At 64.8% G+C, this 53,163-nt stretch carries 58 protein-coding genes (1 of these 58 only partly in view); 22 read left to right on the top strand and 36 right to left on the bottom strand.

Annotation, left to right across the window (positions count from 1 at the left end; all coding sequences use genetic code 11):
- Nucleotides 1–919, top strand: partial view of a homoserine kinase gene (locus tag KVG96_RS24230; RefSeq protein WP_217894321.1) — the 3' portion only. The gene continues 35 nt to the left of window position 1, outside the view; only the last 919 of its 954 coding nucleotides appear in the window; its start codon lies off the left edge, out of view; the stop codon is at nucleotides 917–919.
- Between the two features lie 110 nt (nucleotides 920–1,029).
- On the opposite strand, the gene KVG96_RS24225 is transcribed toward KVG96_RS24230, so the two are convergent.
- Complete coding sequence (locus KVG96_RS24225) at nucleotides 1,030–1,959, bottom strand: zinc ABC transporter substrate-binding protein (protein WP_217894320.1); 930 nt, start codon at nucleotides 1,957–1,959, stop codon at nucleotides 1,030–1,032.
- Between the two features lie 57 nt (nucleotides 1,960–2,016).
- Here KVG96_RS24225 and KVG96_RS24220 point away from each other — a divergent pair, with 57 nt between their 5' ends.
- From KVG96_RS24220 to KVG96_RS24205, 4 genes are read left to right on the top strand one after another with little or no spacing between them, the layout of a single operon-like run.
- Nucleotides 2,017–2,499, top strand: coding sequence for a Fur family transcriptional regulator (locus KVG96_RS24220; RefSeq protein ID WP_217894319.1), 483 nt, complete (start codon nucleotides 2,017–2,019; stop codon nucleotides 2,497–2,499).
- Nucleotides 2,499–3,284, top strand: a complete 786-nt coding sequence (gene znuC / locus KVG96_RS24215; protein ID WP_217894318.1) for a zinc ABC transporter ATP-binding protein ZnuC — start codon at nucleotides 2,499–2,501, stop codon at nucleotides 3,282–3,284. Before KVG96_RS24220 ends, znuC begins: the two co-directional genes overlap by 1 nt.
- Nucleotides 3,277–4,065 (top strand): zinc ABC transporter permease subunit ZnuB, encoded by a 789-nt coding sequence (gene znuB / locus KVG96_RS24210; RefSeq protein ID WP_085579404.1) that lies wholly within the window; start codon nucleotides 3,277–3,279, stop codon nucleotides 4,063–4,065. The genes znuC and znuB overlap by 8 nt, the downstream gene beginning before the upstream one ends.
- A 37-nt stretch (nucleotides 4,066–4,102) precedes the next feature.
- The gene (locus KVG96_RS24205; RefSeq protein ID WP_217894317.1) at nucleotides 4,103–4,816 is read left to right on the top strand and encodes a PA5502 family lipoprotein; all 714 of its coding nucleotides are present in this window, start codon (nucleotides 4,103–4,105) and stop codon (nucleotides 4,814–4,816) included.
- A 102-nt stretch (nucleotides 4,817–4,918) separates the two neighbouring features.
- Here the strand turns inward: KVG96_RS24205 and katE are convergent, their stop codons facing one another.
- The gene (katE, locus tag KVG96_RS24200) at nucleotides 4,919–7,060 is read right to left on the bottom strand and encodes a catalase HPII (protein ID WP_217894316.1); all 2,142 of its coding nucleotides are present in this window, start codon (nucleotides 7,058–7,060) and stop codon (nucleotides 4,919–4,921) included.
- A 257-nt stretch (nucleotides 7,061–7,317) separates the two neighbouring features.
- On the opposite strand from katE, the gene KVG96_RS24195 reads away from it, so the two are divergent.
- From KVG96_RS24195 to KVG96_RS24185, 3 genes are all read left to right on the top strand, one after another.
- On the top strand, nucleotides 7,318–8,325 hold the full coding sequence (locus tag KVG96_RS24195; RefSeq protein ID WP_085579410.1) for a methionine ABC transporter ATP-binding protein: 1,008 nt from the start codon (nucleotides 7,318–7,320) through the stop codon (nucleotides 8,323–8,325).
- Complete coding sequence (locus KVG96_RS24190; RefSeq protein ID WP_085638757.1) at nucleotides 8,325–8,999, top strand: methionine ABC transporter permease; 675 nt, start codon at nucleotides 8,325–8,327, stop codon at nucleotides 8,997–8,999. The genes KVG96_RS24195 and KVG96_RS24190 overlap by 1 nt, the downstream gene beginning before the upstream one ends.
- A gap of 89 nt (nucleotides 9,000–9,088) precedes the next feature.
- A complete protein-coding gene (locus tag KVG96_RS24185) occupies nucleotides 9,089–9,862 on the top strand; it encodes a MetQ/NlpA family ABC transporter substrate-binding protein (protein ID WP_217894315.1) in 774 nt (257 codons plus the stop codon).
- A gap of 101 nt (nucleotides 9,863–9,963) precedes the next feature.
- On the opposite strand, the gene KVG96_RS24180 is transcribed toward KVG96_RS24185, so the two are convergent.
- Genes KVG96_RS24180 through KVG96_RS24160 form a run of 5 tightly spaced genes read right to left on the bottom strand, consistent with a single transcriptional unit; the run spans nucleotide 9,964 to nucleotide 13,872 of the window.
- Nucleotides 9,964–10,599, bottom strand: coding sequence for an SCO family protein (locus tag KVG96_RS24180; RefSeq protein ID WP_217894314.1), 636 nt, complete (start codon nucleotides 10,597–10,599; stop codon nucleotides 9,964–9,966).
- Complete coding sequence (gene cyoE / locus KVG96_RS24175) at nucleotides 10,596–11,495, bottom strand: heme o synthase (RefSeq protein ID WP_217894313.1); 900 nt, start codon at nucleotides 11,493–11,495, stop codon at nucleotides 10,596–10,598. The genes KVG96_RS24180 and cyoE overlap by 4 nt, the downstream gene beginning before the upstream one ends.
- Entirely contained in the window at nucleotides 11,483–12,562 is a 1,080-nt protein-coding gene (locus KVG96_RS24170; protein WP_217894312.1) for a COX15/CtaA family protein, read from the bottom strand. The genes cyoE and KVG96_RS24170 overlap by 13 nt, the downstream gene beginning before the upstream one ends.
- A 10-nt stretch (nucleotides 12,563–12,572) precedes the next feature.
- Entirely contained in the window at nucleotides 12,573–13,166 is a 594-nt protein-coding gene (locus KVG96_RS24165; protein WP_217894311.1) for a PA_0111/PP_0108 family redox-active disulfide protein, read from the bottom strand.
- Nucleotides 13,132–13,872 carry an SURF1 family protein gene (locus KVG96_RS24160; protein ID WP_217894310.1) on the bottom strand — a complete coding sequence of 247 codons (741 nt, stop codon included), beginning with the start codon at nucleotides 13,870–13,872 and terminating at the stop codon, nucleotides 13,132–13,134. The genes KVG96_RS24165 and KVG96_RS24160 overlap by 35 nt, the downstream gene beginning before the upstream one ends.
- Nucleotides 13,873–13,946: 74 nt before the next feature.
- Here KVG96_RS24160 and KVG96_RS24155 point away from each other — a divergent pair, with 74 nt between their 5' ends.
- Nucleotides 13,947–14,150 (top strand): twin transmembrane helix small protein, encoded by a 204-nt coding sequence (locus KVG96_RS24155; RefSeq protein WP_085579525.1) that lies wholly within the window; start codon nucleotides 13,947–13,949, stop codon nucleotides 14,148–14,150.
- A 46-nt stretch (nucleotides 14,151–14,196) separates the two neighbouring features.
- Here the strand turns inward: KVG96_RS24155 and KVG96_RS24150 are convergent, their stop codons facing one another.
- The 5 genes from KVG96_RS24150 to coxB form a co-directional block, all read right to left on the bottom strand.
- The gene (locus KVG96_RS24150; RefSeq protein ID WP_085579428.1) at nucleotides 14,197–15,084 is read right to left on the bottom strand and encodes a cytochrome c oxidase subunit 3; all 888 of its coding nucleotides are present in this window, start codon (nucleotides 15,082–15,084) and stop codon (nucleotides 14,197–14,199) included.
- A gap of 25 nt (nucleotides 15,085–15,109) precedes the next feature.
- Nucleotides 15,110–15,661 carry a cytochrome c oxidase assembly protein gene (locus tag KVG96_RS24145; protein ID WP_085579430.1) on the bottom strand — a complete coding sequence of 184 codons (552 nt, stop codon included), beginning with the start codon at nucleotides 15,659–15,661 and terminating at the stop codon, nucleotides 15,110–15,112.
- Nucleotides 15,654–15,794: a hypothetical protein gene (locus KVG96_RS24140; RefSeq protein ID WP_217894309.1), complete on the bottom strand. Its 141-nt coding sequence runs from the start codon at nucleotides 15,792–15,794 to the stop codon at nucleotides 15,654–15,656. Before KVG96_RS24140 ends, KVG96_RS24145 begins: the two co-directional genes overlap by 8 nt.
- Nucleotides 15,791–17,377, bottom strand: a complete 1,587-nt coding sequence (gene ctaD / locus KVG96_RS24135) for a cytochrome c oxidase subunit I (protein WP_085579432.1) — start codon at nucleotides 17,375–17,377, stop codon at nucleotides 15,791–15,793. The genes KVG96_RS24140 and ctaD overlap by 4 nt, the downstream gene beginning before the upstream one ends.
- A gap of 82 nt (nucleotides 17,378–17,459) precedes the next feature.
- Complete coding sequence (gene coxB, locus KVG96_RS24130) at nucleotides 17,460–18,587, bottom strand: cytochrome c oxidase subunit II (protein ID WP_217894308.1); 1,128 nt, start codon at nucleotides 18,585–18,587, stop codon at nucleotides 17,460–17,462.
- A gap of 371 nt (nucleotides 18,588–18,958) precedes the next feature.
- On the opposite strand from coxB, the gene KVG96_RS24125 reads away from it, so the two are divergent.
- Nucleotides 18,959–19,591: a hypothetical protein gene (locus tag KVG96_RS24125; protein WP_217894307.1), complete on the top strand. Its 633-nt coding sequence runs from the start codon at nucleotides 18,959–18,961 to the stop codon at nucleotides 19,589–19,591.
- Nucleotides 19,592–19,700: 109 nt separating this feature from the next.
- Here KVG96_RS24125 and KVG96_RS24120 read toward each other — a convergent pair whose 3' ends face one another.
- The 3 genes from KVG96_RS24120 to KVG96_RS24110 all read right to left on the bottom strand — a co-directional run bounded on the left by KVG96_RS24120 (nucleotide 19,701) and on the right by KVG96_RS24110 (nucleotide 23,341).
- Nucleotides 19,701–21,227: a SulP family inorganic anion transporter gene (locus KVG96_RS24120; RefSeq protein ID WP_217894306.1), complete on the bottom strand. Its 1,527-nt coding sequence runs from the start codon at nucleotides 21,225–21,227 to the stop codon at nucleotides 19,701–19,703.
- Nucleotides 21,228–21,317: 90 nt separating this feature from the next.
- Nucleotides 21,318–22,046 (bottom strand): carbonic anhydrase, encoded by a 729-nt coding sequence (locus KVG96_RS24115; RefSeq protein WP_085579440.1) that lies wholly within the window; start codon nucleotides 22,044–22,046, stop codon nucleotides 21,318–21,320.
- 236 nt (nucleotides 22,047–22,282) lie between these two features.
- Nucleotides 22,283–23,341, bottom strand: coding sequence for a PA0069 family radical SAM protein (locus KVG96_RS24110; RefSeq protein ID WP_217894305.1), 1,059 nt, complete (start codon nucleotides 23,339–23,341; stop codon nucleotides 22,283–22,285).
- Nucleotides 23,342–23,578: 237 nt separating this feature from the next.
- Here KVG96_RS24110 and KVG96_RS24105 point away from each other — a divergent pair, with 237 nt between their 5' ends.
- On the top strand, nucleotides 23,579–23,881 hold the full coding sequence (locus tag KVG96_RS24105) for a hypothetical protein (protein WP_217894304.1): 303 nt from the start codon (nucleotides 23,579–23,581) through the stop codon (nucleotides 23,879–23,881).
- 90 nt (nucleotides 23,882–23,971) lie between these two features.
- Here the strand turns inward: KVG96_RS24105 and KVG96_RS24100 are convergent, their stop codons facing one another.
- Genes KVG96_RS24100 through KVG96_RS24090 form a run of 3 tightly spaced genes read right to left on the bottom strand, consistent with a single transcriptional unit; the run spans nucleotide 23,972 to nucleotide 27,804 of the window.
- Nucleotides 23,972–25,258 carry a cytochrome c gene (locus tag KVG96_RS24100; RefSeq protein WP_217894303.1) on the bottom strand — a complete coding sequence of 429 codons (1,287 nt, stop codon included), beginning with the start codon at nucleotides 25,256–25,258 and terminating at the stop codon, nucleotides 23,972–23,974.
- Nucleotides 25,259–25,270: 12 nt separating this feature from the next.
- Nucleotides 25,271–27,055 carry a GMC family oxidoreductase gene (locus KVG96_RS24095; RefSeq protein WP_217894302.1) on the bottom strand — a complete coding sequence of 595 codons (1,785 nt, stop codon included), beginning with the start codon at nucleotides 27,053–27,055 and terminating at the stop codon, nucleotides 25,271–25,273.
- 2 nt (nucleotides 27,056–27,057) lie between these two features.
- A complete protein-coding gene (locus KVG96_RS24090; RefSeq protein WP_217894301.1) occupies nucleotides 27,058–27,804 on the bottom strand; it encodes a gluconate 2-dehydrogenase subunit 3 family protein in 747 nt (248 codons plus the stop codon).
- A gap of 296 nt (nucleotides 27,805–28,100) precedes the next feature.
- Here KVG96_RS24090 and KVG96_RS24085 point away from each other — a divergent pair, with 296 nt between their 5' ends.
- Nucleotides 28,101–28,745: a phosphatase domain-containing protein gene (locus KVG96_RS24085; RefSeq protein WP_217894300.1), complete on the top strand. Its 645-nt coding sequence runs from the start codon at nucleotides 28,101–28,103 to the stop codon at nucleotides 28,743–28,745.
- Nucleotides 28,746–28,814: 69 nt separating this feature from the next.
- On the opposite strand, the gene KVG96_RS24080 is transcribed toward KVG96_RS24085, so the two are convergent.
- Nucleotides 28,815–29,099, bottom strand: coding sequence for a YheV family putative zinc ribbon protein (locus tag KVG96_RS24080; RefSeq protein ID WP_217894299.1), 285 nt, complete (start codon nucleotides 29,097–29,099; stop codon nucleotides 28,815–28,817).
- A complete protein-coding gene (prlC, locus tag KVG96_RS24075; protein WP_217894298.1) occupies nucleotides 29,096–31,174 on the bottom strand; it encodes an oligopeptidase A in 2,079 nt (692 codons plus the stop codon). The genes KVG96_RS24080 and prlC overlap by 4 nt, the downstream gene beginning before the upstream one ends.
- 76 nt (nucleotides 31,175–31,250) lie before the next feature.
- On the opposite strand from prlC, the gene KVG96_RS24070 reads away from it, so the two are divergent.
- The gene (locus KVG96_RS24070) at nucleotides 31,251–31,796 is read left to right on the top strand and encodes a gamma carbonic anhydrase family protein (RefSeq protein ID WP_217894297.1); all 546 of its coding nucleotides are present in this window, start codon (nucleotides 31,251–31,253) and stop codon (nucleotides 31,794–31,796) included.
- 28 nt (nucleotides 31,797–31,824) lie between these two features.
- On the top strand, nucleotides 31,825–32,475 hold the full coding sequence (locus KVG96_RS24065) for an HAD family hydrolase (protein WP_217894296.1): 651 nt from the start codon (nucleotides 31,825–31,827) through the stop codon (nucleotides 32,473–32,475).
- 83 nt (nucleotides 32,476–32,558) lie between these two features.
- On the opposite strand, the gene KVG96_RS24060 is transcribed toward KVG96_RS24065, so the two are convergent.
- Nucleotides 32,559–33,650, bottom strand: coding sequence for an aminopeptidase (locus tag KVG96_RS24060; protein ID WP_217894295.1), 1,092 nt, complete (start codon nucleotides 33,648–33,650; stop codon nucleotides 32,559–32,561).
- 58 nt (nucleotides 33,651–33,708) lie between these two features.
- Between KVG96_RS24060 and KVG96_RS24055 the strand changes: the two genes are divergently transcribed.
- Together KVG96_RS24055 and KVG96_RS24050 are read left to right on the top strand one after the other, a co-directional pair.
- Entirely contained in the window at nucleotides 33,709–34,131 is a 423-nt protein-coding gene (locus KVG96_RS24055; protein ID WP_217894294.1) for a PA0061/PA0062 family lipoprotein, read from the top strand.
- Nucleotides 34,132–34,171: 40 nt separating this feature from the next.
- Nucleotides 34,172–34,591: a PA0061/PA0062 family lipoprotein gene (locus KVG96_RS24050; protein WP_085579466.1), complete on the top strand. Its 420-nt coding sequence runs from the start codon at nucleotides 34,172–34,174 to the stop codon at nucleotides 34,589–34,591.
- Nucleotides 34,592–34,597: 6 nt separating this feature from the next.
- Here KVG96_RS24050 and KVG96_RS24045 read toward each other — a convergent pair whose 3' ends face one another.
- Nucleotides 34,598–34,831 carry a DUF1161 domain-containing protein gene (locus tag KVG96_RS24045; protein ID WP_217894293.1) on the bottom strand — a complete coding sequence of 78 codons (234 nt, stop codon included), beginning with the start codon at nucleotides 34,829–34,831 and terminating at the stop codon, nucleotides 34,598–34,600.
- Nucleotides 34,832–35,087: 256 nt separating this feature from the next.
- Here KVG96_RS24045 and KVG96_RS24040 point away from each other — a divergent pair, with 256 nt between their 5' ends.
- Nucleotides 35,088–36,089 carry an LLM class flavin-dependent oxidoreductase gene (locus KVG96_RS24040; RefSeq protein ID WP_217894292.1) on the top strand — a complete coding sequence of 334 codons (1,002 nt, stop codon included), beginning with the start codon at nucleotides 35,088–35,090 and terminating at the stop codon, nucleotides 36,087–36,089.
- A 71-nt stretch (nucleotides 36,090–36,160) separates the two neighbouring features.
- On the opposite strand, the gene KVG96_RS24035 is transcribed toward KVG96_RS24040, so the two are convergent.
- Nucleotides 36,161–36,385, bottom strand: coding sequence for a DUF1161 domain-containing protein (locus KVG96_RS24035; protein ID WP_217894291.1), 225 nt, complete (start codon nucleotides 36,383–36,385; stop codon nucleotides 36,161–36,163).
- A 127-nt stretch (nucleotides 36,386–36,512) separates the two neighbouring features.
- Nucleotides 36,513–36,728, bottom strand: a complete 216-nt coding sequence (locus tag KVG96_RS24030) for a dodecin (RefSeq protein WP_217894290.1) — start codon at nucleotides 36,726–36,728, stop codon at nucleotides 36,513–36,515.
- A gap of 157 nt (nucleotides 36,729–36,885) precedes the next feature.
- Between KVG96_RS24030 and KVG96_RS24025 the strand changes: the two genes are divergently transcribed.
- Entirely contained in the window at nucleotides 36,886–37,212 is a 327-nt protein-coding gene (locus KVG96_RS24025) for an ElaB/YgaM/YqjD family protein (protein ID WP_085630422.1), read from the top strand.
- Here KVG96_RS24025 and KVG96_RS24020 read toward each other — a convergent pair.
- On the bottom strand, nucleotides 37,185–38,102 hold the full coding sequence (locus tag KVG96_RS24020) for a LysR family transcriptional regulator (RefSeq protein WP_217894289.1): 918 nt from the start codon (nucleotides 38,100–38,102) through the stop codon (nucleotides 37,185–37,187). The genes KVG96_RS24025 and KVG96_RS24020 overlap by 28 nt on opposite strands.
- A 113-nt stretch (nucleotides 38,103–38,215) precedes the next feature.
- Here KVG96_RS24020 and trpB point away from each other — a divergent pair, with 113 nt between their 5' ends.
- Together trpB and trpA are read left to right on the top strand one after the other, a co-directional pair.
- Nucleotides 38,216–39,448: a tryptophan synthase subunit beta gene (trpB, locus tag KVG96_RS24015; RefSeq protein WP_217894288.1), complete on the top strand. Its 1,233-nt coding sequence runs from the start codon at nucleotides 38,216–38,218 to the stop codon at nucleotides 39,446–39,448.
- On the top strand, nucleotides 39,448–40,260 hold the full coding sequence (gene trpA / locus KVG96_RS24010; RefSeq protein WP_217894287.1) for a tryptophan synthase subunit alpha: 813 nt from the start codon (nucleotides 39,448–39,450) through the stop codon (nucleotides 40,258–40,260). The genes trpB and trpA overlap by 1 nt, the downstream gene beginning before the upstream one ends.
- Before the next feature lie 109 nt (nucleotides 40,261–40,369).
- Here trpA and KVG96_RS24005 read toward each other — a convergent pair whose 3' ends face one another.
- The 11 genes from KVG96_RS24005 to KVG96_RS23955 all read right to left on the bottom strand — a co-directional run bounded on the left by KVG96_RS24005 (nucleotide 40,370) and on the right by KVG96_RS23955 (nucleotide 50,476).
- Nucleotides 40,370–42,331 (bottom strand): DUF7844 domain-containing protein, encoded by a 1,962-nt coding sequence (locus KVG96_RS24005; protein WP_217894286.1) that lies wholly within the window; start codon nucleotides 42,329–42,331, stop codon nucleotides 40,370–40,372.
- Nucleotides 42,328–42,648, bottom strand: a complete 321-nt coding sequence (locus tag KVG96_RS24000; RefSeq protein WP_065260625.1) for a DUF2388 domain-containing protein — start codon at nucleotides 42,646–42,648, stop codon at nucleotides 42,328–42,330. The genes KVG96_RS24005 and KVG96_RS24000 overlap by 4 nt, the downstream gene beginning before the upstream one ends.
- A gap of 27 nt (nucleotides 42,649–42,675) precedes the next feature.
- Complete coding sequence (locus KVG96_RS23995; protein WP_217894285.1) at nucleotides 42,676–42,984, bottom strand: DUF2388 domain-containing protein; 309 nt, start codon at nucleotides 42,982–42,984, stop codon at nucleotides 42,676–42,678.
- Between the two features lie 105 nt (nucleotides 42,985–43,089).
- Nucleotides 43,090–43,407 carry a DUF2388 domain-containing protein gene (locus KVG96_RS23990; RefSeq protein WP_217894284.1) on the bottom strand — a complete coding sequence of 106 codons (318 nt, stop codon included), beginning with the start codon at nucleotides 43,405–43,407 and terminating at the stop codon, nucleotides 43,090–43,092.
- Nucleotides 43,408–43,541: 134 nt separating this feature from the next.
- Entirely contained in the window at nucleotides 43,542–43,748 is a 207-nt protein-coding gene (locus KVG96_RS23985) for a DUF1127 domain-containing protein (RefSeq protein WP_217894283.1), read from the bottom strand.
- A 254-nt stretch (nucleotides 43,749–44,002) separates the two neighbouring features.
- Entirely contained in the window at nucleotides 44,003–44,218 is a 216-nt protein-coding gene (locus KVG96_RS23980) for a DUF1127 domain-containing protein (protein ID WP_085579493.1), read from the bottom strand.
- Between the two features lie 321 nt (nucleotides 44,219–44,539).
- Nucleotides 44,540–46,033, bottom strand: coding sequence for a succinyl-CoA:acetate CoA-transferase ScpC (gene scpC / locus KVG96_RS23975; RefSeq protein ID WP_085579495.1), 1,494 nt, complete (start codon nucleotides 46,031–46,033; stop codon nucleotides 44,540–44,542).
- A 215-nt stretch (nucleotides 46,034–46,248) separates the two neighbouring features.
- Nucleotides 46,249–47,682 carry an NAD(P)(+) transhydrogenase (Re/Si-specific) subunit beta gene (locus KVG96_RS23970; protein WP_217894282.1) on the bottom strand — a complete coding sequence of 478 codons (1,434 nt, stop codon included), beginning with the start codon at nucleotides 47,680–47,682 and terminating at the stop codon, nucleotides 46,249–46,251.
- Nucleotides 47,682–48,005 (bottom strand): NAD(P) transhydrogenase subunit alpha part 2, encoded by a 324-nt coding sequence (locus tag KVG96_RS23965; protein ID WP_085579499.1) that lies wholly within the window; start codon nucleotides 48,003–48,005, stop codon nucleotides 47,682–47,684. The genes KVG96_RS23970 and KVG96_RS23965 overlap by 1 nt, the downstream gene beginning before the upstream one ends.
- A 15-nt stretch (nucleotides 48,006–48,020) precedes the next feature.
- On the bottom strand, nucleotides 48,021–49,142 hold the full coding sequence (locus KVG96_RS23960; RefSeq protein WP_217894281.1) for a Re/Si-specific NAD(P)(+) transhydrogenase subunit alpha: 1,122 nt from the start codon (nucleotides 49,140–49,142) through the stop codon (nucleotides 48,021–48,023).
- Nucleotides 49,143–49,576: 434 nt separating this feature from the next.
- Nucleotides 49,577–50,476 carry a LysR family transcriptional regulator gene (locus KVG96_RS23955; RefSeq protein ID WP_217894280.1) on the bottom strand — a complete coding sequence of 300 codons (900 nt, stop codon included), beginning with the start codon at nucleotides 50,474–50,476 and terminating at the stop codon, nucleotides 49,577–49,579.
- Nucleotides 50,477–50,634: 158 nt separating this feature from the next.
- Here KVG96_RS23955 and KVG96_RS23950 point away from each other — a divergent pair, with 158 nt between their 5' ends.
- The gene (locus KVG96_RS23950) at nucleotides 50,635–51,816 is read left to right on the top strand and encodes an acyl-CoA dehydrogenase (RefSeq protein ID WP_085579505.1); all 1,182 of its coding nucleotides are present in this window, start codon (nucleotides 50,635–50,637) and stop codon (nucleotides 51,814–51,816) included.
- Between the two features lie 13 nt (nucleotides 51,817–51,829).
- Entirely contained in the window at nucleotides 51,830–53,050 is a 1,221-nt protein-coding gene (locus KVG96_RS23945; protein WP_217894279.1) for a CaiB/BaiF CoA transferase family protein, read from the top strand.
- Nucleotides 53,051–53,163: the final 113 nt, after the last annotated feature.

The following is a 53,163-nucleotide window of genomic DNA, read 5'->3' as shown; positions in this document are numbered from 1 at the left end:
GGAAACCTTTCTCGCCCCTTACGGGCTCGGCCGTCTGCTCGATTTCCAGGGGATCGCCGCCGGCAGCGAAAACACCAATTTCTTCATCAGCCTGGAGCAGGGCGAGTTCGTCCTGACCCTGGTCGAGCGCGGCCCGGTGCAGGAGATGCCGTTCTTCATCGACCTGCTCGACGTGCTGCACCAGGCCGACCTGCCGGTGCCGTACGCCCTGCGCACCACCGACGGCGAGGCCCTGCGCGAGCTCAAGGGCAAGCCCGCGCTGCTGCAGCCGCGCCTGGCCGGCAAGCACATCAAGCAGGCCAACGCCCAGCACTGCGCACAGGTCGGCGAGCTGCAGGCCCATCTGCACCTGGCGACCCAAGGCGCCAACATGATCAAGCGCAAGACCGACCGCGGCCTGGACTGGATGCTGGAGGAGGGGACGCAGTTCCTGTCGCACCTGGGCGCCGAACCGCGGGCGCTGCTGCAAAAGGCGCTGGACGAAATCACCGCGCAGAAAGAGAAGGTCCTCGCGTTGCCGCGGGCGAACATCCACGCCGACCTGTTCCGCGACAACGCCATGTTCGAAGGCACGCACCTGACCGGGCTGATCGACTTCTACAACGCCTGCTCGGGGCCGATGCTCTACGACGTGGCCATCGCCTTGAACGACTGGTGCTCCGACGACGCCGGTCAGATCGACGGCCAGCGGGCGCGGGCGTTTCTGGGGGCCTACGCGGCGCTGCGTCCGTTCACGGCGGCGGAAGCCGAGCTGTGGCCGGTGATGCTGCGGGTGGCGTGCGTGCGGTTCTGGCTGTCACGCCTGATCGCGGCGGAGTCGTTCGCCGGTCAGGACGTGCTGATCCACGATCCGAAGGAGTTCGAGCAGCGGCTGGCGCAGCGCCAGGCCGTCAGCGTCCGGTTGCCGTTCGCTCTCTGACTGGATGGCGAGCGGGCTTGCTCGCGCCGGGCGCCATGCCCCTTCAAGGTTCCGCGCAGTCGACGGAACCTTGAGCGCTCAAGCGGGGGCAAGCGCCCTCGCCACAGCGCTTACAGCGACTCCAGGCAGCCCGCCAGGTCGTTGCCCAGTTTTTCCAGCACTTGCTCGTAGCCTTGGGCGGTCGCCGGGGTGTAGCCGCCGAGCGCATCCAGTTCCGCCAGTTTCACCGGCAGCCCGGCCACCAGGGTTTCCGCCAGGCGCGGGCGCAGCGGCGGTTCGCTGAACACGCAGGTCTTGCCGACTTCCTGCAGCCGCGCCCGCATCGCCGCCACGTGCTGCGCGCCCGGCTGCACCTCCGCCGCGACGCTGAACACGCCGGCGTGCTTGAGGCCGTAGGCGTCTTCGAAGTAGTCGAAGGCTTCGTGGAACACGAAGTAGGGTTTGCCTTCGATGCCGGCCAGGCGTTTCTTCAGGCGTGCGTCCAGCGCATCGAGGCGCCCGTCGAACGCCTTGGCGTTGCTTTGGTAGCGCTGGGCGTTGGCCGGGTCGGCGACGCTCAGGTCGGCGGCCATCTTGTCGGCGATCACCCGTGCGTTCACCGCAGACAGCCACAAATGCGCGTCCAGGGTGCCCGGGCGGTGGTCGTGGTCATGCTCGTCGGCCTCTTCGGCGTGCGAGTGGCTGTCCTCGGCGAAGCGGCGCAGCTTCAGGCCGGGCAAGTCCTGCACCGCGACGCTCGGCAGGGTGCGGCCGTTCAGCACGCGGGGCAGGAAACCTTCCATGTCCGGGCCGATCCAGTACAGCAGATCCACCGACTGCACCTTGCGCACGTCGGACGGGCGCAGGGCGTAGTGGTGCGGCGAGGCGCCGGGCGGCAGCAGCACTTCGGGAATCGCTACGCCGTCCTGCACGGCGGCGGCGATCAGTTGCAGCGGCTTGATGCTGGTGAGCACCTTGACCTCGGCCTGGGCCGGGCCGATCAGCAGGAAACCGGTGACGAATGCGACAAAAACAGAAAAAAGTCGGGACACGATGACCACTCAAGGAGGCGAGAACGGGTAACATAATAACGTCTCTAGCCAAACTCGTCGCCGCTCATGCCCATTACACCGATTGCCAGCCGCCCCCACGACCACTCTCATTGCGTGCACAGCGCTTTGTCCGAGGCCGACGCCCTGTGCGCACGCAAGGGCCTGCGCCTGACCGCGCTGCGCCGGCGGGTGCTGGAACTGGTCTGGCAGAGCCACAAGCCGCTGGGCGCCTACGACATCCTCGCGGTGCTGAGCGAGCAGGACGGCCGCCGCGCCGCGCCGCCGACCGTGTACCGGGCGCTGGATTTCCTGCTGGAGAACGGCCTGGTGCACCGCATCTCCTCGCTCAACGCCTTCATCGGCTGCGTCCACCCGGAACACGCGCACCAGGGCCAGTTCCTGATCTGCCGCCAATGCCACGCCGCCATCGAGCTTGAGCAGAAGGCCATCAGCGACGCGATCATCCACAGCGCCAAGGATGTCGGCTTCGTCGTCGAGACCCAGACCGTCGAAGTGGTCGGCCTCTGCTCCGGCTGCCGGGGGGCTTGATGAGCGACACGCTGATCCGTCTCGAGCAGGTCGCGGTCCGGTTCGCCGGGCAGAGCGTGCTGGACAACATTCACCTGAGCGTCGAGCCGGGGCAGATCGTCACCCTGATCGGCCCCAACGGCGCGGGCAAGACCACCCTGGTGCGCGCCGTGCTCGGGTTGCTGAAGCCGGACAGCGGCCGCGTCTGGCGCAAGCCGAAGCTGCGGGTCGGCTATATGCCGCAGAAGCTGCATGTCGATCCGACCTTGCCGCTGTCGGTGCTGCGCTTCCTGCGCCTGGTGCCGGGCGTCGACCGCGCGCGGGCCCTGGCGGCGCTCAAGGAAGTCGGCGCCGAGCACGTCATCGACAGCCCGGTGCAGAGCGTTTCCGGCGGTGAGATGCAGCGCGTGCTGCTGGCCCGGGCGCTGTTGCGCGAGCCCGAGCTGCTGGTGCTCGACGAGCCGGTGCAGGGCGTCGACGTGGCCGGCCAGGCCGAGCTGTACAGCCTGATCACGCGGCTGCGCGACCGCCACGGCTGCGGTGTGCTGATGGTCTCCCATGACCTGCACCTGGTGATGAGCACCACCGACCAGGTGGTCTGCCTCAACCGTCACGTCTGCTGTTCCGGGCATCCCGAGCAGGTCAGCGGCGACCCGGCCTTCGTCGAGCTGTTCGGCAACAACGCACCGAGCCTGGCGATCTATCACCACCATCACGACCACGCCCACGACCTGCACGGTTCGGTGGTCAAGGCGGCCCCGGCGGGCCAACCCCATGTTCACGGAGATGGCTGCAAGCATGGCTGATTTTCTGTTCTACGCCCTGCTTGCAGGTCTGGCGCTGGCGGTGGTCGCAGGGCCGTTGGGCTCGTTCGTGGTCTGGCGGCGCATGGCCTACTTCGGCGACACCCTGTCCCACGCCGCCCTGCTGGGCGTGGCCCTGGGCTTTCTGCTGGATGTCAGCCCGACCGTGGCGGTCACCGTCGGCTGCCTGTTGCTGGCGGTGGTGCTGGTGACGCTGCAGCAGCGACAGCCGCTGGCCTCCGACACGCTGCTGGGAATTCTCGCGCCGAGCACGCTCTCCCTTGGCCTTGTGGTACTAAGCTTCATGCATGAAGTGCGGATCGACCTGATGGCCTATCTGTTCGGCGACCTGCTGGCGATCAGCCCCACCGACCTGGCCTGGATCCTCGGCGGCAGCGCGGCGGTGCTGGCATTGTTGGTGACGCTGTGGCGGCCGCTGCTGGCGATCACCGTCCACGAAGAGCTGGCCAAGGTCGAAGGCCTGCCGGTGGCCGGGCTGCGCATGGCGCTGATGCTGCTGATCGCGGTGGTGATCGCGGTGGCGATGAAGATCGTCGGCGTGCTGTTGATCACCTCGCTGCTGATCATCCCGGCGGCTGCGGCACAACGTCACGCCCGTTCCCCGGAGCAGATGGCGCTGGGCGCCAGCCTGTTGGGCATGTTGGCCGTGTGCGGCGGGCTGGCGCTGTCCTGGTTCAAGGACACCCCGGCCGGCCCTTCGATCGTTGTGACGGCGGCCGCACTGTTTCTGCTCAGTTTTGTCCTGCCCCGTCGAGGGGTGTAGACTTGCTCGCTTTTTGCGCAATTAGAGAGTCGCAGGAATGAAGCCGTTCGCCTCCCGTTATCTGCTCCTTGTCGCATTTTCCGTGCTGCTGGGCGCTTGCCAAAGCACGCCGCCGGTGGCCGAAGCCCCCGACGCGCGGGCCACGGCCATCGCACAACTGGAGCAAAGCCTGGCCAGCAGCGAACTGGCCACCGCCGAAGACCAATTGGCGGCCTTGCAGGCTGAAACCCCCAACGATCAGTCCCTGGAGCAATACCAGCGGCAGTTGGCGGAGGCTTACCTGCGCCGCAGCCAGATCGTGCTGCAGAAGGGCGACGTGAACGCCGCCGCCATGGCCCTGAGCCGTGCCCGCGCCTTGATGCCCAAGGCCCCGGCCCTGACCGGCGGTGTCAACGGCGCCATCACCGAAGCCCGCAAGGCCGAGCTGGAAAAGGCCGAAGCGGCGTTGCAGGCCGCTGAGTCCAAGCCCAAGGCACGGGTGATAGACCCGACCGCCGAAAGCACCACGGTGGCGCTGAACATCACCGATAGCCGCAAACTGCGTCGGCAACTGGATGCGATCGCCGCCGATGTGGTGAATTACGACTGCGCGGTGACCCTGCAGGCCCCGCGCACCGACGACTACCCGTGGCTGGCGACCTTGCTGACCAAGCGGGTGAAGAAGCTGGATCCGGACTTCGACCTGCAGATCCGCAAGCAGACCGTGCGCACCGTGCCGGCGCAGATGGTCTTGAGCCCGCGCAAGCCATAAGCGCTTCGCCGGCAGGCCGGCTCCTACAGGATAGGGAACACCGCTGAACCCTGCAGGAGCCCGCCTGCTGGCGATGGCGCCCTCATGGGCACCGGGGAACCCTCAGGCGGGAACCGCCTTGGCCTTGGCTTCCCGCGCCCAAACCCGGTGCTGCCCGATCGCGGCAAAGAACGCCTGGGTCAGCGCCCCGACGTCCTTGCCTGCCACCAGTCCCGCATCCTTCTCCAGCTTCAGCACATCCAGCAATTGTTCCGCCTCGCCCTGCAAGGCGATCGCCTTCAGGTGCTTGTACGCCTCCAGCAGGTAGTGCAGCGCCACGCCGTCACCGCCCAATGCGTTGACCGACGCCGCGCCGCCCGGCACGAACACCGCGTCGAAAGCCACCGACGGCATGCCTTCCATCGACGCGTCCACTGCCAGAGGCTTGCCGTTGGCGGCCTTGAGCGGTGCCGAGGTCGGGCCGAGCAGCTTCGCGTGGGCGCCTTCGGCCTTGAGCGCTTTTTTCATGGCATCGATGGCTGCGCTATCGACGCCGTTGGCGGCGAGAATCGCTACTTTCCGGGTTTTGATGGTGTCCGGCAGCAAGTTGACCTGACTCAATGCCGGCGAGCGCTTCAGCGAGGTCTTGCGCACCGCCACCGTGCCTTTGGCCGGCGTCGGCAGGCCCAGGTTTTCGGCCACGCGCCGGGCCAGTCCCAGGTCGATGTTGGCGAGGATGTCATTGACCTCCCGGGCCCGGATGGCCTCTCGCTCCACCTTGCCCAGCTCGAAGCTGTAGGCCGCGATGATGTGCTCCTGCTCGTGGGGGCTCATGCTGTTGAAGAACAGCCGGGCCTGGGAGAAGTGATCGCCGAAGGATTCGCTGCGTTGGCGGATCTTGTTCGCGTCGATGCGCTCCGGATAGCTCTCGAAACCGCCGTCCTGCGCGGCTGGCGGAGTCTCCTTCGGCCAGCCGCCGTCGATCGAGTTCGGCTCGTAGGCGGCGCGGCCCTTGTCGAGGGTCGAGCGGTGCTGGGCGTCCCGTTGGCCGTTGTGGAACGGCGCCAGCGGACGGTTGATCGGCAGCTCGTGAAAGTTCGGCCCGCCGAGTCGGCTGATTTGCGTATCGGTGTAGGAAAACAGGCGCCCCTGCAGCAAAGGATCGTTGGAAAAATCGATCCCCGGCACGATGTGGCCGGGGCAGAATGCGACCTGCTCGGTTTCGGCGAAGAAGTTGTCCGGGTTGCGGTTGAGGGTCATCTTGCCCAGCGGCGTGATCGGCACGATCTCCTCGGGAATCAGCTTGGTAGGATCGAGCAGGTCGAACTCGAAGTCATGCTCGTGCTGTTCCTCGATGATCTGCACCCCCAGTTCCCATTCCGGGTAGTCCTCGGTCTCGATGGCCTCCCAGAGGTCACGGCGATGGTGGTCGGTGTCCTTGCCGGCGAGCTTCTGGGCTTCGTCCCACACCAGCGAGCAGGTGCCGGCGGTGGGGCGCCAATGGAACTTGACGAAGCGCGAGGTGCCTTCGGCATTGACCAGCCGAAAGGTGTGCACGCCGAAGCCCTGCATGCTGCGCAGGCTTTTCGGGATCGCTCGGTCGGACATGGCCCAGATCACCATGTGCGCCGACTCGGGCACCAGCGAAACGAAATCCCAGAAGGTGTCGTGGGCCGAGCCGCCGGTGGGGATCTCGTTGTGCGGCTCGGGTTTCACCGCATGGACGAAGTCGGGGAACTTCACCGCGTCCTGGATGAAGAAGACCGGCATGTTGTTGCCCACCAGGTCGAAATTGCCTTCCTCGGTGAAGAACTTCACGGCAAAGCCGCGCACGTCGCGCACCGTGTCGCCGGAGCCGCGCGGCCCCTGCACGGTGGAAAAGCGGACGAACACCGGCGTTTTCTTCGCCGGATCCTGCAGGAAGCCGGCCTTGGTCAGCGCCGAATGGTTCCCGTAGCTCTGGAAGAAGCCGTGGGCGCCGGCGCCGCGGGCGTGGACGATGCGTTCGGGGATGCGCTCATGGTCAAAGTGCGTGATCTTCTCACGCATGATGAAGTCTTCCAGCAGCGACGGCCCGCGGTCGCCGGCCTTGAGCGTGTTCTGGTTGTCGGCGATCTTGACGCCCTGGTTGGTGCGCAGGGCCTGGCCGGTGGCGTCGGAGCGGAACGGCTCCAGGCGGTCGAGCTTGGCGTTGGTGTTGGCGCGGTCGGGGGTGTCCGTGCCGGCCAGTCGGCTTTTCTCTGCAGCGGTTTTTTTGGTGCTCATCAGGCTTGAACTCCTCATTCGGGTCAGGCCCCGTCAGGTTTTCCGGCGCGGTGCCGATAGCCATGGGGCATTTCCAGGGGTTATTCGAGTGACTGACCGAGGCGCCGCGGCGTTCCTTTTTTATGACCTTTGATCGCGTTATTGCCAAAAGAAAGGTTGTTTGCGAAATAAATGCTAAGAACCTCTATACGGACAGGCTAAAATGCGCGCCCGGCTAACCGCTGACCCTTTTCAACGCGCCCCACAAGGTTCGCTACGTGATCGAGTTTCAAAACGTCCATAAGACTTACCGCGTTGCCGGTAAGGACATCACTGCGCTGCACCCGACCCGTCTGTCGATTGAGAACGGTCAGGTGTTCGGCCTGATTGGCCATTCCGGCGCAGGGAAAAGCACCCTGCTGCGGCTGATCAATCGCCTGGAGGACGCCAGCGGCGGCAAGATCATCGTCGACGGCGAAGAGATCACCGCGCTGGACGCCAACGGCCTGCGCCGTTTCCGGCAACAGGTCGGGATGATCTTCCAGCACTTCAACCTGCTGGCGTCCAAGACCGTGGCCGACAACGTCGCGCTGCCGCTGACCCTGGCCGGCGAACTGTCGCGCAGCGAGATCGACCGCCGCGTGGCCGAACTGCTGGCGCGGGTCGGCCTGTCCGACCACGCCAAGAAGTACCCGGCGCAACTGTCCGGCGGCCAGAAGCAGCGCGTCGGCATCGCCCGCGCCCTGGCGACCAAGCCGAAGATCCTGCTGTGCGACGAGGCCACCAGCGCCCTCGACCCGCAGACCACCGCTTCGGTGCTGCAACTGCTGGCCGAGATCAACCGAGAGCTGAAACTGACCATCGTCCTGATCACCCACGAGATGGACGTGATCCGCCGCGTCTGCGACCAGGTGGCGGTGATGGACGCCGGCACGATCGTCGAGCAAGGCCCGGTGGCCGACGTGTTCCTGCATCCGAAGCACCCGACCACCAAGCGTTTCGTCCAGGAAGACGAGCAGATCGACGAAAACGAGCAGCGCGATGACTTCGCCCACGTGCCGGGCCGCATCGTGCGCCTGACGTTCCAGGGCGACGCGACCTACGCGCCGCTGCTGGGCACCGTCGCCCGGGAGACCGGGGTGGACTACAGCATCCTGGCCGGCCGCATCGACCGCATCAAAGACGTTCCCTACGGGCAATTGACCCTCGCCGTCACCGGCGGCGACATGGACGCGGCGTTCGCCCGCTTCACCGCCGCCGACGTTCACATGGAGGTGCTCCGCTGATGGAACTGCTCAAGTCCCTGTTCGAAAACATCGACTGGCTGGAAATCTGGCTGGCCACCGGCGACACCCTGATGATGCTCGGCGGCTCGCTGCTGTTCACCGTCCTGCTGGGCTTGCCGCTGGGCGTGCTGCTGTTCCTGTGCAGCCCGCGCCAGCTGCTGGAGAACCGCGGCGTCTACGCGATCATGTCGCTGGTGGTGAACATCCTGCGTTCTCTGCCGTTCATCATCCTGCTGATCGTGATGATCCCGTTCACCGTGCTGATCACCGGCACGTCGCTGGGCGTTGCCGGTGCGATTCCGCCGCTGGTGGTGGGCGCGACGCCGTTCTTCGCGCGGCTGGTGGAAACCGCCCTGCGCGAGGTGGACCGCGGCATCATCGAAGCGACCCAGTCGATGGGCGCGACCACCCGGCAGATCATCGTCAACGCGCTGCTGCCGGAGGCCCGTCCGGGCATCTTCGCGGCGATTACGGTGACAGCGATTACACTGGTGTCCTACACGGCGATGGCCGGTGTGGTCGGCGCCGGCGGTCTGGGCGACCTGGCGATCCGTTTCGGCTACCAGCGCTTCCAGACCGACGTGATGGTCGTGACCGTGGTGCTGCTGCTGATCCTGGTGCAAGTGCTGCAAATGGCGGGCGACCGGCTGGTCGTCCACTTCTCGCGCAAATAATCGATCCTGTCACAGAAAAACATGAGCCGGCCTTCCCCGGCAGGCGCCCCGGCGGCGCCGCCGGCGGATACCCACAAGGAGTTAGCTGAATGAAAAGACTGTTCGTTGCCCTCGCTGCCGCCGCCGCTTTCTCGGCCCACGCCGCCGAAACCCTGACCGTGGCCGCGACCCCGGTGCCCCACGCCGAGATCCTCGAGTTCGTGAAGCCGGCGCTGGCTAAGGAAGGTGTGGACCTGAAGGTGAAGGTGTTCACCGACTACATTCAGCCGAACGTGCAGGTGGCCGAAAAGCGCCTGGACGCCAACTTCTTCCAGCACCAGCCGTACCTCGATGAGTTCAACAAGGCCAAGGGCACCAGCCTGGTGGCCGTGGCCGGCGTGCACCTGGAACCGCTGGGCGCCTACTCCAGCAAGTACAAGAAGCTCGACGAGCTGCCGAGCGGCGCCAACGTGGTGATCCCGAACGATGCCACCAACGGCGGCCGTGCGCTGCTGTTGCTGGACAAGGCCGGCGTGATCAAGCTCAAGGACTCGAAGAACATCCTGTCCACCGTCAAGGACATCGCCGAGAACCCGAAAGGCCTGAAGATCCGCGAACTGGAAGCCGCGACCATTCCGCGCGTGCTGACCCAGGTCGACCTGGCGCTGATCAACACCAACTACGCGCTGGAAGCCAAGCTCGATCCGTCCAAGGACGCGCTGGTGATCGAAGGCAACGACTCGCCGTACGTGAACATCCTGGTGTCCCGCGGGGACAACAAGGACAGCGACGCGATGAAGAAACTGGCGGCCGCCCTGCACAGCCCGGAAGTGAAGCAATTCATCACCGAGAAGTACAAAGGCGCGGTGCTGCCGGCGTTCTGATCGTTGCGGCAATGAAAAAGGGACGCCTTGGGCGTCCCTTTTTTGTGCCTGCTGTCCCGTCCTGAAATAGGTTTACACCTGTTTCACCCCAATGCCTTGCATCACTGTCGGTTGAGCATCACCGGCAACTGCGCCACCAGCTTGGCGTTGTTCAGCGGTGCGCGGATGAAGCCGCGCTGGGTGCCGTCCGGGCCGATCACCGCGAGGTTGCCGCTGTGGTCGACGGTGTAGTTCGGTTTGCTGGTGTCGGCCGGAATGAACGGGATGCTCACCGCGTTGGCGACCTTCTGCAGTTCCTCCACCGACTTGGGCGTCAGGCCGATGAACTGCGGATCGAAGTAGCCCAGGTACTGCTTGAGCTGTTTCGGGTTGTCGCGGTTGGGGTCGACGCTGACCAGGACGATCTGCAGCTTGTCGACCGCGTCCTTGGGCAACTCGCTCTTGATCTGGCGCAGCTGGGCGAGGGTGGTCGGGCAGATGTCCGGGCAGAAGGTGTAGCCGAAGAACAGCAGGCTCCATTTGCCCTTGAGCTCGTTGACCGTGACGGCCTTGCCGTCCTGGTCGGTCATGGTCACGTCCGGCAGGTTGCGGCTCTGCGGCAGCAGGATGATGCCGGCGTCGATCAGCGCGGTGGGGTCGCCCTGGCCCTTGCCGCTCAGCACCTTGTTGACGGTCAGGCCGAGGATCAGCGCGATCACGGCGACGAGGATGAAGACGGTTTTCTGGGTTCGAGTCATAGGTTCAACAATAGGTAGTGGTCTACGAGCAGGGCGATGAACAGCAGGAACAAGTAATAAATAGAGTACTTGAAGGTGTTGATCGCCGCGTGCGGCCGAGTGCCACGGTACAGCACAACGGCCCATTGCAGAAACCGGGCGCCCAGCCCGAGCGCGCAGATCAGGTACAGCAGCCCGCTCATGTGGATCACGTAAGGCAGCAGGCTGACCGCCAGCAGGGCGAAGGTGTACAGCAGGATGTGCACCTTGGTGTAGTGCTCGCCGTGGGTGACCGGCAGCATCGGAATGTCGGCCTTGGCGTATTCCTCCTTGCGGTGGATGGCCAGGGCCCAGAAGTGCGGCGGCGTCCAGGCGAAGATGATCAGCACCAGCAGCAGGGGTTCGGCGCTGACGTGGCCGGTGGCGGCGGTCCAGCCCAGCAGCGGCGGGGCGGCGCCGGCGAGGCCGCCGATGACGATGTTCTGCGGGGTCGCCCGTTTCAGGAAACCGGTGTAGACCACCGCGTAGCCGAGCAGCGAGGCCAGGGTCAGCCAGGCGGTCAGGGCATTGGTGAAGGCCAGCAGCAGGGCCTGGCCGGACAGCGCCAGCGCCAGCGCAAAGGTCAGCGCGGCCGCCGGTGCTACCCGGCCTTCGGCCAGCGGCCGCTTGTGGGTGCGGGCCATCACCGCGTCGATGCGTCGGTCCACCACATGGTTGACCGCCGCCGCGCCGCCGGCGCACAGCGCGATGCCCAGGTTGCCGAACACCAGCACCGTCCATGGCACGCCGGCCCGGGTCGCCAGGAACATGCCCACCAGCGAGGTGATGAGCATCAGCACCACCACTTTCGGCTTGGTCAGCTCCAGGTAGTCGCGCCACAGTGCCTGGGCAGGGCGCTCGCCGATCAGAATCGCCATGGGGTCTCTCCTTTGAGGGTGGCCGGCGCGGCCGGGTGTCGGCGCGGGCTCAGGCGCCAGCCCGCCGGCATCGGCCGTTTGACCCGCACCAGGGCGGTGCGCGCGTGATAGTTGACCAGCACCATCGTCAGCAGCAGCGCGGCGCCGCCGGCGTTGTGCGCCACGGCCACCGGCAGCGGCAGATGGAACAGCACGTTGCTGACGCCCAGGGTGATCTGCGCGGCGAGGGCGGCCAGCACCAGCCCGGCGAGGCGGGTCATGCCCACCGCCTTCAGTTGCCACGCCAGCCCCAGCAGCACCAGCGTCACCAGCAGGGCGCCGATGCGGTGGGTCAGGTGGATGGCGGTGCGGGCGTCGCTGTCCAGTTGGCCGCCCAGGTAGTTGGGGCCGATGTGCTGGGTCAGGTGGAAGCCGTTGGCGAAGTCCGCCGGCGGCAGCCATTGGCCGTGGCAGGTGGGGAAGTCGATGCAGGCCACCGCCGCGTAGTTGGAGCTGACCCAGCCGCCGAGGGCGATCTGGGCGATCACCAGCGCCAGGCCGGCGGTCGCCCAATGTTGCAGGCGACGCGGCACGCTCAGGGCCGGCAACACGCCGGACAGCCGCAACGTCAGCAGGAACAGCAGGCTCAAGGTCGCGAAGCCGCCCAGCAGGTGCCCGGTGACCACCTGCGGCCATAGCTTGAGCGTCACTGTCCACATGCCGAACGCCGCCTGGGCGAACACCACCGCCAGCAGGAACAGCGGCAGTTTCAGCGGTTGTCCCGGGCGTCGGCGATCGACCCACGCCCGCCCGGCCAATACGGCGATGAGCATGCCCAGGGTGCCGGCGAAGTAGCGGTGGATCATCTCGTTCCAGCCCTTGTGCGCCTCCACCGGCGAATCCGGGAAGTGCAGCTCGGCATGGGCCAGTTGGGCTTCGCTCTTGGGCACGCTGATGAAACCGTAGCAGCCCGGCCAGTCGGGGCAGCCGAGGCCGGCGTGGGTCAGGCGGGTGTAGGCGCCGAGCAGCACCACGATCAGCGCCAGCAGGGTGGCGAACAGCGCAAGGCGAAATCCGGGTTTGGCCATGACGATGTCCCTATCCGATGTTCGACAATTTCAGCAGGTGGCGCAGATCGTTGAGCAGATCCTTGCCGTTGACGTCCGGGCCGTAGCGCAGCACCAGGTTGCCGTGGGGGTCGATGATCCACAGCTGCGGCGCGGACGCGTCCCCGGCGGTCTTGCGCAGGCCGGCGGTGTCCAGCGGGTAGCGCTGAAGTTGCGGGTAGTCGCGGGCCAGCCGGGCTTCGTAGTCGGCGCCGAGCGGCTGCGCGGCGGCGAGGGCGTGGCTGGCGCGCCCGGCGTCGCGGCCCAGGCCGATCTGGATCTGTCGCGCCAGGTACACCAGTTGCTGGCAGTCCGCCGCGCAATCGCCGGGGGCGGTCACCAGCATCTGCCAGCGCTCTTCGTCGGCCGCCACGCCGAGGTCGGCGCGGGTCTGGCCGTTGCCGATCAGCTCGCCGTGGTAGCTGCGGCCTTCCGGCACCCAGAACTGCAGTTTGTACATGCCGGTGGCGAGGACCATCGGGCCGACCACCCCCAGCACGATCAGCAGCAGTTGGATGCGTCCGCGGCGGCGACCGGCCGCCGGCTTGGCTTCAGACATGCTGGGTGGATTCATGGCCGCTCCCATGGTGTTTCTCCTTTGCGTTGTGCCAGCCGAGATACAGGTAGAGGCCGAGCAGCGCGGTGGCCATGGCGAACCACTGCACGGCGTAGCCGAGGTGTTTTTCCGGGCCCATCGCCACCACCGGCCAGTCGCTCCGGTAGCTGACGGGGCCGGTTTCCGCGCGCACTTCATAGGCGAAGCCGTCGCGTTCGAGGGTTTTCCACAGCCGGGCGGGTTCGACGGCGGTGACGGTCTGCGGCCAGACGTCGCTGACCGGATCGGCATGCAGCTGGAACGTCGCCCCGGGGGCGACGTAGACCCAGGCATCCAGGTCCACTGCGTCGGCCGGGGTGGCGAACTGCGGCACAACGCGCCGGTCCGGCCACGGCAGCCAGCCGCGGTTGACCAGCAGCCACTGGCCGGTGCGCCGGTCCTGGAAGGGCTGCAGCAGCTCGACGCCGACCTTGCCGTCGCGCTGGCGGTTGTCGAGCAGCAGGCTGTGGGCGGCATCGAAGCGGCCGTGCAGGTGCACCCGTCGGAAGGCCGGATCGGCGCTGTGCAGCAGTTCGGCGGCGGCCATCGGTTCGGCCGCGCGGCGTTCGGCGTAGCTGGCGAGCAAGGCGGTCTTCTCCGCGCCGCGGCCCAGTTGCCAGAAGCCCAGCGACACCATCAGCGGCAGCAGCAGGATCACCGCCACCGTCGGCACGACGCCGGGCCGGAAGCGTTTCATGGCCGTGCCCCGAAACCGGTGCGCGCGACCGCTATACTCAATTGCATCGCCTGTCCCCCCGGAGTCTTGCCATGATGCTCAAGGCAGCCATCGTCCTGATGCTGATCGCCACGGTGATCAGCCTGTTCAGCGGCCTGTTCTTTCTGGTCAAGGACGACAGCGGCTCGAACCGTCTGGTGATCGCCTTGAGCGTTCGGGTCACTCTGGCCGCCGCCACCGTCGGCCTGATCGCCTGGGGCTTCTGGAGCGGCCAGCTCGTTTCACATGCGCCCTGGTGAATGCGCCGGGCGCCCTCTTGAAGCCTGAAGCTGTGCGCCTGCGGCTTCAGAGCACATAGACGAACACGAACAAGCCGATCCACACCACGTCCACGAAGTGCCAGTACCAGCTCGCCGCCTCGAAGCCGAACTGGTGCTCGGCGTCGAAATGCCCGCGCATGATGCGCACCAGCATCACGAACAGGATGATCGTGCCGATGGTCACATGGGCGCCGTGGAAACCGGTGAGCATGAAGAACGTCGCGCCGTAGATGCCCGAGCCCAGGGTCAGGCCCAGTTCGTGGTAGGCGTGCATGTACTCTTCGGCCTGCAGCGCCAGGAAGCCGCAGCCCAGCAGCACGGTGACCGCCAGCCACAGCTTCAGCGCACCGCGGTGGCCCTTTTTCAGGGCGTGGTGGGCGATGGTCACGGTGACGCTGGAGCTCACCAGCAAGATGGTGTTGATCAGCGGCAGGCCCCAGGGGCTGATGACTTCCTTGGGCGGCGGGAACAGCTTGGAGTCCGGGTTGTTCAGCAGCGGCCAGACGAACTCGAAGTTCGGCCACAGCATGTGGGCGATGCCCTTGGTGCCTTCGCCGCCCAGCGCCGGCCCCGACACGTGCCGCACGTAGAACAGCGCGCCGAAGAAGGCGATGAAGAACATCACCTCCGAGAAAATGAACCAGCTCATGCCCCAGCGGAACGAGCGGTCCAGCTGCGGGCTGTACAGCCCCGCACGGCTTTCCTTGATCACTGCGCCGAACCAGCCGAACAGCATGTACGCCAGCAGCAGGCCGCCGATGAAGAAGATCAGCGGGCCGTGGGATTCCGGGCGCGCCGCCTTCAGGTCGTTGAACCAGGTCGCCAGGCCATACACCGTGGTGACCATGCCGACGGTCGCCACGATCGGCCACTTGCTCTGGGCCGGAACGTAATAGTGCTCATGAGTCGCCATTTATTGTTCTCCTTATCGGGCACGCTTAACCGCCAGTGCTTGCGGCCACCGGTGGATGACGGGCGGTGATGTCGAACAGCGTGTAGGACAGCGTCAGGTGCTTCACATCCTTGGGCATGTCGCGGTCAACGATGAAGCGCACGGGCATCTCGATCTGCTGACCGGGCTGCAGCACCTGCTGGGTGAAACAGAAGCATTCGGTCTTGTGGAAATACGCCGCCGCGTTGCTCGGCGCGATGCTCGGCACGGCCTGGGCGCTCATCGGCTTGTCGGTGGGGTTGCGGGCGATGAAGATCATCTCGTTGACCGCGCCGGGGTTGGCCGTCAGCTCGTCATGCTTGGGGTAGAAGTCCCACGGCATGTCGGCGGTGTTGGTCGACAGGAACTGCACGCGCACCTGGCGCGAGGTGTCGACGGTCTGTTCGCCTTCGTACTGCCCGGCAGTCTTGCCGTTGATGCCGAAGGCCTTGCACATCACGTCGTACAGCGGCACCAGGGCGAAGCCGAAGACAAACATCGCCACCACCACGCTCAACAGGCGGGTGACCAGTTTTTTCATCGAGACCGAGTCAGCCATGATCTTTGCCCTCTGCCGAGAACTGTGTGGGAGCTGGCTTGCCGGCGATGCAGCCGCCGCCGTGTTTCAGGCAGGCCGCCATCGCGGGCGAGCCCGCTCCCTCAGGCGTTTCCACAAGGCAGAAAATGTTCATTTGACTTCCGGCGGCGTGGTGAAGGTGTGGTACGGCGCCGGCGACGGTACGCTCCACTCCAGCCCTTCGGCGCCGTCCCAAGGCTTGGCCGGCGCCGGCGCGCCGCCGCGGATGGTCTTGATCACGATGAACAGGAAGAAGATCTGCGTGGCGCCGAACATGAACGCGCCGATCGACGACACCATGTTGAAGTCGGCGAACTGCAGGTTGTAGTCCGGGATCCGCCGGGGCATGCCCGCCAGGCCCACGAAGTGCATCGGGAAGAACGTCAGGTTCATGCCGATGAAGGACAGCCAGAAATGCAGCTTGCCGAGGGTCTCGTCGTACATGTGGCCGGTCCACTTCGGCAGCCAGTAGTAGGCCGAGGCGAAGATCCCGAAGATCGCCCCCGGCACCAGCACGTAGTGGAAGTGGGCGACCACGAAGTAGGTGTCCTGGTACTGGAAGTCCGCCGGGGCGATGGCCAGCATCAGGCCGGAGAAGCCGCCGATGGAGAACAGGATCACGAACGCCACCGCGAACAGCATCGGCGTCTCGAAGGTCATCGAACCCTGCCACATGGTGCTGGCCCAGTTGAACACCTTCACCCCGGTGGGCACGGCGATCAGCATGGTGGCGTACATGAAGAACAGCTCGCCCACCAGCGGGATGCCCACCACGAACATGTGGTGCGCCCAGACGATGAACGACAGGAACGCGATGCTCGCCGTGGCGTAGACCATCGAGGTGTAGCCGAACAGCGGCTTGCGCGCGAAGGTCGGGATGATCGCGCTGACGGCGCCGAAGGCCGGCAGGATCATGATGTACACCTCGGGGTGGCCGAAGAACCAGAACACATGCTGGAACAGCACCGGGTCGCCGCCGCCGGCGGCGCTGAAGAAACTGGTGCCGAAGTGGATGTCCATCAGCATCATCGTCACGCAGCCGGCCAGCACCGGCATCACCGCGATCAGCAGGAACGCGGTGATCAGCCAGGTCCAGACGAACAGCGGCATCTTCATCAGGGTCATGCCGGGGGCACGCAGGTTGAGGATGGTGGCGATCACGTTGATCGCGCCCATGATCGAACTGATCCCCATCAGGTGGATGGCGAAGATGAAGAACGTCACGCTTTCCGGCGCGTAGGTGGTGGACAGCGGCGCGTAGAACGTCCAGCCGAAGTTCGGGCCGCCGCCGGGGGTGAACAGGGTCGAGACCAGCAGCAGGAACGCCGCCGGCAGCAGCCAGAAGCTGAAGTTGTTCATCCGCGGCAGGGCCATGTCCGGCGCGCCGATCATCAGCGGGATCATCCAGTTGGCGAGGCCGACGAACGCCGGCATCACCGCGCCGAACACCATCACCAGGCCGTGCATGGTGGTCATCTGGTTGAAGAACGCAGGCTCCACGATCTGCAGGCCGGGCTGGAACAGCTCGGCGCGGATCACCATGGCGAACGAGCCGCCGAGCAGGAACATGCAGAACGCGAACCACAGGTACAGCGTGCCGATGTCCTTGTGGTTGGTGGTCAGCACCCAGCGCATCAGGCCTTTGGCGGGGCCGTGGGCGTGGTCGGCATGACCGTGGTCATCGATAACGGCGCTCATGGCCTTTCTCCTTCAAGCGGACGGGCAGGGCCGTGCGGGGCGCGCAGCCCCGGACGTTGGCGGGAGGACGCGGCGGCGCGGTTCATTTGCTTTCCGCCTGTTTGAGCTCCAGCACTTCTTTGGGCGTGACCATGTCGCCCTTGTTGTTGCCCCAGGCGTTGCGTTCGTAGGTCACGACGGCGGCGATATCGACTTCCGACAGCTGCTTGCCGAACGCCGCCATGGCGGTGCCGGGCTTGCCGTGGAACACCAGGCTCAGGTGCGCCTCTTTGGGGCCGGTGGCGATCTTCGAGCCCTTGAGCGCCGGGAACATCGGCGGCAGGCCCTGGCCTTCGGCCTGGTGACAGGCCACGCAGGTGGTGTGGTAGATCTTGTCGCCGCGTTCCTTGAGCTCGTCCAGCGTCCATTCCTTGCTGGTCAGCTCCTTGAGCTGCGCGGCCTCGGCCTTGCGCTCGGCGAGCCACTTGTCGTAGTCGGCCTTCTCTTTCACGTCGACCACGATGGGCATGAAGCCGTGATCCTTGCCGCACAGTTCGGCGCACTGGCCGCGGTAGATACCAGGCTTGTCGACGCGGGTCCAGGCTTCGTTGACGAAGCCGGGGATGGCGTCGCGCTTGACCGCGAAGGCCGGCACCCACCAGGAGTGGATCACGTCGGCGGAGGTGACGAGGAAGCGCACCTTGGCGCCGGTCGGCAGCACCAGCGGCTTGTCGACCTCCAGCAGGTAGTGGTCGCCCTTGGCTTGCTTGTTGTGGATCTGTTCGGCGGGGGTGGCCAGGTTGCTGAAGAACTCGACGTCCTGGCCCAGGTACTTGTAGTGCCACTTCCACTGGTAGCCGGTGATCTGGATGTCGATGTCCGGCTCGCTGGTGTCGTACATCCTGATCAGGGTGGCGGTCGCCGGGACGGCCATCGCCACCAGGATCAGGAACGGCACGACGGTCCAGAGGATCTCGACGGTGGTGCTCTCGTGAAAGCGTGCCGCGACCTGGCCGGTGGAGCGGCGGTGCAGGATCATCGACCAGAACATCGCGCCGAAGACGATGATCCCGATCACCACGCAGATCCAGAAGATGGTCATGTGCAGGTCGAACACAGCGTGACTGATCTCAGTCGCTCCAGGCGCCATATTCACAGTCCAGGCCGCTTGCGCCTGGCTGAAAATCGACCACAACAGGAGGCCCATCCAGACGTGTGGATGTCGCATCATTGCGGGTTCCCCTTATCGTTCTTGTTGTCCCGTAGGCGCAACGCCTGCGGCAAGGGAGCGGCTGCATCAGACTACTAACTTGAATCGCCGGGCCTTGCTGCGCGGGCAGTCAGGCATCATCAGCTAACTCCATTCACTGGCGAGTATAGACAGCGACTTGAACCTCGCAACGCGACCGCGTAAATCGCATGAAACAGCTGGCACTTGCGTTCCAGGGCACGAATGGAGAAGGATGCAGCGGAGTGGTGGCACACCGATATAACCCCGGTGTATCAAGGATGAAATAATTATGACAAATGCGTCTTAGCATTTTTCGTAAGCCAGCTAAGTTATGTCTTCCCTATTTCATTGCCCTGTACCCTGGAGTTTTCATGAACACCGCCGCATTGCGCGAGCAGATCCGAATAGCCCGAGAACACGAGAAAGACACCGGACGGCTGACCCGTCAGCTGGAAACCCAACTGCCTCACCTGCACCCGGCGATCCAGTTGCCGGAAACCGGTGCCGAAGCCGTCCTGACGCGCTTCGTCGCCGCCTACATCGATGAAGTGCCGGACCTGCTGGATGCAGCCAATGAAGTCGCCAGGGAAGCGGGAATCGAGTCACAGATCAAACCGGTGCTGAAGATCGCCGAGCAGTACTTCCTCCAGCCCCCCGTGGGCCTGGACAGCCTGCTGGACGAGGCCTACCTGGCCCATCGGTTTGTCGAAGAGGTCAACGACCTGTACATCAAGCATTTCGGCCAGCCACTGATCCCCTTGGACATGACGGTCGCCAATCTGATTGCCCACCAGCTGCTGGGTGAGGCATTCGCCAACCAACTCGACGAAGTGGTGCACCACGCGGTGGACAGCATGCTCGACGACGACAGCTTTGCGCTGGAGTCGGTGGAGGCCTACCGCGAGAAGCTCAGCAGCCCGGACACCGGCGCCGCCTGGAAACGCTGGCCGTGCATGGGCCGCCGCCTGGGCGTGGGCCTGGAGCTGGATCAGCCGGCCGCCTGAGCCCGCACGATCCAATGCAGGAGCGAGCCTGCTCGCGATGGCGGTCGATCATTCAACCCTTGCGTTGACTGACCCGACGCCATCGCGAGCAGGCTCGCTCCTACAAGGTTCAGCCCGCCGTGCCGATACCGGCGGTGGTGCGCACCCGCCCTTCAAGCCTGCGCTTGAGCCCCCGGGACTCGATCAGCAGCCTCGACCCCTTGGCGGCATTGGCCCGCCCCCATTCCTCCAACAGTTCCAGGCAGGCGTGGTCGATGTAGCTCAGGTTGTTGAGCGGCACATGCACCGTCGTGCCCGGTGGAACGCTGGCCAGGGCCTGGGTCAGCGCCGGCACCTTGAGGAACGTCGCCGCGCCCGTCAGGCGCATCTCCATTTCCCCCTCCTGGGGCAGGTCGATCAGGCTGATCTTCAGCCGCGCGGCTTTCAGCGCCAGCTTCAGCAGGGTCAGGCCGAAGCCGATCAGCACGCCGGTCAACAAGTCCGTGAAGATGATCGCCAGCGCTGTGGCGGCGTAGGTGAACATCGGCATCCGGCCGTAACGGCCCAGGCCGCGGAACACCTTCAGGTCCACCAGCTTGAACCCGGTGTAGACCAGCACGCCGGCCAGGCTCGCCACCGGGATGCTCTGCAGCAGGCTCGACAGCAACAGCACGAACGCCAGCAGCCACAGGCCGTGGAAGATCGTCGAAAGGCGCGTGGTGGCGCCGGCCTGGACGTTCGCCGAACTGCGCACGATCACCCCGGTCATCGGCAGCGCGCCGACCAGGCCGCAGAGCATGTTGCCCACCCCCTGCGCCGACAGTTCACGGTCGAAGTCCGAGCGCGGGCCGCTGTGCATGCGGTCCACCGCCGCGGCGGACAGCAGGGTCTCGGCGCTGGCGATGAAGGCCACGGCGAACGCCGCGACCAGCAAGGCAGGGTCGGCGAGGTTGAGCAGGTCCGCCGGCTTGAGCCAGTCGATGGCCTGCGCCAGGTTGTCCGGTACCTCGACCCGTTTGACCGGCAGCGCCAGCAGCAGGCTGGCGCCCGTGGCCAGGCCGACGCCCAGCAGCGCGCCGGGCACGAAGCGCAGCGAATGCGGGCGGAATTTCTCCCACAGCCACATCACCGCGATGGTTCCCAGCCCCAGCAGCCCGGCCTGCCAGCCGAACGACGGCAGGGCCTGGGCCACGGCGCCGGGGAACGCGGTGAGGTTGTCCAGGCCGGAGGGTTTCGGCGCGGCGTCGAGCATCACATGCACCTGGGACAGGATGATCAGCACGCCGATCCCGGCGAGCATGCCGTACACCACCGCCGGCGCCGTGACCCGGAACCAGCAGCCGAGCTTCAGGCGCCCGGCCGCCAGCTGCAGCAGCCCGGCCAGCAGCAGGATCGGCCCGAGCATCTCGACGCCGTGCTGGCGCACCAGCTCGAACACCAGCACCGCCAACCCGGCCGCCGGCCCGCTGACCTGCAACGGAGAGCCGGCCAGCCAGCCCACCACCAGTCCGCCGATGATGCCGGTGACCAGCCCCTTGGCCGGCGGCAGGCCCGAGGCGATGGCGATGCCCATGCACAGCGGCAGGGCGACCAGGAACACAACCACCGAAGCCAACAGCTCCCGTGGCAGAACAGCTTTCAATTGAGCGGCACGCATGGGGATTCTCCCGGACTTTTCTTCAGGCGTGGCGAGGCCGGACCGCTGAAACAGCGGCCGGCGTCAAACCACAGAGATTTTTAGGAGGATCTAGAAGCGCGCTTTTGGCGTCGCCACCGGGATCGGATGGCTGCCGTCCAGCGGCAGGAAGCAGCCCTGGTCCGCGTCGTACGCTTTGATTTCGCTGGTTTCGATGTTGTAGACCCAGCCATGGATGAACAGATGACCGTTCGCCATGCGCGAGGCTACCGAGGGATGGGTACGCAAGTGCTGCAGTTGGGCGATGACGTTTTCCTCGGTGAGGATCGGCATGCTTTCTTTTTCGTTGGCGCAGTTGCAGTTGTCCTGCACCATGGTTTTCGCGACTTCGGCGTGGCGCAGCCAGGCCTTGACCGTCGGCATCTTCTCCAGGCTGTCCGGGTTGAGCACCGCGCGCATGGCGCCGCAGTCGGAATGGCCGCAGATGATGATGTGCTGCACGCCCAGGGCGAGCACGGCGTATTCGATGGCGGTGGACACGCCACCGTTCATCTGGCCGTAGGGCGGTACGACGTTGCCGACGTTGCGGGTCACGAACAGGTCGCCGGGGGAGCTCTGGGTGATCAGTTCGGGAACGATGCGCGAGTCGGCGCAGGTGATGAACATCGCCCGTGGCGACTGGGCCGTGGCGAGTTTCTTGAAGAGTTCTTCCTGCTGCGGAAAGACCTCATGATGAAAATGCAAAAAGCCGTCGACGATGTGCTTCAGCGCTGCATCGGCGGTTTCCGCCTCAGGGGCCGGCGCCGACGCAGCCAACGGCTGTTTATCCTTGTCACTCATGATTCATCCTCTTTGGCGGATTCGGGGAGTCATTCCCGTGTATTCCGGTGTGAAGCCAGTGGCTGTTCAAACATCCGGGCCGATCCTGACCCGTCAGTCACTCGATGAACAAGGTAACCGCCGAAACTTAACTCAAACTGAATCAAAGGCTCTGGAACCTGTGTTCCAGGTCACAAAAAACGTGACCGGCGCAACCGGTCGAGGGGTTCCGTCGCTCGACCCTGGGCCAATTGTCGCTAAATCAGCGACATCTGGCGACCCGGCGGACAAAAGGCCGAGCAATCGAGGCCGAAGCCTTCGCGACGGTCGAGCCCCAGACGCTTCAGCGCCTTGGCGAACCGCTGGGCCAGCAGGTCGGCGAACGGCCCTTCGCCCCGCATGCGGGCGCCGAAGCGGCTGTCGTAGAGCTCGCCGCCCCGGCTCTGACGGATCAGGCTCAGCACATGGGCCGCGCGCTGCGGGTAATGCGCCTCAAGCCACTGCTCGAACAGCGGCGCCACCTCCAGCGGCAGGCGCAGCATCATGTACGCCGCGCTCTGGGCGCCGGCCGCGTGGGCCTCGGTGAGCAGGCTTTCGATCTCGCTGTCGTTGATCATCGGAATCATCGGCGAACACAGCACGCCCACCGGAATTCCCGCTTCGCGCATCACCCGGATCGCCCGCAGCCGGGCCTTGGGCGCGGCTGCGCGGGGTTCGAGGATGCGCTTGAGCTCGTCGTCCAGGGTGGTGAGGCTGATCATCACCGCCACCAGCCGCAGCCGGGCCAGTTCGGTGAGCAGGTCGAGGTCGCGCAGGATCAGCGAGCCCTTGGTGACGATGGTCACCGGATGCCGGTGGCGCAGCAGCACTTCGAGGATCTGCCGGGTGATCCTGTGCTCGCGTTCGATGGGCTGATAAGGATCGGTGTTGGAGCCCAGGTTGATCGGCGCGCATTGGTAGCCGCGCTTGCCCAATTGTTCTTCCAGCACCTGGGCGGCGTTGGTCTTGGCGATCAGTTTGGTTTCGAAATCCAGCCCTGGCGACAGGTCCCAGTAGGCGTGGCTGGGCCGGGCGTAGCAATAGATGCAACCGTGCTCGCAGCCGCGGTAAGGATTGACCGAGCGGTCGAAGGGCAGATCCGGCGAGGTGTTGCGGGTGATGATGGTCTTCGCCGTCTCGATCCGCACCTCGGTGCCTTGGGTCTGCGGCACTTCCTGATGCCAGCCGTCGTCCTCGGCCACCGAACGGCTCGGCGCGAAGCGGTTGTGCGGGTTGGCGGCGGTGCCGCGGCCGCGGGGAGGCAAGGGCGTGTGCATCGGAGGTGTCCTGTGTGCTGTATGTGCATACAGTATCCTTGGCTTGCGGAAACGGCCAGTGCCGTTCGGCGATTCTGCGGAGCGGCCCCTGCGGATTCAGGTTCGGCAACGTACCGGTATCGGAGTCGTTAGTTGAGCGAAACTTGAGGTTATATATTCAACGTAGTTTCGGAAGTTGCTATGCCGTTAGGATTGTCTCCGTTGTAACCCGGATGATTTAAATAAAAGGAATTAACCATGTCTAACTTCAATCCTCGTGGCATCTTTTTGCAGAAACTCGGCCCCACTCCGGTCGACCCTGATGAAGTGCTGGTTTCCCTGCAGTTCGCGCTGAAGGAATCCGGCTGGAACGCTGAGAACGCCGTGCCGACGGACTCCCTGCTCGATTCCCGTACGCTCATCGCCGCTTCTTATGACGGCGGCAAGACGTTCGGCATCCGCAACGAAAAGGACATCGATGGCGACGGTGACATCGATGCAGACGATAAGGCCAAGTTGCTGGCGCTGGCCAAGGCTTATGTCAGTATCGAAAATCCTTGAGTCTCAAGAGGCCGCAGAAGTTGTGGCACTCAATATAAAAAGGCCCTGCCCGCATTACTGCGGGCAGGGCCTTCTTTATGTTCCGGTGTGTCAGTGGGCGGACTCTTGCGTCGATGCCGTCTTCATCTGTTCGGCACGCAAGTGTTTGACCTCAGCTGCGCTGACCGGCGCCCCCTTGTTGCCCCAACTGCCCCGGATGAAGCTCACCACATCCGCCACTTCCTGATCCGACAGCCGCCAGCCGAACCCCGGCATGGTGATGGCCGACGGCGCCGCGTGGGTCGCCGGCAGCGTGCCGCCCTGGAGCACGATGTGGATCAGCGAGGCCGGATCTTCCGATTGCAGCACCGGATTGCCCGCCAGCGCCGGGAACACGCGGGTGTAGCCGTGGCCGTCGGTGCGGTGGCAGGCCGCGCAGTTGTCGATGTACACCGCGGCGCCGCGCTGGCTGTCGTCGCCGTTCCACAGGGCCTTGGCGGCCGTTTCGTCGTACTGGTGCGGGCGGTCGGCGGGATCTTGGGCCGGCAACGATTTCAGGTAGCGGGCGATCGCGGTCAGGTCGGCGTCGGTCATGTACTGCATGCTGTGGGTGACCACGTCGCTCATGCCGCCGAACACCGCGCTGCGGTCGCTGCGCCCGGTCTTCAGGAACTGCACCAGTTGCTCTTCGCTCCAGCCGCCGAGGCCGTCCTTGTGGTCGCCGCGCAGGTTCTTGGCGATCCAGCCTTCCAGCGGCGCGCTGCCTGACAGGAAAGTGCTGCCTTCGCCTGCACTCAGGGATTTTTCCTGCATGGTCAGGGCGCGGGGCGTATGACAAGCGCCGCAATGTCCGAGGCCTTCCACCAGATAAGCCCCACGGCTGACGACGGCATCGTCCGACGTAGCTTTGTAGTCCTCGACCTTCGGCGCAAACAGCCAGCGCCAGCCCGTCAGCGGCCAGCGCATGCTCAGCGGCCAGGGGATGTCGCTGGCCTTGTTCTCCTGGGCCACCGGTTCGACGCCGTGCATGAAGAACGCGTACAGCGCCTGCATGTCGGCTTCGGTGACGCGGGCGTAGGACGGGTACGGCATCGCCGGATACAGCGTGCTGCCGTTGCGGGCCACGCCATGGCGCACGGCCCGGTCGAAGTCCTCGAAGCTGTAGCCGCCGATGCCGCGCTTGTCCGGGGTGATGTTGGTCGAGTAGATCGTGCCGATCGGCGTTTCCATCGGCAGGCCGCCGGCGAACGGTTTGCCGTCCTTGGCGGTGTGGCAGGCCACGCAGTCGCCTGCGCGGGCCAGGTATTCACCCTGCCTGATCAAGGATTGATCGGCTTCGGCGCCGTACAGGGAGGCGCTGCCGAGCAACGCCAGGGTCGCGATAACGAAAGTCTTCATGGTCATCGCTCCTTAAGCCTGGACCAGCGGGCCGGGGTTTTTCAGGTACTGCTCGCGGATCGCCTTCGCCGACCAGTAGGTCAGGGCGGCGACCAGCCCGGTCGGGTTGTAGCCCAGGCCTTGGGGGAACGCCGAGGCGCCGGGGACGAACACGTTGTGCACGTCCCAGCTCTGCAGGTAGCGGTTCAGGGCGCTGGTCTTCGGATCGGTGCCCATGATCGCGCCGCCGTTGAGGTGGGTGGTCTGGTAGGACGCGGTGTTGAAATGGTCGCCGACCTTCTTGCTGATCACGTTGATGGCCTTGGGGCCCATGGCTTCGGCGATCTTGCCCATTTTCTCGACCATGAAGCGGTTCATCTTGATGTCGTTTTCCTGCCAGTCGAAAGTCATCCGCAGCAGCGGCAGGCCGTAGGCATCGCGGTACACCGGATCCAGATCGAGGTAGTTGCCCCGGTAGGACTGATGCGCGCCGTGGGCGTCCATCGACACCTGATGGGTGTAGTAGTCGGCGGTGGCGCGTTTCCAGGCGCTGCCCCAGGCCGGTGTGCCCGGCGGATTGGAGGTGCCGGCGATCGGCCGGCTGCCGGCCTGGTTGACCCACATCGGCGAGCCGCCGACGAAGCCGTGGGGGCCGTGGTCGAAGTTGTCGGCGTTGAAGTCGTCCACCGCCACCCCGTTGCCGCCGGCGCCGATGAAGTTGTTGGTGTGGGTGTCCTTGTCGAAGAACGCCTTGATCGTGGCCATGTTCTGGTAGGCGAAGTTGCGCCCGACCACGCCTTCGCCGCTGACCGGGTCGTACGGCTTGCCGATGCCGGACAGCAGCATCAGCCGCACGTTGTGCAGCTGGAACGCGCCGAGGATCACCAGGTCCGCCGGCTGCTCGATCTCCCGGCCCTGGCCGTCGACGTAGGTGACGCCGGTGGCCTTGGTCTTGCTGCTGTCGAGGTTGACCCGCAGCACGTGGGCGTTGGCCCGCAGCTCGAAGTTCGGCAAGGGCTTGAGCGCCGGCAGGATGTTCACGTTCGGCGAGGCCTTGGAATACATGTAGCAGACATACCCGCTGCAGAACCCGCAGAAGTTGCACGGGCCCATTTGCGCGCCGTAGGGATTGGTGTACGGCCCCGACGTATTGGCGGAAGGCAGGTTGTAGGGTTTGTAGCCGACCTCTGTGGCCGCCTTGCCGAACAGCTGTGCGGAAACGGTGTTCTTCTGCGACTCCAGCGGGAACGGGTTCGAACGGTCCGGCGCGTAAGGGTTGCCGCCCTTGCCCTGGCCCACCAGTTGCCCCTTCACCGTCCAGGCCTGGCCGGAGGTGCCGAAGACCTTTTCGGCGAAGTCGAAGAACGGCTCCAGCTCTTCATAGCTGACGCCGAAGTCCTGGATGGTCATGTCCTTGGGGATGAAGTGTTTGCCGTAGCGCTCTTCGTAGTGGCTGCGCATGCGCAGTTCGATCGGATCGACCCGGAAATGCACGCCCGACCAGTGCAACCCGGCGCCGCCCACACCGTTGCCCGGCAGGAACGCGCCCAACTGGCGGTTCGGCAGCGCGATGTCGTTGACGCTGTGGCGGATGGTGACGGTTTCCTTGGAAACGTCCTGGAAGAGTTTTTTCCGCACGCTGTAGGTGAGTTCGTCGATCACCTGGGGATAATTGCCGTCCGGGTAGGTGTCCTGCATCGGCCCGCGCTCCAGCGCCAGCACGTTGAGGCCGGCCTCGGTCAGCTCCTTGGCCATGATTGCGCCGGTCCAGCCGAAGCCGACGATCACCGCATCCACTTTCTTCATTGCCGTTGCCATGCTCACGCCCTCTCGCCGCGGATCGAAACTGCCGGGAAGGGGTACGCCTCGTTGCGTTCCACCCAGTCCATGAAGTCGGCGCGGGCGCCGGGGAAGCCGATCATGGTCCAGCCGACCATGCCTTTATTGCCGCCGTGAATCGGGTCGCAGAAGAACCCTTCCTTGGTGTTCTGCAGCAGGAGACTGAAGAAAACCTTGGCCGGGACGGCGTCGAATTGCGGTTTTCCCGCTTCGAGCTGCTTGAGCAATTCGTCTCGGGTAGCGCTGTCTTGCTCGGCAAATGATTTGCCGTTCAGGGATTTTGCCCACTGATCCGCGGCGGCGATGCCCAGGCGATAGATCTCTTTGGGCACCAGTTTGCTCTGCCAGCCCATTTCCGGTGCGGCGTCGGCATTGAACGGGCCCTGCATGTACCAGAGGGCGCCGGCGGCGTAAGGCGTGTTCATCTGACGGTCGATGTATTCCGGCACGCCGGCTTCGAGGGCGCCCGGGCCCTGGGCGTCGTTGGGGATCAACTGCGCGACGGCGGCGTTGATGAACGCCCACTCTTCGGCGGTGAAATAGCTCGGCTGATACTCGCCCGCCTTGGCCGCAACCGGTTTTGCGGCTGGCGCAGCAGGCGCGGGTTCGGGGGCGGCCTGCAGCACGCTGCTGCCCAGGCCGCTGCCGGCCAGGGTGACGACAGGGATCAGGGTCAGGGACTTGCGCAAGAACTCACGCCGCGGGTTGTCTCGACTTTCATCAGACATGGGGGGGCACCTCATCAGGCATTGATGGTTGTCAGCCGTCTCTGCGGGCGGCTTAAGGTTGTTTGGCTGCGACGTGGCCGGAACGGCCAGGAGAAGGGGAACGCGTCTGCAACATCATGTGACAAATGGTAGCAGGCTAAGCATCGAGATGAATCGGTTCACTTGAAAAAAACCGTGTTTGCGACGAAGGGCGCCGGCCGGTTCACGATTCTTTGACAAGCGCCTCACAGGGATTTGACCGGCCAACCCTGATGCTGCGAGGCCCTTCAATCATGAATCCCTACGGTCCACCGAGCATGTCCCGATTGCGTTTCCTCCCCGCCGTGTGTCTTTCGCTTGCCGTCGTGTTGCACTGGGTGCCGGTCCAGGCCGCCGAGGGCCCGGCGTCGCGTCCTGCCGAATGGGCGCAGCCGGTGGAGGTGCAATACAACCTGTTCCAGATGTCGCCGACCCTCTACCGCAGCGCGTTGCCCGACGGCGGCGCCGTGCCGCTGCTGAAGAACCTGAAGGTGGCCACGGTCATCAACTTCCTGCCGGAGTCCGACTCGGGCTGGCTGAAGACCCCCGGCGTGAACCTTGTGCAGCTGCCTTACCGCACCAATCACGTGGATGACAGCGATGTGCTCAAGACGCTGCGTGCGATCCAGACCGCCGAGGCCGAGGGCCCGGTGCTGATGCACTGCAAGCACGGCTCCGACCGCACCGGCCTGATGGCGGCGATGTACCGGATCGTGGTGCAGGGCTGGAGCAAAGAGGATGCGCTGAATGAAATGACTCAGGGCGGATTCGGCGAAAGCGGGCACTTCAAGGACGGCATCCGCTACGTGATGCAGGCCGATGTCGACAAGTTGCGTACGGCGCTGGCCAACGGCGACTGCAGCACCAGCCCCTTCGCCACGTGCTCGATGAAGAGCTGGTTCCAGAGCGTCAATCTCAAGTGAACCGGGCCGTCTGCGGCGAGGCACTGGCGTCCTCGCCGCAGAGGCTCCCTGTCCGGGGCTGACGGCAGGTCAGTCGTCTGACTTTTTCTTCAGCTTCGGATTCGGAAAGAACTGCACCGCCTGCACGGTCTTGTCCGGCGCAGGCTTGGGCGCAGCGGTGTTGACCCGCGTGCCCAGCTCCTTCGGAACCGACAGGCCCTGCTCGTTCAGCGTGTCCGCGTAACCGCAGGCCACGCACTCGCGATGGGGAACGTCGTCCTCGCTCCACATCATCAGCTTGTCCGGCTCGCTGCACGCCGGGCAGACCGCCCCGGCGATAAAGCGTTTCTTCGTCTTCACAGGTGCCTCGCTCATGCTGCCGCGTCCTCGCTCAGGCCGCTGTGACGCAAGAGTGCGTCAATCGAAGGCTCACGGCCACGGAAGTCGACGAACAGCACCATCGGCTCCTGCGAGCCGCCGCGGGCCAGGATCGCTTCGCGGAAGGCACGGCCGGTGTCGGCGTTGAGCACGCCGTCCTCTTCGAACCTGGAGAACGCATCCGCCGACAGCACTTCCGCCCACTTGTAGCTGTAGTAGCCGGCCGCGTAACCGCCGGCGAAGATGTGGGCGAAGCTGTTGGGGAAGCGGTTGTAGGCCGGCGGACGCATCACCGAGACCTCGTCGCGCACGCCCTCGAGCACTTGCAGCACGCTGCGGCCGTCGCCGTGGGTGGCGTGCAGCTCGAAGTCGAACAGCGAGAACTCCAGCTGGCGCACCATCATCAGGCCGGACTGGAAGTTCTTCGCCGCGAGCATTTTCTCCAGCAGGTCCTGGGGCAGCGGCTCGCCGGTTTCGTAGTGGCCGGAGATCAGCGCCAGGCCTTCCGGCTCCCAGCACCAGTTCTCCATGAACTGGCTCGGCAGCTCGACCGCATCCCACGCCACGCCGTTGATGCCGGACACGCCGGCATGGTCGACGCGGGTCAGCAGGTGATGCAGGCCGTGGCCGAACTCGTGGAACAGGGTGGTGACTTCATCGTGGGTCAGCAGCGCCGGCTTGCCGCTGTCGGCCGGGGTGAAGTTGCACACCAGGTTGGCCACCGGGCTTTGCAGCACGCCTTCGACGGTGCGGCGACGGTCGCGGGCGCCGTCCATCCAGGCGCCGCCGCGCTTGTTGGCGCGGGCGTACAGGTCGAAGAAGAAGCGGCCCACGTGCTGGCCGTTTTCCTTGATCTCGAACAGGCGTACGTCCGGGTGCCAGGCGTCGAAGCCTTTGAGCTCGGCGATCTCGATGCCGTACAGGCGCTGGACGATGGCGAACAGGCCGCCGAGCACTTTGTCGATCGGGAAGTAGGCGCGCAGGGTTTCCTGGGCCACGCTGTAGCGTTGTTCACGCAGCTTTTCGCCGTAGAAACCGCTGTCCCAGCTCTGCAGGTCCGCGCAGCCCTGCTCGGCGGCGTAGGCCTTGAGCTGTTGCAGGTCCTGGGCGGCGAACGGTTTGCTGCGCTTGGCCAGGTCGCGCAGGAAGCTCAGCACCTGGTCGCTGGACTCGGCCATCTTGGTGGCCAGGCTCAGCTCGGAGAAGCTGGCGAAGCCCAAGAGCTTGGCCAGTTCCTGGCGCAGGCCGAGGATCTCGTCCATCACCGGACCGTTGTCGTTCTGGCCGGCGTTCGGGCCTTGATCCGAGGCGCGGGTGCAGTAGGCGGCGTAGACTTCCTCGCGCAGCGCGCGGTTCTGGGCGTAGGTCATCACCGCGTAGTAGCTGGGGAACTCCAGGGTGATCAGCCAGCCGTCCAGGCCCTTGGCTTGCGCGGCGGCGGCCATCTGCGCCTTGGCCGAGTCGGTCAGGCCGGCAAGGGCCGCTTCGTCGGTGAGGTGCTTGGTCCAGGCCTGGGTGGCATCGAGCAACTGGTTGGAGAAGCGGCTGCCCAGCTCCGACAGTTTGCTCTGCACTTCGGCGTAGCGCTTTTGCTCGGCTTCCGGCAGGTCGATGCCCGACAGGCGGAAATCGCGCAGGGCGTGCTCCAGAATGGTCTTCTGGCCCACGTCGAAGCCGGCGGCTTCCGGGCTGTTGGCCAGTGCTTCGTACGCCTGGAACAGCTCGCGGTTCTGGCCCATCTCGGTGGAGTAGGCGCTCAGGGCCGGCAGGCAGGCCTCGTAGGCTTCGCGCAGTTCGGCGCTGTTGCACACGGCGTTGAGGTGGCTGACCGGGCTCCAGGCGGCGCCGAGGCGGTCGTTGAGTTCGTCCATCGCCAGCACCAGGCCGGCCCAGGACGGGTTCGTGCCCTGGCGCTTGAGGATCTCGGCGATGGCGGCGCGGTTGTCGGCCAGGATGGTTTCGATGGCAGGCTGCACGTGTTCGGCACGGATCGCGGAGAACGGCGGCAGGTCGTAGGGCTGCAGAAGTGGGTTGTTCACGCTCACGGTTGGCACCTTGGCAGAAGGGAACATGCATTTAGAATCGTGGGCCCATCTTAATTACAATCGGCAGCGACCGCAGCTATCGGCGACAGAGAGAGAACTTATCGTGTCCCTTCGCAAGTACCAGAACCACACCCCGCGCCTGGGCAAAGGCGCCTTTGTCGACGGCTCCGCGGTGGTGATCGGCGACGTCGAAATCGGCGAAGACAGCTCCGTGTGGCCGCTGACCGTGATCCGCGGCGACATGCACCGCATCCGCATCGGCGCGCGCACCAGCGTCCAGGACGGCTGCGTGCTGCACATCACCCACGCCGGCCCCTTCAACCCGGACGGTTTCCCGTGCCTGATCGGCGACGATGTGACCGTCGCCCACAAAGTCATGCTGCATGGCTGCACCGTGGGCAGCCGGGTGTTGATCGGCATGGGCAGCATCGTCATGGACGGCGCGGTGGTCGAGGACGACGTGATCGTCGGCGCCGGCAGCCTGGTGCCGCCGGGCAAGCGCCTGGAAAGCGGTTACCTGTACGTGGGCAGCCCGGTGAAGCAGGCCCGGCCGTTGAGCGACAAGGAGCGCGCGTTCTTCACCTACAGCGCGACGAACTACGTGAAGCTCAAGGACCTGCACCTGGCCGAAGGCTACGACCAGATCTGAACCCTCCCGCACAAGCCCAGGAATTTTCATGCATTACCAGACCGTACTGTTCGACCTCGACGGCACCCTGACCGACCCGCGCGAGGGCATCACCCGCTCCATCCAGTTCGCCTTGGCCAGGCTTGGCATCGACGAGCCGGACCTGAGCAAGCTGGAACACTTCATCGGCCCGCCGCTGCTGCAGGCGTTCATGCAGTTCTACGGATTCGACGAGGCCAAGGCGTGGGACGCGGTGAATTTCTACCGTGAGCGCTTCAAGGTCACCGGCCTCTACGAGAACCGGGTGTTCGACGGTGTCATGCCCTTGCTGGAAACCCTGGGCGGGCAAGGCCGGCAGTTGTACATCGCGACCTCCAAACCGTGGGTGTTCGCCCGGGAGATCGCCCGTCATTTCGACTTCGCCCGGCACTTCAAGGTGATCTACGGCAGCGAACTGGACGGCACCCGCACCGACAAGGTCGAGCTGATCGCCCACCTGATGGCCGAAGAAGGGCTGGATCCTTCGCAGACGCTGATGATCGGCGACCGCAAGCACGACCTGATCGGCGCACGCCGCAACGGGCTGGACGCGGCGGCGGTGGGCTATGGGTTCGGCAGCCATGAGGAACTGAGCGCCGAGGCGCCGGCCTATCACTTCGAGACGCTGGCCGAGCTGCATCAGGCGTTCCTGCGCCGCTGACCGGTCAACCATCGCCAGCAGGCTGGCGCCCACGCGTCGCGAGGCGTTTCTGCGGGAGCCAGCCTGCTGGCGATGAGGCCGGTTCAGCCGGCGGAGGATTCAGGGTTCGCCAAGGCCTTGAGCGCCGACTTGCGCTCAGCTGCGCCCAATTTGCCTAACTTTTCGACCTCGGCGTAAAACCTCACCCAATCCCCACCCACCTGCCTGAACAGCGCCGCAAACGCCGGCACCCACTGGTCATACAGCCCGAACGGCAACAGCCGCGCATTGTTCAGCGGCGCGTTCACCCACGCGTCGTAGCGCTTGTCTCCGGCCCACTGCCGGTCACGCAGGGCCCGGTAATCCCGGCGAAACCGTTCGAACGCCTCGGCCTTGCGCTCGCGCATGACCTCGGCCGTCAGCGGTTGTGCGTAGAGCGCTTCCAGGCGGGCCCGGGTGTCGAGGATCAGGCCGATGAACTGGTCGCGCTGCGCAAGACGCGAGCCGTTGTCCGGCGCCAGCCCCCGGAACGCCCGCCACTGCCGCGTGCCTTCCTGCTCGACGAAGGTGGCGAAGGACTCGTTGAATTCGGTGTCGTCCTGCACATAGAAGCGCTGGTGGGCCAGTTCGTGAAAGATCAGCGTGGCCAGACGCTCGTCGCCCCAGCCCGTCATCGAATTGAGGATCGGGTCGTTGAACCAGCCCAGGGTCGAGTAGGCCTCGACGCCGCCGATCGACACATCCAGGCCCTTGAGGCGCTGGATCGCCGCTTCGCCCCGGGCCGCCCCCTGGCTGTAGTAGCCGCGGTAGGCCACGCACCCGGCGATGGGGAAGCAGTGGTTCTGCGGGTTCAAGGAGAATTCCGGGGTGGCGAACACGTTCCACACCACGAACGGCCGGCCGATGTCGGCGTAGAGCCGGTAGCTCTGGTTGTCCGGCAGGTGCAGGTGGCGGCTGGCGAAGTCCCGGGCTTTCTGCGACTCGGCCAGGTGCGCGCGCAGCTTGGGGTCGCGGGCGGGGTCGGCGATCACCTCGGCGACCGGCTCCCGGGCCCGCAGCAGCTGCAGCTGACCGCCGGCCAACTGGCTGTAGTAACTGACGCTTGCGCAACCGTTGAGCAGCAAAAGCAAAACACCCGGAAACAAAATCCGCAAAACGCGATCAAGTAACCCAAGGCTGGGTAGCGGCCTGAACAAAATAAGAAACCCCCGGACAGTCTGCCCGCAAGACTATCCCGCCCATAGGAGCTTCGCCATGCGCAAGTTGATGCTGACCGCCAGCCTGATGACGCTGGCCGGCTGTGCCGGATTCGGCATGCCCGCCCCCGACCCTTCGCAAGCCTGGATCGACCTGGAGTCCCGCCAGCAGGACACGGCACTGCAGGCACTGGAGGTCGACGCCAGGGCAGCGGTCGACAAACGATATTTCGAAGTGCAGCCCGGCAGCCATGAGCTGAAGGTGCGTTACCAGTTCCCGGTGGAAGCGACCAACATCGGCCCGGATGCCGAGCCGTTGTGGCGCGATTGCCGGTTGAGCCTGACCTTCAAGGACTTCAACGCAGGCGAGCGCTATCAGTTGCAGGCCGGCAACATCGGTTTCCGGCCGTGGGCCAAACTGTACGATCAGCAGCGCAAGGTAGTGGGGCAGGCCAAGCCGGCGGGCTGTCAGCGCACCTGATCGGCGTTATGCTGGATGCCCGAATCCACGGACATACATCATGCGCACGTTGATGCTGTTGCTGGCGGCCGGCCTGATCGCCGGTTGCCAGACGCCGATGCCGCCGGTCGATCCCGCGATGGCCTGGGTCGACTTCTCGACGCCCACCCCCGGCGGCAAACTGCTGATGGCCGAGCGGCTCGACAACCAGCGCCTGAGGGACGGGCGCTTCTTTCAGGTCACGCCCGGCAGCCACGAACTGCGGGTGCGCTTCGACTTCGAAGTGTTCGGCGGCGGCGGCAGCCTGATGACCGGGCCCGTCGAGCGCCTGTGCTACCTGACCATCCGCTACGACCATTTCGAGGCGGGCCAGCGCTACCTGCTCGAAGGCCGCTCCCTGGCCTTCACGCCGAGCGCCCGGCTGTACAACGCCAAGCGGGAAATCGTCGCCGAGGATCGCGAGGTCAACTGCATCATCTAGCCCGGATCAGCGGTCGTTCTTCTGGTAGATGATCTTCTTCGTGCCGTTTTCGCACGAGCCGACGACCATGTTCTGATCGTGGACTTCGTCGTTGGTGACAATCTCCAGGGTGTAGGAGGTCACGCCCTGGGCCTGGATCTTGGCTTCGATCTCGGCCTTGAGTTCCTCGCAGGGTTTCGGGGCGGCCAGCACCGCGCTGGCCAGGGTCAGACCGAACACCGCCACAGCAAAACGTTTCATGGTTGAAGCTCCCTCGACGCAGCGCGCACGAAGATGCGCGAAGGCTGCGGTCAACCATTCGACCACCGTTTGGCCGGGCAGGTTCTGACCCGGCTCAAACCTCTGCTCCATGAGAATCGTTGACTTTTTTAGTAGGAATTTTCCGGTCGGCTATTGAAACTCGGGTATATGCCCTCATTGCACAGGACACGCCTATGAACGGGGCAGGCCGGCGTTCGCATGGATGAACCTGCACCCTTACCCGGAGACGCACTTTATGAAGCAACTGTCCGACGTAAAGTTTTCCACCCTCGATCTGGTGCCGGTGCGCGAGAACGGCAGCCCCGGCCAGTCGCTGCGCAACTCGCTGGACCTGGCCCGGCACGTGGAGAAGTTCGGTTACACCCGGTTCTGGGTCGCCGAGCACCACAACATGGACGGCATCGCCAGTTCCGCCACCTCGGTGCTGCTGGCCTATTTGGCGGGCGGCACGTCGAGCATCCGCGTCGGCTCCGGCGGGGTGATGCTGCCCAACCATGCGCCGCTGGTGATCGCCGAGCAGTTCGGCACCCTGGAGAGCCTGTATCCGGGCCGGATCGACCTGGGCCTGGGCCGTGCGCCCGGTTCCGACCAGATGACCGCCCGGGCCTTGCGCCGCGAGCGTTCGGGCAGCGCCGACGATTTTCCCGAGGACGTCGCCGAACTGGTGCGCTACCTCGGCCCGCGCACTCCGGACCAACGGGTGATCGCAATGCCGGGCACCGGCACCCAGGTGCCGGTGTGGCTGCTGGGCTCCAGCCTGTTCAGTGCGCAACTGGCGGGCCAGCGGGGCCTGCCTTACGCCTTCGCTTCGCACTTCGCCCCGCGCTACATGCACGAGGCGATCCGCGTCTACCGCAATCACTTCCAGCCGTCGGCGGTGCTCGACAAACCGTACGTGATGCTGGGCGTGCCGCTGGTGGCGGCCGACACCGACGAGCAGGCCGATTACCTGGCCACGTCGGTGTACCAGCGGATCCTGGCGCTGATGCGCGGGCAAAGCCTGGTGCAGCGTCCGCCGGTGAAGACCATGGACGGCCTGTGGCTGCCCCACGAGCGCGAGGCGGTGGGGGACTTCCTCGGCCTGGCGATGGTCGGCAGCCCGCAGAAGATCCGCGCGAAGCTGGAGGTGCTGGTCGAGCAGACCCAGGCCGATGAGCTGATCTTCACTTGCGATCTGTACGAGCACGCCGACCGCCTGCATTCCTACGAGCTGTTGGCGCAGGTGATGAAGGGCTGAGTCCGTTTCACTGGGAACGCAGGCCACAAAAAAGCCGACGCATTGCGTCGGCTTTTGATTTTCGGGCGCCGTCAGCCTCGCTTGTAGACGATTTCCTTGGCGCCGGCCTCACATTTGCCGACGACCTTCCCGCCTGCCGCCGCCCCCTTGTCCACGATCTCCAGCGAATAGCCGGAAACGCCCTTGGCATCCAGCTTGGCCGCGATCTCGGCCTTCAGTTCCTCACACGGCTTGCCGGCAGCGAATGCGCCACCCGCAAGGCTCAACAAACCTACCGCCAACATGAACTTCTTCATCGGTTGCACTCCCTGGTCGGATCGAAAGAGACGGCACCGGAGCGTTCGTCCGGTGCGCTCGCCCTGTAGCGCTTTGCCATTCCTATGGCACTCGGCCAGCGCGCAAGTTCAGAAGCGTAGCCCAAACTCAGCTGCTGGCAATCCGGAAGCCGACCTTTAAGGTCACCTGGAAATGGGCGGCCTTGCCGTCCTTGATGTGGCCGCGGGTCTCGGTCACTTCGAACCATTCCATGTACTTGACGCTCTTGCTGGCCTCGGCCAGCGCGTTGTTGATGGCGTCTTCGATGCTGCTGGTGGACGAACCGACCAGCTCGATCTTCTTGTAGGTGTGATGGTCGCTCATGGCGCTCTCCTTGAAGTGTGCCATTGAGCCTAGCAGCGATTTGCCGTGTCGGTTCCGGCATGCCGGCGGGGGAGTCGGCTCAGATTTTCTGCACTTTCCGGGACGGGCGAAGTCCCAACCATCACACGCCGTTTCTCACCAATGCAGGAGAACCACCATGGCCAACACCTCGTTACGCAAAGCTTCGCTGCAAAGCATGGAAGCCGAGATCGAGAGTCTGCTCAAGTCGCTGGAGAGCCTGAAGGACGACGCTTCGGACGAGTCGCGCAAGACCCTCAAGGCACTCAAGGGCAATGCCGAAAGTGCGTTGCGGCACTCGCGCAGCCTGCTCAGCGACGCCTATGAAGAGGTCAAGACCAAGACCCGCGAGACCGGGATCGCCACCCGCGACTACGCGCAGGAGCATCCCTGGACGACCGCCGGTGTGGCGGTCGGCGCATTGGGCCTGCTCGCCGCTTACCTGCTGTTCAAGCGCGGCGAGTGATCGGGCTGGCGCAGCTCGTTCTTCAGCCACTGCGCCAATTGCCGGGCGCGCCCGTCGGCGGCGCGCTTGGGCAGCCACAGGGCCAGTCGCGCCGGGGTTTCGCAAAAGCCCCACGGCGCGATCAGGCGCCCGGCCCTCAAGTCTTCCGCCACCAGCGGTTCCGGTGCGATGGCGACGCCGAGGCCGGCGACCGCCGCCTCCAGCAAGTAATACAGATGCTCGAAACCTTGCCCCAGCTTCAGCGCCTTGGCGTCGAGGCGGCTTTGCCGTGCCCAGGCCGGCCAGGCCTGCGGACGTGAGGTGGTGTGCAGCAACGGCTCGCCCAGCAGGGCCTCGGCCGGTGCGCCTTGCAGCCTGGCGGCGCCGCTGAACAGCGGGCTCATGACCGGGCCGATGCGCTCGGCGGCCAGCTCGTAGACCTGCATGTCCGCCGGCCACGGCGGCTCGGCGAACAGCAGCAGGGCGTCGAGGCCGGGGCGCCGGGGGTCGAGGTCGCCTTCGCCGGCCGACAGGTGCAGGCGCAAGTCCGGAAGATCCGCGTTCAGCCGTCCCAGCCGCGGAATGAACCAACGTGCCAGCAGGCTGCCGGAGCAGCCGAGCACGAACGGTGCGTCGGCGGTGCTCTGGCTGAGTTCGGCGCACACGTTGCGCAGCCGCTCGAAGGCTTCGCCGCTGGCGTCCCGCAGCCGGACGCCGGCATCTGTGAGTTTCAGGCCGCGCCCTTCCTTGACGAACAGGCTCACGCCCAAGTGCTCTTCCAACACCTTGAGCTGGCGGCTGACGGCGCCGTGAGTGACGTGCAGCTGCTCGGCGGCCTGGCTGACGCTGTTCAGCCGGGCAGTGGCCTCGAAGGCGCGCAGGGCGTTCAGCGGGGGGAGGTCATGGCTCATTTTATCTGTGAGTTTTCCTGACAGGTTGCGGCGATCTTATCGGTTTTCAGCCCGGATCGTCAGGGGTAGAGTGAACGCCATTGTCCCTTAGGCGAATTCACCGGGAGTCATCCATGACCCAGACTTCGAACACCTCCAACCTGCGCAGCGGCCCGGACGACAACGGCCTGTTCGGCGCGTTCGGCGGCCGTTACGTCGCCGAGACCCTGATGCCGCTGATCCTCGACCTGGCCCGCGAATACGAAGCGGCGAAGGAAGATCCGGCCTTCAAAGAGGAACTGGCCTACTTCCAGCGCGACTACGTCGGACGTCCGAGCCCGCTGTACTTCGCTGAACGCCTGACCGAGTTCTGCGGCGGCGCCAAGATCTACCTCAAGCGCGAAGAGCTGAACCACACCGGCGCGCACAAGATCAACAACTGCATCGGCCAGATCCTGCTGGCGCGGCGCATGGGCAAGAAACGCATCATCGCCGAGACCGGCGCCGGCATGCACGGCGTGGCCACCGCCACCGTGGCTGCGCGCTTCGGTCTGGACTGCGTGATCTACATGGGCACCACCGACATCGAGCGCCAGCAGGCCAACGTGTTCCGCATGAAGCTGTTGGGCGCCGAGGTGATCCCGGTGGTCGCCGGCACCGGCACCCTGAAGGACGCGATGAACGAAGCGCTGCGCGACTGGGTGACCAATGTCGACAACACCTTCTACCTGATCGGCACCGTGGCCGGGCCGCACCCGTACCCGGCGATGGTGCGTGACTTCCAGGCCGTCATCGGCAAGGAAACCCGCGACCAGCTGCAAGCCCAGGAAGGCCGCCTGCCGGACAGTCTGGTGGCGTGCATCGGCGGCGGCTCCAACGCCATGGGCCTGTTCCACCCGTTCCTCGACGACAAGAGCGTCGAGATCGTCGGCGTCGAAGCCGCCGGCTACGGCATCGAGACCGGCAAGCACGCGGCCAGCCTCAACGGCGGCGTACCGGGCGTGCTGCACGGCAACCGCACCTTCCTGCTGCAGGACGACGACGGCCAGATCATCGATGCCCACTCGATCTCCGCCGGCCTCGACTACCCGGGCATCGGCCCCGAACATGCCTGGCTGCATGACATCGGCCGCGTCCAGTACACCTCGGTGACCGACGACGAAGCCCTGGCCGCCTTCCACCAGTGCTGCCGCCTGGAAGGGATCATCCCGGCCCTGGAAAGCTCCCACGCCCTGGCCGAAGCCTTCAAGCGCGCGCCCAAGTTGCCGAAGGATCACCTGATGGTGATCAACCTGTCCGGCCGCGGCGACAAGGACATGCAGACCGTCATGCACCACATGGAACAATCGACGCAGGAGAAACACTGATGAGCCGCCTGCAAACCCGTTTTGCCGCCCTCAAGCAGGAAAACCGCGCCGCGCTGGTGACCTTCATCACCGCCGGCGACCCGGACTACGACACCTCGCTGGCGATCCTCAAGGGCCTGCCGGCCGCCGGCGCCGACGTGATCGAGCTGGGCATGCCGTTCACCGACCCGATGGCCGACGGCCCGGCGATCCAGCTGGCCAACATCCGTGCGCTGGGCGCCAAGCAGAACCTGGCGAAAACCCTGCAGATGGTGCGCGAGTTCCGCCAGGGCAACAGCGACACGCCGCTGGTGCTGATGGGCTACTTCAACCCGATCCACAAATACGGCGTGGAGCGCTTCATCAGCGACGCCAACGAGGCCGGCGTCGACGGCCTGATCGTGGTCGACATGCCGCCCGAGCACAACGCCGAACTGTGCGACCCGGCGCAGGCGGCAGGCCTGGACTTCATCCGCCTGACCACCCCGACCACCGACGACGCGCGCCTGCCGAAGGTGCTCAACGGCAGCTCCGGCTTCGTCTACTACGTGTCGGTGGCCGGCGTGACCGGTGCCGGCGCCGCGACGCTGGAGCATGTCGAAGAAGCGGTGGCGCGCCTGCGTCGCCACACCGACCTGCCGATCAGCATCGGTTTCGGCATCCGTACCCCGGAGCAGGCGGCATCCATCGCGCGCCTGGCCGACGGTGTCGTGGTGGGGTCGGCGCTGATCGACCACATCGCCAATGCGCAGACGCCGACGCAGGCGGTCGACGGTGTGCTGGGCTTGTGCGCTTCGCTGGCCGAAGGCGTGCGCAAGGCGCGCATCCGTTGAGGGAAAGGCTCCCGGTAGAGGGGGCGCTCATCGTCTGATCAGGCAATAAAAAGGGATCCGGGGCCAAGCTCCGGATCCCATTTTTCCGTTCGGCCAGGCGCGAGGCCAGTCAAGGCAACTCCAGCCCGCCCGCTGCCTTGTGCAGTTTGCGCAGATGCTCGCCGATCTGCTTCACATTGGCCTCGCTGGCCGCGATCTCCGCAGCGCGCTTGGGCTCCAGCAAGGCCCGCACTTCCTTGTCCAGGTCACCGCTCAGCGCCAGCAGCTGCTTTTGGCGCTGGCTGCTTTCGGCCTCCAGCCGGCTGAACTCGCTCGGCTGCGGCAGGCCGTAGCCTCGGGAGTCGAGCAGTTCCGCCGGACGGCTGAGGAAGCCGCTGTTGGCGAGGATCTGCTGCAGGGTGGCGTTGGCCTTTTCCATGCCGCCGTTCTCCAGTTCCCGGGCACCGAGATAGCGCTGCTTCACCTCATCCTGGGCCAGCAGCAACTGGCGGCGGAAACTGGCCTGCTCCAGCAGCAGCAACGCGGCGCTGGTGCGCAGGTCGGCGCGCTCGAACCATGGCCGGCGTTCTTCGGCGGACAGCGACAGCCAGTCTTCGACGGTGGTCTGCGGGATCGGCAACTGTTTCTTCAAGACATCGAACATCGCCTGATAGCGCTCGCGGAACGAGTCGAAGCGATAGCCCAGGCGCAGGGCTTCCTTGGGGTCGTCGAGCACACGGGTGTCTGCCAGGCCCCGCCCCTTGAGCACTTCCAGCAGGCCGTTGGGCATGATGCTGTCCAGGCCGGTGAGCTGGGCGTTGTGGCTGCCGCTGCGCAGCAGTTTCAGGCTTTCCACCGCGCAGTTGTTGGACAGGAAGAAGTAGTTGCCGTCGTAGCTCCAGTGCATCTCGGCGGCGTGCTCGACCACGTCTTCGATTTCGCTGCGCGACAGGTTCAGCGGCACCGAGGCCAGGCTGCGCAGTTCGGTCTTGGTGTATTCGTCGATCACCTGCGCCAGCGGCAGCACGAACAGCCGCGACGGGTATTTGCCCACCAGACCATCCCAGCTCGACAGTTGCACGTCGCCGACGAAGGCGCGGTACGACAGCACCAGGTGCTGGTCCAGGTCCAGCCGGCAGTCCGGGCCGCGGGGCCGACCGGGTGCGCAGATCACCAGGCGCAGCATGCTGTGGCCCCAGCGGCTGACCCAGTTCTGGTTGGCCTCGGCCAGCAGGTAGTCGACGGCGTAGACCCGTTCCGGGTCGACCTGGCCCAGCGGCTGCTTGGCGAAGTCGTTGCCGGCATTGAGGAAGGCGAAGGTCTTGGCGCACGTGTCCCTGGCGGGCGGCGCCCAGCCGAAGTGTTCCTTGTAGTAGCGGTACAGTGCGGGGCGGCGGCAGGCATAGCTCGGGTCGAGGAGGAAGTACTCCATGTTGACCGCGACGAACTCCTTGGGGCTGGAGGTCTCGTACAGGTCCGGGCTGCGGGCGATCTGCCGGTTGTGTTGCTCGCGCTCGCCGCGGCGGCCGACGTATTGCTGCCAGCCGGCGAGATCCAGCAGGCGGGGATCGTCGCTCAAGGTGAAGCGGCGGCCGTTCTGGCCGCGGCATTCATCGGGGAGGCCGACCAGGCCGCTGCTGTCGTTGCGCCGGGTGCAGCGCTGGATCAGCGTGCGTTCGGCGGCGGGCCACAGCCGGGCACGGTCGTAGATATGGGTGATTTCGTGCAGCACCGTGGCCAGCAGTTCCTGGCGGACGGTGCCGTGGGGACGGCCGGTCTTTTCCTTGGCGGCACTGCCGTCGGCGAGGCCCGCCAGCAGTTTACGGTTCAGGTCCAGTTCGGCCACCAGCGTGGCCTGGCCGTAGGCGTTGCCAGGCATGTCGTCGGTCCAGCCGACGTCGATCCGCCGGTCCAGCCGTTCGATGAAGCTGGGCGGCAGCGCCTGCATGGCTTCATCGAGCAGCGCCTGGCTGGCTTGTTGTTGGGCGGGGCTCAGGCCGTCGGTCTTGAGCCGCAGTTGCAGGCCGGCGTGGGCGCTGTGGCCGGTCAGCAACAGCGCCCCGGCCAGCAGCCAGGTGCCGAGTGACTTCACAGTGCGAGGATGGCTTCGGCCAGGACCTGGTCGCTGGCGTCACGGGCTTCCGGAACGCGGGTGCGCAAGGTATTGAGTGCGGCTTCCAGGTGCGCGCCACGGATGTCGCCGTTGCTGGCGACGAAGCTGGCGGCGTCGTCATGGGCTTCGCGGATGATCTTCGAATCGCGGATCGACGTGGTGGTGTCAGAGGTGAAATCGATGGTGCGCTGGGAGGCGCGGACAATGATGTTACTGGTGGCTACCAGGGTGTGCGCCTGGGCCATATCGGCCAACAACAGCAGGCCAAGGGCGGCAGCAATCAGCGGGCTACGCATGGAACGACTCCGAAAGGACATGAATGACTATTGGACGAGAATTGCCTGTGCCAGTTCAAGGTCACTGACATGAAGTTTGGGCCGGGATTTGCGCAGGTAATGCAGTGCGGATTCCAGCCGGGCGCCTAGCAGTTCGCCGTCACTGGCAACGAAGGCCGCGGCATCGTCGTGCGCGGCGAGCAGCAGTTTACGGTCGAACGGCGCGGAAGACACCATGCCGGTGGCGTAGACGCTGACCACGGTGTTCTGCGTGGACACATCGAAGGCGTTGGCCGGTGGGGCCCAGCAGGCTGCCGTCAGGACGGAGGGGACAAGCAGATTGGCAAGAGAACGCATGGGGCTCGACTGCGGTTGAAGAGCCCGAAGGCTAACGCAACGCCCGGGCCAGAGCCAGCGCCGAAACATCGGGACACGGCTGGCGTGTCCCATGATGCAACGGATTCAGAGGGTCAGGATGGCCTGGGCCAGCTGCGCGTCGGTGGCGTTCAGTTGCGGTGCCTGGTGGCGGATGTGGTCCAGGGCGCTTTCCAGCTTCACGCCGCGGATGTCGCCTTCGCTGGCCACGAAGCTGGCGGCGTCGTCACGGGCGGCCAGGACGATCTTGTCGTCGCGAAAGGACGAAGTGACGTCGGAGGTGGCGTCGGAGGAGGACTTGAGTGCGCCGACCACGGCATCGGTGGTGACGATGAAGCTGGTGGCGCTGGCATTGGCGGCGACGGCCAGCAGGGCGGCAGCGCTGAGCAGGCGAAGAGGGGACATGGGAGAACTCCTGTGGATTAAACCGTATTGAGAGGTGGCACGGTGTCTGGGGGTCAGACGCCGATCGCACAGCATTCGCCACGTTCTGCGTGGATATTAGGCTGGCGCACCGGATTCGCCCAGTGGGCAGAGTGCTAGCGCCAGAAGGGCTTATCCATTTCATTCAGCCGCTCGGCGTGGCTGAGGCCCAGGTCGGCGAGATCCCGGCCATCGAGCCCGGCCAGCAGGCGCCGGGTTCTGGCGCGTTCCAGCCCTTGCAGCAGCTTATTGAGCAGCCGCGCAAACGGACGTTGCGCGCAGGGCCGGCGCTGTGCTTTGGATACTTCCTGTAACTCATTCATGACCTGTTCCTTTGGCGGCGGGAGAGGAGGTCATGTTGAACCGAGTGGCGTGAATGGAGCAGACACACCGAAGCTGAATTGTACTGGTTCAGTTATGGATTATTTAAAACTGTACCTGTATTTGTGGCATGCACCTGTTCCGTGAATTTTGGCGCGCCCAAACGACAAGGCCCGTCGCGGTTTCCCGCGACGGGCCTTGTCTGTTCAATTCGGGTGCTGGCGGTGGGTCGTGCGACCAGGGCCAGCGACGCTGCTTAGCGCCAGAACGGCTTGCTGAGCTCTTCGTAGCGTTGTGCTTCGCTGATACCGGCGTCAGCCAGCAGACGCGAATCCAGACGGGCCAGTTGGTGGCGGCTGGAGATGCGGCGCTGCCACAGCATCAGGTTGGCGAGAACGCGCAGAGGCATGGAAGCCTGGGATTTTACGGCTTTGTCTTCGAAGAACAGTTCGGAACTGAGTGTACGTTCCATGGTGGTCATCCTTCCGCTTGTGGCGGGATCAGGTAGTGGTTTAACTGGTGCCCATGATCCTCTCGTTTGGCCAGTCTCTGTAGATACAGTTCACCTGTATTGTGAGTGACCAGTTAACTGTTTATAGGGGGTGTACGGGTCAAAATCGAGCAAACTGTACCTGTCCGCACCTGATTGGTGCGTTTTGGCTCGTTCGTAGAGGAAGGCGTGGGGAAAACAGCTGAAAAGTACCAGTACAGCAGTACAGTTTTTGTCGGTTGAGATGTTTGCAATCTCCCGCTGACGAAAACTGTGTTTGCGTCAGCGGGAGATCTGTGTGGATTACACAGCCAGCATGCGCCCGGTTTCTTCCAGGTTCATGTGCCAGCTCAGGGCGTCCCGCAGAATGTGCGGCGTGTGGCCGCCGATGGCGCAGGCGGCGGTGAAGTAGTCGTTCAGCGCTTGTCGGTAGTCCGGATGCACGCAGTTGTCGATGATCGCCCGGGCGCGCTCGCGCGGGGCCAGGCCGCGCAGGTCGGCCAGGCCGATCTCGGTGACCAGGATGTCGACGTCATGCTCGGTGTGGTCGACGTGGCTGACCATCGGCACCACGCTGGAGATCGCGCCGCCCTTGGCGATCGACTTGGTCACGAATACCGCCAAGTGGGCGTTGCGTGCGAAGTCGCCGGAGCCGCCGATGCCGTTCATCATCCGCGTGCCGCAGACGTGGGTGGAGTTGACGTTGCCGTAGATGTCGAACTCCAGCGCCGTGTTGATGCCGATGATGCCCAGGCGCCGCACCACTTCGGGGTGGTTGGAGATTTCCTGGGGCCGCAGCACCAGTTTGTCCTTGTACCGTTCCAGGTTGCCGAACACATCACTGTTGCGGCGTTCGGACAGGGTGATCGAACTGCCCGAGGCGAAGCTCAGCTTGCCGGCGTCGATCAGGTCGAAGGTCGAGTCCTGCAGCACTTCGGAGTACATGGTCAGGTCGTGGAACGGCGAATCGATCAGCCCGCACATCACCGCGTTGGCGATGCTGCCGATGCCGGCCTGCAGCGGGCCGAGCTTGTCGGTCATGCGCCCTGCGTCGACTTCCTGCTTGAAGAACGCGATCAGGTGGTCGGCGATGGCCTTGGTGTCGGCGTCCGGCGGCAGCACGGTGGACGGCGAATCCGGCTGTTGGGTGATGACGATGCCGACGATCTTCTCCGCCGGGATCGGGATCGCGGTGCTGCCGATGCGGTCGTCGACCTTCACCAGCGGGATCGGCGTACGGGTCGGACGGTAGGTCGGGATATAGATGTCATGCAGGCCTTCGAGGTTGGCGTTGTGCGCCATGTTGATCTCGACGATCACCTGCTTGGCGAAGATCGCGAAGCTCGCCGAGTTGCCCACGGAGGTGGTCGGCACGATGTGGCCCTGCTCGGTGATGGCCACGGCTTCGATCACGGCGATGTCCGGCAGCTTGAGCTGCTGGTTGCGCAGTTGCTCGACGGTTTCCGACAGGTGCTGGTCGATGAACATCACCTCGCCGGCGTTGATCGCCTTGCGCAGGGTGCTGTCGACCTGGAACGGCATGCGCCGCGACAGCACGCCGGCCTCGGTCAGTTGCTTGTCGAGGTCGTTGCCCAGGCTCGCGCCGGTCATCAGGCTGATCTTCAGCGGCGTGACCTTGGCCCGCTCGGCCAGTGCGTGGGGGACGGCCTTGGCTTCGCCGGCGCGGGTGAAGCCGCTCATGCCGACGGTCATGCCGTCCTCAATCAGAGCGGCGGCCTCGGCGGCGCTCATCACTTTATCCAACAACGAAGGCAGGCGAATACGGTCACGGTACATGGATTTTTATCTCGGGCAGCGAGTAGCAGGATGCGCAGTCTATTGAATTTCGCGAACGCCTGTCCCGCTACCAAGGTCGCAAAAGAGGCGTCTATTTAGCGGGTTTCAAGTAAAACACCGTTACCGGATCGGTAACAACGCGGCAAATTGTCCAACGATCTGCGCCAACGAAAACGCCCCGACTCAGCGGGGCGTTTTGGTGTTGCGCAAGAGGGTTACTCGACCGCTTTGACCATGTCTTCGATGACCTTTTTCGCGTCGCCGAACACCATCATGGTCTTGTCCAGGTAGAACAGTTCGTTGTCCAGACCGGCATAGCCGCTGGCCATCGAACGCTTGTTGACGATGATGGTCTTGGCCTTGAACGCCTCGAGGATCGGCATGCCGGCGATCGGCGATTTCGGATCGTTCTTGGCGGCCGGGTTGACCACGTCGTTGGCGCCGAGCACCAGCACCACGTCGGCCTGGCCGAACTCGGAGTTGATGTCTTCCATCTCGAACACTTGGTCGTACGGCACTTCGGCTTCCGCCAGCAGTACGTTCATGTGCCCCGGCATCCGGCCGGCCACCGGGTGGATCGCGTACTTCACGGTCACGCCGTGGTGGGTCAGCTTCTCGGTCAGCTCCTTCAGCGCATGCTGGGCACGGGCCACCGCCAGGCCGTAGCCCGGCACGATGATCACGGTGTCGGCGTTGGTCAGCAGGAAGGTGGCGTCGTCGGCCGAACCGGACTTCACCGGGCGCGCCTCTTTCGAGCCGGCAGGGCCGGCGTCGGCGGTATTGCCGAAACCGCCCAACAGTACATTAAAGAAGGAGCGGTTCATGGCCTTGCACATGATGTACGACAGGATCGCACCGCTGGAGCCCACCAGCGAACCGGCGATGATCAGCATCGAGTTGTTCAGCGAGAAGCCGATGCCCGCCGCCGCCCAGCCCGAATAGCTGTTGAGCATCGACACCACCACCGGCATGTCGGCGCCGCCGATCGGGATGATGATCAGCACGCCCATGACGAACGCCAGGGCCAGCATCAGCGCGAACGCGGCCAGGTTGCCGGTGAGCATGAAGGTCACGCCGAGCGCCAGCGTGGCCAGGCCCAGCAGCAGGTTCAGCTTATGCTGCCCGCCGAACTGTACCGGTGCACCCTGGAACAGACGGAACTTGTACTTGCCCGACAGCTTGCCGAAGGCGATCACCGAACCGGAGAAGGTTATCGCACCGATGGCGGCACCGAGGAACAGCTCCAGACGGTTGCCCGCCGGGATCGGGTCGCCCAGATGCTTGACGATGCCCAGCGACTGCGGCTCGACCACCGCCGCGATGGCGATGAATACCGCCGCCAGGCCGATCATGCTGTGCATGAACGCGACCAACTCCGGCATCTTGGTCATTTCGACGCGCTTGGCCATGATCGAACCGGCGGTGCCGCCGATCAGCAGACCGACGATCACGTAACCGATGCCGGCGGTGGCCAGCTCAGCGCCCAGCTTGTAGATGAGGCCCACGGTCGTGAGGATCGCCAGCGCCATGCCGAGCATGCCGAACAGGTTGCCGCGGCGCGACGTGGTCGGGTGCGACAGGCCCTTGAGGGCCTGGATGAAGCAGATCGACGCGATCAGGTAGAGCGTCGTGACGAGATTCATGCTCATTACTTCGGCGCCTCTTCTTGTGCGGCTTTCGGGGCTTTCTTCTTGAACATCTCAAGCATGCGGCGGGTGACCAGGAAGCCACCGAACACGTTGACCGCCGCCAGCGCCACGGCGAGGGTGCCCATGGCCTTGCCGAGCGGGGTGATGGTCAGGGCGGCGGCGAGCATGGCGCCGACGATCACGATCGCCGAAATGGCGTTGGTCACCGCCATCAGCGGCGTGTGCAGCGCGGGCGTAACGTTCCAGACCACGTGGTAACCGACATAGATCGCCAGCACGAAGATGATCAGGTTGTAGATACCGGGGGAGATAAGCTCTTCCATCGTCTGAATCCCTGCTTAGGCGTTTTTGCGGATGACTTGGCCGTCGCGGCACATCAGGCACGCGGCGACGATGTCGTCTTCGAGGTTCACTTCGAACTGGCCTTCCTTGGTGAAGACCAGCTTCAGGAAGTCCAGCAGGTTGCGGGCGTACAGCGCCGAGGCGTCCGCCGCGACCTCACCGGCCAGGTTGGTCGGGCCGACGATGGTCACGCCGCTGTTCACCACGACCTGGTCGGCCACGGTCAGCGGGCAGTTGCCGCCTTGGGCCGCCGCCAGGTCGATGACCACGGAACCTGGCTTCATCTGCGCGACGGTTTCGGCGCTCAGCAGCGTCGGCGCCTTGCGCCCCGGAATCAGTGCTGTGGTGATGACGATGTCGGCCTGCTTTGCGCGTTCGTGCACGGCCTGGGCCTGGCGCTGCATCCAGCTCGCCGGCATCGGACGGGCGTAACCGCCGACGCCGACCGCGCATTCGCGCTCCTCGTCGGTCTCGTAGGGTACGTCGACGAACTTGGCGCCGAGGGACTCGATCTGCTCCTTGACGGCAGGGCGCACGTCAGACGCTTCGATCACCGCTCCCAGACGTTTCGCCGTGGCGATCGCCTGCAGCCCGGCCACGCCTGCGCCCAGGATCAGCACGCGCGCCGCTTTCACGGTGCCGGCCGCTGTCATCAGCATCGGCATGAAGCGCGGGTAGTAGTGGGCGGCCAGCAGCACCGCCTTGTAACCGGCGATGTTCGCCTGGGACGACAGCACGTCCAGGCTCTGGGCCCGAGAGGTGCGCGGCGCCGCTTCCAGGGCGAACGCAGTGATGCCGCACTCGGCCATTTTGGCGATGGTTTCGTTGCTGAAGGGGTTGAGCATGCCCACCAGCACCGTCCCGCGCTTGATCAGCGCCAGTTCGGCGTCGCTGGGGGCGACCACCTTGAGGATCAGTTCGGCGCCGAACGCGTCGTTGGCGCTGCCGATGGTTGCGCCTGCCGCCTCATAGGCACTGTCCACGACACTGGCCTTGATGCCGGCGCCGCTTTGCACAGTGACCTTATGACCTTGGCCGATCAGCTTCTTGATGGTTTCCGGGGTTGCAGCAACCCGTGTTTCACCGGTCTGGGTTTCGAGAGGAACACCAATGTGCACGTCAAATCTCCTGCGTGATCTTATTGAGTAAACCCATGCACTTCGGATGGTGCGGCTGGGGCGGCCGATCAGCACGGCCCCGCCGAATCAAGGCGGGGCGCGGCATTTTGCAGGCGAAGTTTATGCCCTTCAAGGGATTATGACGGGTGACGGAAAATTAACTACAAGTCATCCCGTGACCGAATGTCGCAGATGGCCAGCTGAATCCCTTGCAGGCCGTGCCTTTCAAGGATTCTGGCTGAATTTGCAAAAAAATCTCATCGGTGGCGTGAATGGGCCGTGATGAGTCGCATTGGGTGGCGCAAAGCCACGTCGTCAGGCGCCTGTGGGACGTCTGTACGACTTTCGGATACAGTCTGCGGATTTGCGACAAATACTTATATCTGTAGGGCTTCAATTTTATTGACTACGAGGTCAGCAATTGCTGAAAGCCTTTATTCTTCTAGGCTGTAGCCGTGCGCCTGATTCACCAGCCAGTCGCGAAATGCCTTCAGTGAAGCCGATTCCACTTTTCGCTCCGGAATCATCAGGTAATACGCCTTGATGCTGGAGAGCGCATTCGGGTTGGCGATCACCAAGCGTTTCTCGGCCAGTTCGCGCTGGATCAGGAACGGCGGAATCAGCGCGATGCCCATGTCGTGCATGGCGGCCTGGGCAAGCATGGAGAATAGCTCGTAGCGCGGGCCTGTCATGTCGCGGGGCACATTCAGGTGCTGTGAGTTGAACCACTGGCGCCAGGCATACGGGCGGGTGGTCTGCTGCAGCAGGGGCAGTTCGGCGATCTCGTCCGGCGTCAGGTGCGCCTTGTGGCCGAGTAGGGCCGGGCTGCACACCGGCATCGGATTCTCGCCCATCAGCCTGTGGGATTCCGTACCGGACCAGTCCGCGTCACCGAAGTAGATCGCGGCGTCGAAGTCGGTGTCGGCGAACAGGAACGGTCGGGTACGGTTGGTCAGGTTGACGGTCACCTCCGGATGCTTGAGCTGGAAGTCCTTGAGCCGGGGCAGCAGCCATTGGGTGCCGAAGGTGGGCACCACCGCCAGTTCGATCACGTTGGCGCCCTGCTGGCCCATCACCGACAACGTGTCGCGCTCGACGGCATCCAGTTGCGTGGCGACCCGGCGGCTGTAGGAAAGCCCTGCTTCGGTGAGTTTCACGCCGCGCCGCGAACGTCGGAACAGTTCAACGCTGAGGAACTCCTCCAGGCTGGCGATCTGTCGGCAAATGGCGCCCTGGGTGAGGGAAAGTTCTTCGGCGGCCTTGGTGAAGCTCTCGTGCCGGGCGGCGGCTTCAAAGCTGATGAGGGCCGTGGTGCTGGGGATCTTTCTGCGCATGTACGTCAACCTCACTAATACATCGTACGAAAGGCATCTGGCGATGTTACGGAGTGAGAAATTAGCACAACAGGATGCGAAATCCTCGTTTGCCGCGACGGCGAACCGAGCCTAGGATCAATGCCACGTCAATTCACCCGATTTGCGAGGACTCACTCATGGGCGGTAAAGCTAGCTTCAACTGGATCGATCCCCTGCTGCTGGATCAACAGCTCACCGAAGAAGAGCGCATGATCCGCGACAGCGCCGAGCAGTTCGCCCAGCAGAGCCTCGCGCCGCGAGTGCTGGAGGCTTTTCGCCATGAGCAGACCGATCCTGCGATTTTCCGCGAAATGGGCGAAGTCGGCCTGCTGGGTGCGACCATTCCCGAGCAGTACGGCGGCAGCGGCCTGAACTATGTGAGCTACGGCCTGATTGCCCGTGAAGTCGAGCGCGTCGATTCCGGCTACCGCTCGATGATGAGCGTGCAGTCTTCGCTGGTGATGGTGCCGATCAACGAGTTCGGCACCGAAGCGCAGAAGCAGAAGTACCTGCCGAAGCTGGCTTCCGGCGAATGGATCGGCTGCTTCGGCCTGACCGAGCCGAACCACGGTTCCGACCCGGGCGCGATGATTACCCGTGCACGCAAGGTCGACGGCGGCTACAGCCTGACCGGCGCCAAGATGTGGATCACCAACAGCCCGATCGCCGACGTGTTCGTGGTCTGGGCCAAGGACGATGCCGGCGACATCCGCGGCTTCGTGCTGGAGAAGGGCTGGAAAGGCCTGAGCGCGCCTGCCATTCACGGCAAGGTCGGCCTGCGCGCTTCGATCACCGGCGAGATCGTCATGGACAACGTGTTCGTGCCGGAAGAGAACATCTTCCCGGACGTGCGTGGCCTCAAAGGCCCGTTCACCTGCCTCAACTCGGCGCGTTACGGCATCTCTTGGGGCGCACTGGGCGCCGCCGAGTTCTGCTGGCACACGGCCCGTCAGTACACCCTCGACCGTCAGCAGTTCGGCCGCCCGTTGGCCGCCACCCAACTGATCCAGAAGAAGCTGGCGGACATGCAGACCGAAATCACCCTGGCCCTGCAAGGTTGCCTGCGTCTGGGCCGCATGAAGGACGAAGGCACGGCGGCCGTCGAAATCACCTCGATCATGAAGCGCAACTCCTGCGGCAAGTCCCTGGAGATCGCGCGCATGGCCCGTGACATGCTCGGCGGCAACGGGATCTCCGATGAGTTTGGTGTGGCCCGCCACCTGGTCAACCTGGAAGTGGTCAACACCTATGAAGGCACCCACGACGTCCACGCGCTGATCCTGGGGCGTGCGCAGACCGGCCTGCAGGCGTTCTATTAATAGGAGAGCGAGCATGGGTGCGCTGTCTCATCTGCGGGTTCTGGATTTGTCGCGAGTGTTGGCGGGCCCGTGGGCTGGGCAGATATTGGCCGACCTTGGCGCCGAGGTGATCAAGGTCGAGCGTCCGGGCAACGGTGACGACACCCGCGCCTGGGGGCCGCCCTTCCTTAAGGATGCCTACGGCGAGAACACCTCCGAGGCGGCCTATTACCTGTCGGCCAACCGCAACAAGCAATCGGTGACCATCGATTTCACCCGCCCGGAAGGGCAGAAGCTGGTTCGGGAGCTGGCCGCCAAGTCCGACATCCTCATCGAGAACTTCAAGGTGGGCGGGCTGGCGGCCTACGGCCTGGATTACGCATCGCTGAAGGCCATCAACCCAAACCTGATCTATTGCTCGATCACCGGGTTCGGCCAGACCGGCCCGTACGCCAAGCGCGCCGGTTATGACTTCATGATCCAGGGCCTGGGCGGCTTGATGAGCCTGACCGGCCGACCTGAGGGTGATGAGGGCGCCGGGCCTGTGAAGGTCGGCGTCGCGCTGACGGATATCCTGACCGGGCTCTACTCGACGGTCGCGATCCTGGCGGCGCTGGCTCACCGTGATCAGGAAGGGGGTGGGCAACACATCGACATGGCATTGCTCGACGTGCAGGTGGCGTGCCTGGCGAACCAGGCGATGAACTACCTGACCACGGGCAATGCGCCCAAGCGCCTGGGGAATGCGCACCCCAATATCGTGCCGTATCAGGATTTTCCTACGGCCGATGGTGATTTCATCCTGACGGTGGGTAATGACGGCCAGTTCCGCAAATTCGCCGAAGTGGCCGGGCAGCCGCAGTGGGCGGATGACCCTCGCTTCGCCACCAATAAGCAGCGGGTGGCGAACCGGGCGGTGCTGATTCCGCTGATCCGTCAGGCGACGGTGTTCAAAACGACGGCCGAGTGGGTGGCCCAGTTGGAGCAGGCCGGCGTGCCGTGCGGGCCGATCAATGACCTGTCGCAGGTGTTCGAGGATCCGCAGGTGAAGTCCCGTGGGTTGGCGATTGATCTGCCCCATGCGCTGGCTGGGAAGGTGCCGCAGGTCGCGAGCCCGATCCGGTTGTCGCAGACTCCGGTGGAGTATCGTCGGGCGCCGCCGCTATTGGGCGAGCATACGCTCGAGGTATTGCAGCGGGTGCTGGGCCTGGAAGCCGATGCGGTCGCCGGATTGAAGGAGAGCGGGGTGCTGTGATCGTTCTTCTATATAGAGGTCGAGTTGTCCGGCCGCTATACAGGGTGTTTCTGGATGCTTTTTGATCAATCTGCAAGTTGTTGAAAGAAAAGTGAAATTAACGGTTGACGGCT

The organism is Pseudomonas ekonensis (genome assembly GCF_019145435.1).
GTDB classification, from domain to species: domain Bacteria; phylum Pseudomonadota; class Gammaproteobacteria; order Pseudomonadales; family Pseudomonadaceae; genus Aquipseudomonas; species Aquipseudomonas ekonensis.
Note: the sequence above shows the minus strand (reverse complement) of the source record. Positions and strands in the feature narration are given on the sequence as shown.

Excerpts from the sequence above, each read along its gene's own strand:
- KVG96_RS24085 (WP_217894300.1), top strand. The coding sequence starts at position 28,101 with ATGTCCCGATTGCGTTTCCTCCCCGCCGTGTGTCTTTCGCTTGCCGTC.
- KVG96_RS24140 (WP_217894309.1), bottom strand. The coding sequence starts at position 15,794 with ATGAACATTTTCTGCCTTGTGGAAACGCCTGAGGGAGCGGGCTCGCCC.
- KVG96_RS23950 (WP_085579505.1), top strand. The coding sequence starts at position 50,635 with ATGGGCGGTAAAGCTAGCTTCAACTGGATCGATCCCCTGCTGCTGGAT.
- cyoE (WP_217894313.1), bottom strand. The coding sequence starts at position 11,495 with ATGGCGATTCTGATCGGCGAGCGCCCTGCCCAGGCACTGTGGCGCGAC.
- trpB (WP_217894288.1), top strand. The coding sequence starts at position 38,216 with ATGACCCAGACTTCGAACACCTCCAACCTGCGCAGCGGCCCGGACGAC.
- coxB (WP_217894308.1), bottom strand. The coding sequence starts at position 18,587 with ATGATGCGACATCCACACGTCTGGATGGGCCTCCTGTTGTGGTCGATT.
- KVG96_RS24100 (WP_217894303.1), bottom strand. The coding sequence starts at position 25,258 with ATGAAGACTTTCGTTATCGCGACCCTGGCGTTGCTCGGCAGCGCCTCC.
- KVG96_RS24180 (WP_217894314.1), bottom strand. The coding sequence starts at position 10,599 with ATGACTCGAACCCAGAAAACCGTCTTCATCCTCGTCGCCGTGATCGCG.
- KVG96_RS24055 (WP_217894294.1), top strand. The coding sequence starts at position 33,709 with ATGCGCAAGTTGATGCTGACCGCCAGCCTGATGACGCTGGCCGGCTGT.
- KVG96_RS24050 (WP_085579466.1), top strand. The coding sequence starts at position 34,172 with ATGCGCACGTTGATGCTGTTGCTGGCGGCCGGCCTGATCGCCGGTTGC.
- znuC (WP_217894318.1), top strand. The coding sequence starts at position 2,499 with ATGAGCGACACGCTGATCCGTCTCGAGCAGGTCGCGGTCCGGTTCGCC.
- KVG96_RS24090 (WP_217894301.1), bottom strand. The coding sequence starts at position 27,804 with ATGTCTGATGAAAGTCGAGACAACCCGCGGCGTGAGTTCTTGCGCAAG.
- prlC (WP_217894298.1), bottom strand. The coding sequence starts at position 31,174 with ATGTTCCCTTCTGCCAAGGTGCCAACCGTGAGCGTGAACAACCCACTT.
- KVG96_RS24125 (WP_217894307.1), top strand. The coding sequence starts at position 18,959 with ATGAACACCGCCGCATTGCGCGAGCAGATCCGAATAGCCCGAGAACAC.
- ctaD (WP_085579432.1), bottom strand. The coding sequence starts at position 17,377 with ATGAGCGCCGTTATCGATGACCACGGTCATGCCGACCACGCCCACGGC.
- KVG96_RS24040 (WP_217894292.1), top strand. The coding sequence starts at position 35,088 with ATGAAGCAACTGTCCGACGTAAAGTTTTCCACCCTCGATCTGGTGCCG.
- KVG96_RS23995 (WP_217894285.1), bottom strand. The coding sequence starts at position 42,984 with ATGCGTTCTCTTGCCAATCTGCTTGTCCCCTCCGTCCTGACGGCAGCC.
- KVG96_RS23945 (WP_217894279.1), top strand. The coding sequence starts at position 51,830 with ATGGGTGCGCTGTCTCATCTGCGGGTTCTGGATTTGTCGCGAGTGTTG.
- KVG96_RS24020 (WP_217894289.1), bottom strand. The coding sequence starts at position 38,102 with ATGAGCCATGACCTCCCCCCGCTGAACGCCCTGCGCGCCTTCGAGGCC.
- scpC (WP_085579495.1), bottom strand. The coding sequence starts at position 46,033 with ATGTACCGTGACCGTATTCGCCTGCCTTCGTTGTTGGATAAAGTGATG.
- KVG96_RS23980 (WP_085579493.1), bottom strand. The coding sequence starts at position 44,218 with ATGGAACGTACACTCAGTTCCGAACTGTTCTTCGAAGACAAAGCCGTA.
- KVG96_RS24150 (WP_085579428.1), bottom strand. The coding sequence starts at position 15,084 with ATGGCGACTCATGAGCACTATTACGTTCCGGCCCAGAGCAAGTGGCCG.
- KVG96_RS24145 (WP_085579430.1), bottom strand. The coding sequence starts at position 15,661 with ATGGCTGACTCGGTCTCGATGAAAAAACTGGTCACCCGCCTGTTGAGC.
- KVG96_RS23990 (WP_217894284.1), bottom strand. The coding sequence starts at position 43,407 with ATGTCCCCTCTTCGCCTGCTCAGCGCTGCCGCCCTGCTGGCCGTCGCC.
- KVG96_RS24185 (WP_217894315.1), top strand. The coding sequence starts at position 9,089 with ATGAAAAGACTGTTCGTTGCCCTCGCTGCCGCCGCCGCTTTCTCGGCC.
- znuB (WP_085579404.1), top strand. The coding sequence starts at position 3,277 with ATGGCTGATTTTCTGTTCTACGCCCTGCTTGCAGGTCTGGCGCTGGCG.
- KVG96_RS24095 (WP_217894302.1), bottom strand. The coding sequence starts at position 27,055 with ATGGCAACGGCAATGAAGAAAGTGGATGCGGTGATCGTCGGCTTCGGC.
- KVG96_RS24115 (WP_085579440.1), bottom strand. The coding sequence starts at position 22,046 with ATGAGTGACAAGGATAAACAGCCGTTGGCTGCGTCGGCGCCGGCCCCT.
- KVG96_RS24045 (WP_217894293.1), bottom strand. The coding sequence starts at position 34,831 with ATGAAACGTTTTGCTGTGGCGGTGTTCGGTCTGACCCTGGCCAGCGCG.
- KVG96_RS23970 (WP_217894282.1), bottom strand. The coding sequence starts at position 47,682 with ATGAGCATGAATCTCGTCACGACGCTCTACCTGATCGCGTCGATCTGC.
- KVG96_RS24220 (WP_217894319.1), top strand. The coding sequence starts at position 2,017 with ATGCCCATTACACCGATTGCCAGCCGCCCCCACGACCACTCTCATTGC.
- KVG96_RS24110 (WP_217894305.1), bottom strand. The coding sequence starts at position 23,341 with ATGCACACGCCCTTGCCTCCCCGCGGCCGCGGCACCGCCGCCAACCCG.
- KVG96_RS24205 (WP_217894317.1), top strand. The coding sequence starts at position 4,103 with ATGAAGCCGTTCGCCTCCCGTTATCTGCTCCTTGTCGCATTTTCCGTG.
- katE (WP_217894316.1), bottom strand. The coding sequence starts at position 7,060 with ATGAGCACCAAAAAAACCGCTGCAGAGAAAAGCCGACTGGCCGGCACG.
- KVG96_RS24160 (WP_217894310.1), bottom strand. The coding sequence starts at position 13,872 with ATGAAACGCTTCCGGCCCGGCGTCGTGCCGACGGTGGCGGTGATCCTG.
- KVG96_RS23955 (WP_217894280.1), bottom strand. The coding sequence starts at position 50,476 with ATGCGCAGAAAGATCCCCAGCACCACGGCCCTCATCAGCTTTGAAGCC.
- KVG96_RS23985 (WP_217894283.1), bottom strand. The coding sequence starts at position 43,748 with ATGAATGAGTTACAGGAAGTATCCAAAGCACAGCGCCGGCCCTGCGCG.
- KVG96_RS24165 (WP_217894311.1), bottom strand. The coding sequence starts at position 13,166 with ATGGGAGCGGCCATGAATCCACCCAGCATGTCTGAAGCCAAGCCGGCG.
- trpA (WP_217894287.1), top strand. The coding sequence starts at position 39,448 with ATGAGCCGCCTGCAAACCCGTTTTGCCGCCCTCAAGCAGGAAAACCGC.
- KVG96_RS23965 (WP_085579499.1), bottom strand. The coding sequence starts at position 48,005 with ATGGAAGAGCTTATCTCCCCCGGTATCTACAACCTGATCATCTTCGTG.
- KVG96_RS24065 (WP_217894296.1), top strand. The coding sequence starts at position 31,825 with ATGCATTACCAGACCGTACTGTTCGACCTCGACGGCACCCTGACCGAC.
- KVG96_RS24025 (WP_085630422.1), top strand. The coding sequence starts at position 36,886 with ATGGCCAACACCTCGTTACGCAAAGCTTCGCTGCAAAGCATGGAAGCC.
- KVG96_RS24120 (WP_217894306.1), bottom strand. The coding sequence starts at position 21,227 with ATGCGTGCCGCTCAATTGAAAGCTGTTCTGCCACGGGAGCTGTTGGCT.
- KVG96_RS24030 (WP_217894290.1), bottom strand. The coding sequence starts at position 36,728 with ATGAGCGACCATCACACCTACAAGAAGATCGAGCTGGTCGGTTCGTCC.
- KVG96_RS24000 (WP_065260625.1), bottom strand. The coding sequence starts at position 42,648 with ATGCGTAGCCCGCTGATTGCTGCCGCCCTTGGCCTGCTGTTGTTGGCC.
- KVG96_RS24170 (WP_217894312.1), bottom strand. The coding sequence starts at position 12,562 with ATGGCCAAACCCGGATTTCGCCTTGCGCTGTTCGCCACCCTGCTGGCG.
- KVG96_RS24080 (WP_217894299.1), bottom strand. The coding sequence starts at position 29,099 with ATGAGCGAGGCACCTGTGAAGACGAAGAAACGCTTTATCGCCGGGGCG.
- KVG96_RS24190 (WP_085638757.1), top strand. The coding sequence starts at position 8,325 with ATGGAACTGCTCAAGTCCCTGTTCGAAAACATCGACTGGCTGGAAATC.
- KVG96_RS24155 (WP_085579525.1), top strand. The coding sequence starts at position 13,947 with ATGCTCAAGGCAGCCATCGTCCTGATGCTGATCGCCACGGTGATCAGC.
- KVG96_RS24035 (WP_217894291.1), bottom strand. The coding sequence starts at position 36,385 with ATGAAGAAGTTCATGTTGGCGGTAGGTTTGTTGAGCCTTGCGGGTGGC.
- KVG96_RS24105 (WP_217894304.1), top strand. The coding sequence starts at position 23,579 with ATGTCTAACTTCAATCCTCGTGGCATCTTTTTGCAGAAACTCGGCCCC.